Origin of the sequence: Microbispora siamensis, from assembly GCF_016863095.1 — a bacterium.
GTDB classification, from domain to species: domain Bacteria; phylum Actinomycetota; class Actinomycetes; order Streptosporangiales; family Streptosporangiaceae; genus Microbispora; species Microbispora siamensis.
The window spans coordinates 112,851-157,604 of the sequence record NZ_BOOF01000033.1; the positions used below are offsets into that span (position 1 = coordinate 112,851).

General features: G+C 71.8%; 48 protein-coding genes (1 of these 48 cut by a window edge). 22 read left to right on the plus strand and 26 right to left on the minus strand.

Going from position 1 to position 44,754, the window contains the following annotated elements; translation table 11 throughout:
- Positions 1–822: the 5' portion of an isochorismate synthase gene (locus tag Msi02_RS27265; protein ID WP_239108743.1), read on the minus strand. The gene continues 402 nt to the left of window position 1, outside the view; 822 of the gene's 1,224 nt are visible here — the first part of the coding sequence; its start codon is at positions 820–822; its stop codon lies beyond the left edge, outside the window.
- Between the two features lie 171 nt (positions 823–993).
- On the opposite strand from Msi02_RS27265, the gene Msi02_RS27270 reads away from it, so the two are divergent.
- Positions 994–1,809, plus strand: a complete 816-nt coding sequence (locus tag Msi02_RS27270; RefSeq protein ID WP_204050901.1) for an SGNH/GDSL hydrolase family protein — start codon at positions 994–996, stop codon at positions 1,807–1,809.
- A 20-nt stretch (positions 1,810–1,829) separates the two neighbouring features.
- Here the strand turns inward: Msi02_RS27270 and Msi02_RS27275 are convergent, their stop codons facing one another.
- Positions 1,830–2,522, minus strand: coding sequence for a FadR/GntR family transcriptional regulator (locus Msi02_RS27275; protein ID WP_204050902.1), 693 nt, complete (start codon positions 2,520–2,522; stop codon positions 1,830–1,832).
- Positions 2,523–2,811: 289 nt separating this feature from the next.
- Between Msi02_RS27275 and Msi02_RS27280 the strand changes: the two genes are divergently transcribed.
- Complete coding sequence (locus Msi02_RS27280) at positions 2,812–4,464, plus strand: 2-isopropylmalate synthase (RefSeq protein ID WP_204050944.1); 1,653 nt, start codon at positions 2,812–2,814, stop codon at positions 4,462–4,464.
- Between the two features lie 196 nt (positions 4,465–4,660).
- Here the strand turns inward: Msi02_RS27280 and Msi02_RS27285 are convergent, their stop codons facing one another.
- Both Msi02_RS27285 and Msi02_RS27290 read right to left on the minus strand, forming a co-directional pair.
- Positions 4,661–5,272, minus strand: coding sequence for a dihydrofolate reductase family protein (locus Msi02_RS27285; RefSeq protein ID WP_204050903.1), 612 nt, complete (start codon positions 5,270–5,272; stop codon positions 4,661–4,663).
- Positions 5,273–5,346: 74 nt separating this feature from the next.
- Entirely contained in the window at positions 5,347–6,189 is an 843-nt protein-coding gene (locus tag Msi02_RS27290; RefSeq protein ID WP_204050904.1) for a helix-turn-helix domain-containing protein, read from the minus strand.
- 174 nt (positions 6,190–6,363) lie between these two features.
- On the opposite strand from Msi02_RS27290, the gene Msi02_RS27295 reads away from it, so the two are divergent.
- Positions 6,364–7,347, plus strand: coding sequence for a BtrH N-terminal domain-containing protein (locus Msi02_RS27295; protein ID WP_204050905.1), 984 nt, complete (start codon positions 6,364–6,366; stop codon positions 7,345–7,347).
- An 8-nt stretch (positions 7,348–7,355) separates the two neighbouring features.
- Here Msi02_RS27295 and Msi02_RS27300 read toward each other — a convergent pair whose 3' ends face one another.
- The 3 genes from Msi02_RS27300 to Msi02_RS27310 form a co-directional block, all read right to left on the minus strand.
- Positions 7,356–7,958: an isochorismatase family protein gene (locus Msi02_RS27300; RefSeq protein ID WP_204050906.1), complete on the minus strand. Its 603-nt coding sequence runs from the start codon at positions 7,956–7,958 to the stop codon at positions 7,356–7,358.
- 89 nt (positions 7,959–8,047) lie between these two features.
- A complete protein-coding gene (locus Msi02_RS27305; protein ID WP_204050907.1) occupies positions 8,048–9,022 on the minus strand; it encodes a GlxA family transcriptional regulator in 975 nt (324 codons plus the stop codon).
- 119 nt (positions 9,023–9,141) lie between these two features.
- Entirely contained in the window at positions 9,142–9,714 is a 573-nt protein-coding gene (locus Msi02_RS27310) for a CGNR zinc finger domain-containing protein (protein WP_204050908.1), read from the minus strand.
- Between the two features lie 21 nt (positions 9,715–9,735).
- Here Msi02_RS27310 and Msi02_RS27315 point away from each other — a divergent pair, with 21 nt between their 5' ends.
- Entirely contained in the window at positions 9,736–10,179 is a 444-nt protein-coding gene (locus Msi02_RS27315) for a VOC family protein (protein ID WP_204050909.1), read from the plus strand.
- A gap of 4 nt (positions 10,180–10,183) precedes the next feature.
- Here Msi02_RS27315 and Msi02_RS27320 read toward each other — a convergent pair whose 3' ends face one another.
- From Msi02_RS27320 to Msi02_RS27340, 5 genes are all read right to left on the minus strand, one after another.
- Positions 10,184–10,789, minus strand: coding sequence for a response regulator transcription factor (locus tag Msi02_RS27320; protein WP_079313877.1), 606 nt, complete (start codon positions 10,787–10,789; stop codon positions 10,184–10,186).
- Positions 10,786–11,910 (minus strand): sensor histidine kinase, encoded by a 1,125-nt coding sequence (locus Msi02_RS27325; RefSeq protein WP_204050910.1) that lies wholly within the window; start codon positions 11,908–11,910, stop codon positions 10,786–10,788. Before Msi02_RS27325 ends, Msi02_RS27320 begins: the two co-directional genes overlap by 4 nt.
- A gap of 20 nt (positions 11,911–11,930) precedes the next feature.
- The gene (locus tag Msi02_RS27330) at positions 11,931–12,656 is read right to left on the minus strand and encodes an ABC transporter permease (protein ID WP_239108754.1); all 726 of its coding nucleotides are present in this window, start codon (positions 12,654–12,656) and stop codon (positions 11,931–11,933) included.
- Positions 12,656–13,555 carry an ABC transporter ATP-binding protein gene (locus Msi02_RS27335; RefSeq protein WP_204050912.1) on the minus strand — a complete coding sequence of 300 codons (900 nt, stop codon included), beginning with the start codon at positions 13,553–13,555 and terminating at the stop codon, positions 12,656–12,658. Before Msi02_RS27335 ends, Msi02_RS27330 begins: the two co-directional genes overlap by 1 nt.
- Before the next feature lie 108 nt (positions 13,556–13,663).
- The gene (locus Msi02_RS27340; protein WP_204050913.1) at positions 13,664–14,398 is read right to left on the minus strand and encodes an alpha/beta fold hydrolase; all 735 of its coding nucleotides are present in this window, start codon (positions 14,396–14,398) and stop codon (positions 13,664–13,666) included.
- Positions 14,399–14,440: 42 nt separating this feature from the next.
- Here Msi02_RS27340 and Msi02_RS27345 point away from each other — a divergent pair, with 42 nt between their 5' ends.
- Entirely contained in the window at positions 14,441–15,439 is a 999-nt protein-coding gene (locus Msi02_RS27345; RefSeq protein ID WP_204050914.1) for a helix-turn-helix transcriptional regulator, read from the plus strand.
- 31 nt (positions 15,440–15,470) lie between these two features.
- On the opposite strand, the gene Msi02_RS27350 is transcribed toward Msi02_RS27345, so the two are convergent.
- From Msi02_RS27350 to Msi02_RS27365, 4 genes are all read right to left on the minus strand, one after another.
- Entirely contained in the window at positions 15,471–16,853 is a 1,383-nt protein-coding gene (locus Msi02_RS27350; RefSeq protein WP_239108744.1) for a glycosyltransferase family 4 protein, read from the minus strand.
- Positions 16,854–16,950: 97 nt separating this feature from the next.
- Positions 16,951–17,622, minus strand: a complete 672-nt coding sequence (locus Msi02_RS27355) for a class I SAM-dependent methyltransferase (RefSeq protein ID WP_204050915.1) — start codon at positions 17,620–17,622, stop codon at positions 16,951–16,953.
- 79 nt (positions 17,623–17,701) lie between these two features.
- Positions 17,702–18,976: an erythromycin esterase family protein gene (locus Msi02_RS27360; RefSeq protein ID WP_204050916.1), complete on the minus strand. Its 1,275-nt coding sequence runs from the start codon at positions 18,974–18,976 to the stop codon at positions 17,702–17,704.
- A gap of 54 nt (positions 18,977–19,030) precedes the next feature.
- A complete protein-coding gene (locus tag Msi02_RS27365; protein WP_204050917.1) occupies positions 19,031–19,684 on the minus strand; it encodes a CatB-related O-acetyltransferase in 654 nt (217 codons plus the stop codon).
- Between the two features lie 456 nt (positions 19,685–20,140).
- On the opposite strand from Msi02_RS27365, the gene Msi02_RS27370 reads away from it, so the two are divergent.
- A complete protein-coding gene (locus Msi02_RS27370) occupies positions 20,141–20,752 on the plus strand; it encodes a TetR/AcrR family transcriptional regulator (RefSeq protein WP_239108745.1) in 612 nt (203 codons plus the stop codon).
- Positions 20,753–20,844: 92 nt separating this feature from the next.
- On the opposite strand, the gene Msi02_RS27375 is transcribed toward Msi02_RS27370, so the two are convergent.
- Positions 20,845–21,969 (minus strand): Rv2578c family radical SAM protein, encoded by a 1,125-nt coding sequence (locus Msi02_RS27375; RefSeq protein WP_239108746.1) that lies wholly within the window; start codon positions 21,967–21,969, stop codon positions 20,845–20,847.
- A 135-nt stretch (positions 21,970–22,104) separates the two neighbouring features.
- On the opposite strand from Msi02_RS27375, the gene Msi02_RS27380 reads away from it, so the two are divergent.
- Positions 22,105–22,362, plus strand: coding sequence for a DUF3040 domain-containing protein (locus tag Msi02_RS27380; RefSeq protein WP_079313873.1), 258 nt, complete (start codon positions 22,105–22,107; stop codon positions 22,360–22,362).
- Positions 22,363–22,520: 158 nt separating this feature from the next.
- Here Msi02_RS27380 and Msi02_RS27385 read toward each other — a convergent pair whose 3' ends face one another.
- A complete protein-coding gene (locus Msi02_RS27385) occupies positions 22,521–24,185 on the minus strand; it encodes an MFS transporter (protein ID WP_204050919.1) in 1,665 nt (554 codons plus the stop codon).
- Between the two features lie 50 nt (positions 24,186–24,235).
- Here Msi02_RS27385 and Msi02_RS27390 point away from each other — a divergent pair, with 50 nt between their 5' ends.
- Entirely contained in the window at positions 24,236–24,829 is a 594-nt protein-coding gene (locus Msi02_RS27390; protein WP_204050920.1) for a helix-turn-helix domain-containing protein, read from the plus strand.
- A 134-nt stretch (positions 24,830–24,963) separates the two neighbouring features.
- A complete protein-coding gene (locus Msi02_RS27395) occupies positions 24,964–25,815 on the plus strand; it encodes a class I SAM-dependent methyltransferase (protein WP_204050921.1) in 852 nt (283 codons plus the stop codon).
- 50 nt (positions 25,816–25,865) lie between these two features.
- Here the strand turns inward: Msi02_RS27395 and Msi02_RS27400 are convergent, their stop codons facing one another.
- Together Msi02_RS27400 and Msi02_RS27405 are read right to left on the minus strand one after the other, a co-directional pair.
- Entirely contained in the window at positions 25,866–27,488 is a 1,623-nt protein-coding gene (locus Msi02_RS27400; RefSeq protein WP_204050922.1) for a penicillin-binding transpeptidase domain-containing protein, read from the minus strand.
- Positions 27,489–27,548: 60 nt separating this feature from the next.
- Positions 27,549–28,172, minus strand: a complete 624-nt coding sequence (locus Msi02_RS27405; RefSeq protein ID WP_079313951.1) for a lysophospholipid acyltransferase family protein — start codon at positions 28,170–28,172, stop codon at positions 27,549–27,551.
- 176 nt (positions 28,173–28,348) lie between these two features.
- Here Msi02_RS27405 and Msi02_RS27410 point away from each other — a divergent pair, with 176 nt between their 5' ends.
- The 4 genes from Msi02_RS27410 to Msi02_RS27425 all read left to right on the plus strand — a co-directional run bounded on the left by Msi02_RS27410 (position 28,349) and on the right by Msi02_RS27425 (position 31,334).
- Positions 28,349–28,906: a TetR/AcrR family transcriptional regulator gene (locus tag Msi02_RS27410; RefSeq protein WP_373308315.1), complete on the plus strand. Its 558-nt coding sequence runs from the start codon at positions 28,349–28,351 to the stop codon at positions 28,904–28,906.
- Positions 28,907–28,936: 30 nt separating this feature from the next.
- Positions 28,937–29,533, plus strand: a complete 597-nt coding sequence (locus Msi02_RS27415) for a DUF4865 family protein (protein WP_239108755.1) — start codon at positions 28,937–28,939, stop codon at positions 29,531–29,533.
- A gap of 266 nt (positions 29,534–29,799) precedes the next feature.
- Positions 29,800–30,336 (plus strand): GNAT family N-acetyltransferase, encoded by a 537-nt coding sequence (locus Msi02_RS27420; RefSeq protein WP_239108748.1) that lies wholly within the window; start codon positions 29,800–29,802, stop codon positions 30,334–30,336.
- A gap of 5 nt (positions 30,337–30,341) precedes the next feature.
- Entirely contained in the window at positions 30,342–31,334 is a 993-nt protein-coding gene (locus Msi02_RS27425) for an NAD-dependent epimerase/dehydratase family protein (RefSeq protein WP_204050925.1), read from the plus strand.
- An 88-nt stretch (positions 31,335–31,422) separates the two neighbouring features.
- Here Msi02_RS27425 and Msi02_RS27430 read toward each other — a convergent pair whose 3' ends face one another.
- A complete protein-coding gene (locus tag Msi02_RS27430) occupies positions 31,423–32,328 on the minus strand; it encodes an alpha/beta fold hydrolase (protein ID WP_204050926.1) in 906 nt (301 codons plus the stop codon).
- A gap of 67 nt (positions 32,329–32,395) precedes the next feature.
- Here Msi02_RS27430 and Msi02_RS27435 point away from each other — a divergent pair, with 67 nt between their 5' ends.
- Both Msi02_RS27435 and Msi02_RS27440 read left to right on the plus strand, forming a co-directional pair.
- Positions 32,396–32,941 (plus strand): helix-turn-helix domain-containing protein, encoded by a 546-nt coding sequence (locus Msi02_RS27435; RefSeq protein WP_239108749.1) that lies wholly within the window; start codon positions 32,396–32,398, stop codon positions 32,939–32,941.
- The gene (locus Msi02_RS27440; protein ID WP_204050927.1) at positions 32,938–33,690 is read left to right on the plus strand and encodes a sulfite exporter TauE/SafE family protein; all 753 of its coding nucleotides are present in this window, start codon (positions 32,938–32,940) and stop codon (positions 33,688–33,690) included. Before Msi02_RS27435 ends, Msi02_RS27440 begins: the two co-directional genes overlap by 4 nt.
- A 69-nt stretch (positions 33,691–33,759) precedes the next feature.
- Here the strand turns inward: Msi02_RS27440 and Msi02_RS27445 are convergent, their stop codons facing one another.
- Entirely contained in the window at positions 33,760–34,143 is a 384-nt protein-coding gene (locus Msi02_RS27445) for a nuclear transport factor 2 family protein (RefSeq protein WP_204050928.1), read from the minus strand.
- Between the two features lie 97 nt (positions 34,144–34,240).
- On the opposite strand from Msi02_RS27445, the gene Msi02_RS27450 reads away from it, so the two are divergent.
- Positions 34,241–34,813 carry a TetR/AcrR family transcriptional regulator gene (locus Msi02_RS27450; protein WP_204050929.1) on the plus strand — a complete coding sequence of 191 codons (573 nt, stop codon included), beginning with the start codon at positions 34,241–34,243 and terminating at the stop codon, positions 34,811–34,813.
- Entirely contained in the window at positions 34,806–34,979 is a 174-nt protein-coding gene (locus Msi02_RS27455; RefSeq protein WP_204050930.1) for a hypothetical protein, read from the plus strand. The genes Msi02_RS27450 and Msi02_RS27455 overlap by 8 nt, the downstream gene beginning before the upstream one ends.
- A gap of 431 nt (positions 34,980–35,410) precedes the next feature.
- Here the strand turns inward: Msi02_RS27455 and Msi02_RS27460 are convergent, their stop codons facing one another.
- On the minus strand, positions 35,411–36,199 hold the full coding sequence (locus tag Msi02_RS27460; RefSeq protein WP_204050931.1) for a MerR family transcriptional regulator: 789 nt from the start codon (positions 36,197–36,199) through the stop codon (positions 35,411–35,413).
- A gap of 23 nt (positions 36,200–36,222) precedes the next feature.
- Positions 36,223–37,023: an alpha/beta fold hydrolase gene (locus tag Msi02_RS27465; RefSeq protein ID WP_239108750.1), complete on the minus strand. Its 801-nt coding sequence runs from the start codon at positions 37,021–37,023 to the stop codon at positions 36,223–36,225.
- 246 nt (positions 37,024–37,269) lie between these two features.
- Between Msi02_RS27465 and Msi02_RS27470 the strand changes: the two genes are divergently transcribed.
- Positions 37,270–37,926, plus strand: a complete 657-nt coding sequence (locus tag Msi02_RS27470) for a maleylpyruvate isomerase N-terminal domain-containing protein (RefSeq protein WP_204050933.1) — start codon at positions 37,270–37,272, stop codon at positions 37,924–37,926.
- 61 nt (positions 37,927–37,987) lie between these two features.
- On the opposite strand, the gene Msi02_RS27475 is transcribed toward Msi02_RS27470, so the two are convergent.
- Complete coding sequence (locus Msi02_RS27475) at positions 37,988–40,816, minus strand: ATP-binding protein (RefSeq protein ID WP_204050934.1); 2,829 nt, start codon at positions 40,814–40,816, stop codon at positions 37,988–37,990.
- 154 nt (positions 40,817–40,970) lie between these two features.
- Here Msi02_RS27475 and Msi02_RS27480 point away from each other — a divergent pair, with 154 nt between their 5' ends.
- A complete protein-coding gene (locus Msi02_RS27480; protein ID WP_204050935.1) occupies positions 40,971–41,327 on the plus strand; it encodes a VOC family protein in 357 nt (118 codons plus the stop codon).
- A 79-nt stretch (positions 41,328–41,406) separates the two neighbouring features.
- Positions 41,407–42,018 carry a VOC family protein gene (locus Msi02_RS27485; RefSeq protein ID WP_204050936.1) on the plus strand — a complete coding sequence of 204 codons (612 nt, stop codon included), beginning with the start codon at positions 41,407–41,409 and terminating at the stop codon, positions 42,016–42,018.
- 80 nt (positions 42,019–42,098) lie between these two features.
- On the opposite strand, the gene Msi02_RS27490 is transcribed toward Msi02_RS27485, so the two are convergent.
- On the minus strand, positions 42,099–43,010 hold the full coding sequence (locus Msi02_RS27490) for a LysR family transcriptional regulator (RefSeq protein ID WP_204050937.1): 912 nt from the start codon (positions 43,008–43,010) through the stop codon (positions 42,099–42,101).
- 135 nt (positions 43,011–43,145) lie between these two features.
- Here Msi02_RS27490 and Msi02_RS27495 point away from each other — a divergent pair, with 135 nt between their 5' ends.
- Together Msi02_RS27495 and Msi02_RS43490 are read left to right on the plus strand one after the other, a co-directional pair.
- On the plus strand, positions 43,146–44,339 hold the full coding sequence (locus Msi02_RS27495; protein WP_239108751.1) for an MFS transporter: 1,194 nt from the start codon (positions 43,146–43,148) through the stop codon (positions 44,337–44,339).
- Positions 44,340–44,563: 224 nt separating this feature from the next.
- Positions 44,564–44,754: hypothetical protein (locus tag Msi02_RS43490; RefSeq protein WP_239108752.1), on the plus strand; the 191-nt coding region annotated here is incomplete at its 3' end.

Sequence of the window (44,754 nt, forward strand, 5' to 3'; positions counted from 1 at the left end):
GCACAGGGGGCCGAGGGCCTCCCGGACCGAGGCGACCGCGCAGGCGTGCTCGTGGCGGTCCTTCTTCGAGGCGTAGAGCGCGGCGGCGCGGGCGGCGTCGTCGGCCGCGCCGCCGCCCCGCGCCGTCGTGCCCGCGAGGACCAGCGACTCCACCGCCTGGCCGGTGTGCCGGACCAGCAGTTCCGGCGTCGCGCCGACCAGCCCGTCCACGGAGAACGTGTAGCACTCGGGGTAGCGCTCGGCCAGCCGTGCCAGCAGCACGCGGGGGTCGATGTCCCGCTCGGCGACGGCCGTCAGGTCGCGGGCGAGCACGACCTTGTCCAGCGCGCCGTCCTTGATCCGCCGTACGGCACGCGCGACCCGGTGCTCCCACTCGGGCGCCGTGAGGGAGCCGTCGGCGTACCGGATGCGGCCGGGCTCCCTCGGCGGGGTGACCAGGTCGAAGGCGTCGTCGCCGATCGTGGTGAGCCAGGCGCGGCCGTCCCGCCGGGCGAGCACCACGCGGGGGACGACCAGCACGGTCCCCTGGGCGTCGCCGTCGAAGGTGAAGGAGCCGAAGGCGACCGGTCCCGAGCCCGGCACGCCCACCTCGTCCTCGATGAGCGCCCCGGCGAACAGCGAGGAGAGCCAGCCGCGCGCCCAGTCGAACCGGCCGGGGCCGGGCGGCACCGCGGCACGTGCCGCCTCCCCCCAGCCCACGAGTCCCTCACCGTGTCTGATCCAGGCGTACGGCGCGGCGTCGGGCAGACGCGCCAGCAGGTCGTCAGGGTCGCTCACCGCGACCGTGCGAACCACGAGGGGCCGGATAAGAGCGACACTCACCCGACTCACTCTACGCAGGATCTGAACATGTTCGACAAGAGCCCCCCCTTGCGGCCCCGGGCTCCCTCTGTCAAGCCGCGATAGGAACTTGGTCATGGAAGGCTCGCCTTCCCTGGTGGCGATAGAGCGCACCTCCATGCGATCCCTACCTTTGATCTCCCGGAGGTGCCCATGATCAAGAAGATCACGCCGGTCCTGGCCACGGCTGTCCTGCTCGTGCCGACCGGCGCCCACGCCCGTACGACGCCCGCCGTGATGGCGGCGCTGGGCGACTCGATCAGTGCGGGGTTCAACGCCTGCGGCTGGTACGTCGCCTGCACGTCCCGCTCGTGGTCCGCGGGCGACTCGCCGTCGGTGAACAGCCACTATCTGCGCCTGCTCGCCATGGGGAGCGCGATCAAGGGGCACAACCTGAACTTCGCCGTCCCGGGAGCGACCAGCGCCGACCTGGCCGGGCAGGCACGGCGGGCCGCCCAGGCCGGGGCCGGCTACGTCACCGTGCTGATCGGCGCGCAGGACGCATGTGTGGGCACCGAGAAGGAGATGACCCCCGTGGGGGCGTTCCGGCGCAACATCGACCAGGCCTTCGACGTGCTGCGGCCCACCGGCGCGCGGATCTACGTCGCGAGCATCCCGGACGTCAAGCGCCTGTGGCGGGTCGGCAAGGACAACGGATGGGCGCGCGTCTTCTGGGGAATCGGTCACATCTGCCAGTCGATGCTGGCCAACCCGAAGTCCACCGCGAAGAAGGACGAGGCCAGGCGCGACCGGGTGCGCGAGCGGGTGATGGACTACAACGAGCAGCTCAGGCAGGCGTGTGAGAGCTACGGTCCGGCCTGCCGCCACGACGGGGGTGCCGTCTTCTCCTATCCCTTCACGCTGAAGCAGGTGAGCGGGTGGGACTACTTCCACCCCAACGCCGACGGCCAGAAGGCACTCGCCAAGATCACTTTCGACGCGGGCTTCTTCTCCGACGTCGAGCCCTGATCGCGCCCTGAGCCCGGTCCTCAGCCCGCCCGGCGGAGGCGGTCGAGGGTCTGCTCCAGTTCCTCCTGCAGCACGCGGCCCGCGGCCTCGGCGTCACCGCGCTCGACGGCGCCGACGAACGCCGCGTGGGTCTCGTCTCCCGGGTTCGGGTCGCCCGCCCGCAGGTCGAGCAGGTCCACCAGGGCGACCAGACCCTCCCGCAGCCGGGGGACGAACTCGGCGAACAGGTCGGTCAGCACGGGGTTGTGCGCGGCGGCGACGACGGCCGCGTGCAGGGCGATGTCGGCGTCGACGAAGGCGGCGTCGCTCTCCCGCGCGGCGGCCCGCCGGGCCTCCAGTGCCGCGTGCAGGGCCGTCACGTCGTCCGGCGTACGGCGCAGCGCCGCTAGCCGGGCGGCCTGCACCTCGACCAGCATGCGCACCTCGTAGACGTCGGTCACGGCGGCCCGGCGCAGGCGGGCCGTCCAGTCCTCGGCGGGGCTGGTGGCGATGACGAAGACCCCGGCGCCCTGCCGCGCCTGGACCAGCCCGGCTCCGGCCAGCGCCCGCAGGGCCTCGCGGACGGTGGAACGGCCCACGCCCAGGGTCGCGGCCAGGGTCGTCTCGCCCGGCAGCCGGGTGCCGACCGGCCAGCGGCCCTCGGCGATCTGCTCGCGCAGGCTCTCGACGGCCTGGTCGACGAGGGGGCTGCGGTGGAGCGCACCGAGCGCCATCGAGCTTCACCTCTCAGGTTGTCTGAGGAGTTGTCCTGTGGTTAGTCTAACCGCCATGTCGTCGCACTGGTCCCTCGGCCGTCTTTCCGGCCTGCTTCTCGGCCGCCGCGGCGGGGTTTGATCCGATGACCGGCGCCCCGCCGCGGGGTGCCGTGCCGCCGGTCGCCCGAAGACCGACCGAAGGATCATCTCTGTGACCACCGTCTCCACTCCCTTCCCCACGCTTCGCACGCCAGAAGGTCCGGTGCCCGCCGACGCTCCCGCCTGGAATCCCCAGCGGGGCAGCGCGATGCCGTACCACCGCTACCGGCCCGCGCATGAGCGGGTCGAGATTCCCGAGATCCCGCGCACCTGGCCGGGGCGCAGGATCGAGCGGGCGCCGCTGTGGGTGCCCGTCGACCTGCGCGACGGCAACCAGGCGCTGGCCGAGCCGATGGACACCCCGCGCAAGCGCCGCATGTTCGACCTCCTCGTCGCGATGGGGTTCAAGGAGATCGAGGTCGGCTACCCGTCGTCGAGCCGGACCGACTTCGACTTCGTCCGTCACCTGGCCGCGAGCGGCGCGGTGCCGGACGACGTGACCCCCGTGGTGTTCACGGCGGCCCGCCGCGACCTCATCGAGCAGACCTTCGCCTCCGTCCAGGGCATGCCGCGGGCGGTGGTGCACCTGTACACGGCGACCGCGCCGGTCTGGCGCGACGTCGTGCTCGGACAGGACCGGGCCGGTCTGCACGCGCTCATCCGGGAGGCCGCCGAGCACATCGCGCGACTCGCCGACGCCATGCCGGAGACGGCGGTGCGGTTCGAGTTCTCCCCGGAGGTGTTCAACTGCACCGAGCCCGATTTCGTCCTGGAGGTCTGCAACGGCCTCACCCGGTTGTGGGACGCCTCGCCCGACCGGCCGGTGATCCACAACCTGCCCGCCACCGTCGAGATCGCCACGCCGAACCTGTACGCCGACCAGATCGAGTACATGCACCGCCATCTCGAACGGCGTGACGCGGTCATCCTCTCGGTCCACCCGCACAACGACAGGGGCACGGGGGTGGCCTGCGCGGAGCTCGCCGTACTGGCCGGGGCGCAGCGCGTCGAGGGCTGCCTGTTCGGCAACGGCGAGCGCACCGGGAACGTCGACCTGGTCACCCTCGCGCTCAACCTGTACGCGCAGGGCGTCGATCCGATGATCGACTTTTCCGACATCGACCTCATCCGGCGGACCGTCCAGGAGTGCAACCGCCTGCCGGTCCACATACGGCATCCGTACGGGGGAGACCTGGTCTACACGGCCTTCTCGGGGACCCACCAGGACGCGATCAGCAAGGGGCTCGCCCACCACGAGCGGGTGGCGGCCGAGCAGGGCGTGGCGGTGGGGGAGGCGCCCTGGTCGGTGCCCTACCTGCCGATCGACCCTGCCGACGTCGGGCGCACCTACGAGGCGGTCATCCGGGTCAACAGCCAGTCGGGCAAGGCTGGCATCGCCCACCTCCTCCAGGCGCACCACGGGCTCGACCTGCCGAAGGCGCTGCGCGCCGAGTTCTCCCGCGTCGTGCAGGACGCGACGGACCGCAGCGGGCGGGAGGCCACGCCGAAGGACCTGCTCCAGTTGTTCCGCGACGCGTACGTGGCGGAGGACGGGCCGGTCACGCTGTCGTCGTGCTCCGCCGGCGGCGACGGGTTCCACTGCCTGGTCCGTCGGGACGGGCGCGAAAGCGAGGGAAGCGGCGCCGACCCGGCGGCGGCCCTCACCGCCGCGCTCGAGGCGTCCGGGATCGCGGTGGAGGTGCTCTGGCAGGGCGGGCATCCGGTGGAGGGCGGCGCCGTCGCCTACGCCCGGTGCCGTGTCGGTGACACGCCCGTCTGGGGGGCGGGCGAGGACGCCGACGCCGTGACGGCGTCCGCCCGGGCGGTGCTCGCCGCCGTCAACCGCGCCCTCGCCGGCTGAGGACACGGGGACATAGGAAATCGGCGGCGAACGAGGTCTCCGGCAGGGGCCGATCGACCAGGACGAACCCCACACCGGAGACCTCGTGGCCTCCTCGGCGGTGACTGTCCGACCTGACCCGATGCGCAGTGGGCGGGCTGGTCGCCGCCGCTGCCGGCACCCAGGCGGCCAGGGCGGCGATCGCTGATACAGGCCCTCAGCGGCGTACCTTGAACTTCAGGTGCAGCACTCGGTCGCCCTGGATGACCACGTGGGGATCCTCCAGCAGGTGCTGCCCGGCGATGCTGCCGAAGTAGCGTCTGCCCGACCCGAACACCACCGGCACCACGTCCATCGCCACCTCGTCCACGAGACCGGCCGCGAGGATCTGGCCGCCCACTTCGCCGGCGTTCACCGCGACGGTTCTCTCCCCGGCGAGCTCCTGGGCCTTGTCGATCGCAGCCGTCACGCCATCGACGAAATGGTACGACGCCTCGGGGTGCCAGCCCTCGGGCTTGGGCCGGTGGGACACCACGATCACGTGGTCACCCGCGGGCGGCCGGCCTTCCCAGCCGTTCACCAGGTCGAACAAGGTGCGGCCCATGACGATAGCGCCGACCGCCTCCCACATCGGCCGGACGTACTCCGCCGATGCATGTGAGACCTTGAAGCCGCTGCCGGCTCCGGAATGGTCGTATCGCTGGTCGCCGTCTTCGATGATCGGGGTGTCCCCGGTGAAGTACCAGTCGTGGAGCGGCCCGACGTTGTCGTTCTCGTCCGCGATGAAACCGTCCACCGACACCGCGCTGTGCATGATCACTGTGCCCACAGGTTCTCCTCGACGCTCCTTGCACATCCGCCCCCGATCTTGTCGGTCCTGTGGGCGGTCTGGCTTGTAGAAAATCAATCAGCGGGCATCGGACCGCTGTCCGGTGGGAACCCCTGCTCGGCGGGGAATCGGCGCCGCAGGGCCAGGTATTCGGTCGGGGTGTGGCCGGTGAAGTCCTTGAACTCCCTGCTGAAGTGGGCCTGGTCGAAGTAGCCCGCCGTCTGGGCGAGATCCGACCAGTCGACCGGATGCAGGGCGTCCACGGACAGGATCAGCCGCGCGAAGCGGTAGATCCGCGCCACCCGCTTCGGGGTGACCCCGACGTGAGACTTGAACTGCGTGGCCAGGTGATTGCCGCTCACCCCGGCGGCATCGGCCAGCGCACCGACCGGGACCGCGCCGTGGGAAGTCTCCAAACGCCCGCCTGTGTGCCGGACCAGGCCGAGGCCGCGCGACGGTGCCTCGGCGAACCGCGATCGCAGCTCCTCCTCCAGCACCCGCAGTGTCTCGGTGGCCGATGCGATGTCGCCGACCTGGTCGCGAAACCGGTCCAACGACCGTTGCCAGACGCCGTCGACCGGCACCCATCGGTCCCGCAGCTCGATCGCCGGCATGCCGACGAATGGCGACATCCCCCAAGGTTTGAAGTGCACCCCGACGAGCCGCACTCGTGCGGGGTACTCGAAGAGGAAACGCCTGGTCCATACACCCATGAACCACGCATCGATGAGCATCGCCGGCGGCACCGAAGGGTCGGAGTCCCACAGGCGGACGGGTTCGCCCAGGTTGACGAACAGGTGTGCCGACGGCATCGGCGGGACGTTCATCCGGCGGTGGCGCGGCACACCGGTCAGGCAGTAGATGTCGTCGATGAACTGGTCGAGCGGCGGCGAGGGCACCCGGCCGACGTATTGCACGGACTCAGTGTGGCCGACGACGGTCCGATTCGCGAGGGAGGTCGCCGGCCCCGCCGATACAGACCCTGACGGGAGCGACCGTCTGGACTCTCCCACTGTGGGAGGCCTCATGCTGTTCCCAGTGGTCTCCCCAGTGGGTGACCGTACGCCGCGTCAGCATGAGGAGAGCGACGCATGACCATCGTGAAGGACATCGACGCCCGTGGCATGCACCACTGCGAGACGACGGCGCTGGGCGTGCTGTTGCGGCATGAGGGGCTCGATCTGTCCGAGCCCATGCTGTTCGGGCTGGGCTCGGGCCTGTCCTTCATCTATTGGGACGGCAAGGGCATGCCGTTCCCCTTTCTCGGAGGACGCGTCAAGCCGTTCGAGCTCACCAGGAACCTGGCCGCCAGGCTGGGGCTGACGTTGACGGTCGAGGAGACCACCTCACCACGCAAGGCGTGGGAGAACGTGGCCGCCGCCATCGACTCCGGCCGGCCGGTCGGCCTCCAGCTCGACTGCTACCACCTGGACTATTTCCGCACCAAGGTGCACTTCGGCGGTCATGTCGTCGCCATGTACGGCTACGACGAGCACGACGTCCACCTTGTGGACACCGACCAGCAGGGCGGCGCGGTGCGCACCAGCCGCGCCGGCCTCGCCACGGCGCGGGCCGAACGCGGCCCGATGACCGCCAGGAACCGCTCCTTCACCATCTCCCTGCCGGCGCACCCGGTCTCCTGGCAGGACCGGATCGTCCCCGCCATCAAGGACTGCGCCGAGGCCTTCCTCGCCGCTCCCATCGCGAACCTCGGCCACCGCGGCATCGAGAAGGCCGGCAAACAGGTGCCCAGGTGGTTGCTGCGCGCCGCCGAGCCGCGGCAGGACCTGCCGCAGGCCGCCCTCCTCATGGAGAAGGGCGGTACCGGCGGCGCCCTGTTTCGCGCCCTCTATCGCGACTTCCTCGACGAGTGCACCCGGCTGATCGACGACGGCAACCTCCGCGCCGGTCACCGGTTGTACGCCGAGGCCGCCGTCCTGTGGACGCACGTGTCCACCCTGATCGCGAAGGCCGGGGAGAGCGGCGACGCGGGGTGCCTCGAGCAGGCCGGCGTCATCCTCCACGATCTTTCGCGCATCGAGAGGGACGCCATGCAGGTGCTGCGCCGGTTGTAGACCGCCGATCAGGCGGGCAGGTCGGCCACCCGGGCGGCGACGGGGCCGAACAGGTCGCCGATCGTGGTCAGGGCGGCGGCGTGCAGGGCCTGCGCCGGGATCGGCGCGCCGTCCGGGCCCGCGAGCGGCCGGGTCGCGCACGCCTCGGCCACCACGGTTGGCCGGTAACCGAGGTTGAACGCGCCCTGGGCGGTGAACTGGACGCACATGTGGGTCATGAAGCCCGCCAGCACCAGGTCCGGCCCGGCGTCCAGGCCGTGCAGCACCTCCAGCAGGTCGGTGCCGTGGAAGGAGTCCGGGAAGTTCTTCACCACGACCGGCTCGCCGTCCCGGGGCGCGACGCGCGCGTCGATCCGCCCGATCTCGGCCCGGATGTCGTACGGGCTGCCTTCGCCGCCGTCGTTGACCACGTGCACCACCCGGGCGCCGGCGGCGCGGGCGCGGTCCAGGAGGCGGGCGGCGGCGTCCAGGGCGCGGTCGGCGTCCGGCAGCGCCATGACGCCGGTGCGATAGGTGTTCTGGAAATCGATCATGATCAGGGTGCTCGCCGAGAGCGCCGGCAGCGCGCTGTCCAGGCCGATCACGTCACGCAGGGTCGTCGAAACGGTCATCACGGGTCTCCTTGCACAGAGGGGAAAACAGAGGGAAAAGGGCAGGACGAGGCGCCGGCCCTGCCGGGCCGGGGCGAAAGGGGGAAAGATCAGGCGGCGGTGCGGAAGCGCCGCCGGTAGGCCGCGGGGGTGGTCGCCAGCCGCCGCCTGAACACGCGGTGCAGGGTCTCCACCGAGCCCAGGCCGGCCGCGGCGGCGACCCGCTCCAGCGGCTCGTCGGTGCTCTCCAGCAGCCGCCGCGCCGCCTCCGTCCGCGCCGCCTCGACGTACGCGGCCGGGGTTTCGCCGGTCTCCTTCCGGAAGACCCGGGTGAAGTGGCGTTCACTCAGGCACATCCGTTCGGCGAGCGCAGCGGCGGACAGGTCGGCGGTCAGGTTCTCGGTGATCCACGCCCGCAGTTCGTCGAGGTCGCGGCGCTCGGTCGGGGCCCGCCACAGCGGGACGCTGAACTGGCTCTGCCCGCCCTGGCGCTTGAGGTACATCACCAGTTGCCGGGCCACCGCCAGCGCCAGCCGCTCGCCGTGGTCCTCGGCGACCAGGGCCAGCGCGAGATCCATGCACGCGCTGATCCCCGCGCCCGTCCACACCTTCCCCGAACGGACGTAGATCGGGTCCGGGTCCACGACGACGTCGGGGTGGTCGGCCGCCAGCCGGTCGGCGGTGGCCCAGTGCGTGGTCGCCGTCCGGCCCGCCAGCAGGCCCGCGGCGGCCAGCAGGTGCGCGCCGACGCACACCGAGGCGACGCGGCGGGCGTGCCGGGCGGTCTCGCCGATCCAGCCGACCACGTGCGGATCGATCACGGGCGCCCCGTCGCGGTCCACCGCTCCGGGCACCACGAGGGTGTCCACCCGGTCGCCGACCTGGGCGAAGGTCAGGTCGGTGGCGAGCCGGACGCCGGCAGAGGTGCGCACCTGGCCGCCGTCCGGGCCGGCCAGCAGCACCTGGTAGGGCGGCCGGTCGGACATCTCCCGGTTGGCGACCGCGAACACCTCCGCGGGCCCGGTGACGTCGAGGAGATCGACGTCGGGGAACACGGCGATGACGACACGGTGCGGAGCGGGCATGCCCCTATTGTCGCTATTGCGGCGCCGTGGCCGCCATGACGGGGTTCTGTCACATGCGGACATCCGAGCGGGCGTCCGCCGGCACGACCACATGCCGGTGCGGAACGGCAGGGACGCGTCTAGCCTTCGCGGGAGCGGTGCGCGCGGACCTTGTGGCGGTTGCCGCACCGCTCCATCGAGCACCAGCGCCTGCTGCCCGGCCGTGAGGTGTCGACGAAGATGAGGGCGCAGTTGTCCCCCGCGCACTCCCGCACGCGGTCCGCCAGCGGGCCGGTGAACAGCTCGATCGCGTCCCTCGCGACGGTCGCGACCACCTGGCTCCCGGTCGCCGGAGTGGCCCAGGAACGTAGCCCGTCCGCCGTCATCACGGGCGTCAACGGCGGGGCGGACGCCGCCCGGTTGACGGCGTCCACGTCCGCCTGCCGCGGCGTGCGCCCGTGGACGCGGTCGCCGGCCAGCCCCCACAGGGCGGTACGCAGGGCCTTCGCACGGTCGATGTCGGCGGCCGTCGTGTCCGCTTCCTCCAGGCCGAGCCGGGACACCGCGGCCCACCGCGCCAGGTCCGCCGGCTCGTGCAGCGTCTCGTAGTGGGCGTAGACCCCCACGCCGCCGCTGACCAGGAACTCCAGGCACAGGGCGCCCGGGTCGAAGCGGAAGGAGGCCCCGTCGCGCGGATGTAGCGTCAGGCTCATGTAACCACTATAAATGGTTACATGACTCTCGATTGGAAGCTCGTCATCGACTGCACGGACCCGCACGCGCAGGCCGCGTTCTGGGCCGAGGCCCTGGGCTACGAAGTGGAGGACAACAGCGTGCTGGTCGGCCGGCTCCTGGCCGCCGGCGTCGTGGGGGAGGAGGCGGTGACCCCTGACCGTACGGCCTTCCGGACGCTGCGGGCGGTACGGCACCCGGACGACCCGTTCGATCCGGACAGCGGCACCGGGCTCGGCCGCCGGATCCTCTTCCAGGCGGTCCCCGAGCCGAAGGCCGGCAAGAACCGCCTGCACATCGACCTGCACGCGGGCCCCGAGCGCAGGGACGCCGAGGTGGACCGGCTCAAGGCACTGGGCGCCACCGTGCTGCGCACCGTACGGGAGCCCGGGAGTCACCACGTGACCATGGCCGACCCCGAGGGCAACGAGTTCGACGTGCAGTGACCCTCTACAGCCAGCCGTTGTGGCGGGCCAGGCGGGCGGCCTCGATCCGGTTCCTGGTGCCGGTCTTGCCGATGGCGGACGACAGGTAGTTGCGCACGGTGCTCTCCGACAGGTGGAGGCGGGCCGAGATGTCGGAGATCGTCGAGCCGTCGGCCGCCGCGGCCAGGACGTCCCGTTCCCGGTCGGTCAGCGGGCTCGGGCCGGTGCTCAGCGCGGCCGCCGCGAGAGCGGGGTCGATGACCCGCTCACCGCGCAGCACCCGGCGGACGGCGTCGGCGAGGTCCTCGACCGGGCCGTCCTTGACCAGGAACCCGCGCGCCCCGGCTTCCATGGCACGGCGCAGGTAGCCGGGCCGCCCGAACGTCGTGAGGATGAGCACGGCGCAGCCGGGCAGGCGCTCGCGCAGGTCGGCGGCGGTCTCCAGCCCGCCGCGGCCCGGCATCTCGATGTCGAGCAGGGCCACGTCGGGCCGGGTGCGCAGGGCGGCTTCCACCACCTCGTCGCCGTGGCCGACCTGGGCGACGACCTCGATGTCCTCCTCCAGGCCGAGGAGCAGGGCCAGCGCGCCGCGCATCATGCCCTGGTCCTCGGCCAGCAGCACCTTGATCACTGACCGTCCTCCTTCGCGTACGGCACGGCCACCCGGAGCAGGAATCCTCCGTCGGGCGGGGCCGTGGTCTCCACCGTGCCGGCGGCGGCCTTCACCCGTTCGCGCAGGCCGATCAGCCCGTTGCCGTGCCCGTGGGCCTTCTTCGGCGGGCCGTCGTCGCGGATCTCCAGCACCAGGAGCCCGCCCTCGTCGCGCAGGCCGATCTCGCAGGCCGACGCGCGGCTGTGCCGTACGACGTTGGTCACGCCCTCGCGCACGGCCCAGCCGAGCAGGGCGTCGGTCTCGGGGCCGGGCCGTACGGAGGAGGTGCGGACGGTCGCCTCGATGCCGGCGTCTGCGAGCGCGGCGCGGGCCGAGTCGAGTTCGGCGGTGAGCCCCTTGCCCCGGTAGCCGGTGACGGCGGCCCGCACCTCGGTCAGCGCCTGCCGCCCGATCTGCTCGATGTCGGCCGCCTGCCCGGCTGCCGCGTCCGCGTCCACCCGCGACAGCCGGCGTACGGCCTCGGCCTTGACGACCATGACCGAGAGGGTGTGCCCGAGCAGGTCGTGCAGGTCGCGGGAGAAACGCAGCCGCTCCTCGGTCACCGCGGCCCGGGCCAGCTCCTCGCGGGTGGCCTTGAGCTCGTGGATGGCCTCCCACAACCGGATGATGATCGCCGGGATGAGGCCCGCGGTGAACGTGCCCCAGACCAGAGCGAGGATGCCGGTGAGGTCGGTGCCGGCCCCTGCGGCCACGGCCAGAGCGGCGGCGCACTCGGCGAACAGCACCACCGGAAGGACCTTGCCGCGCACGGTGATCCCGGTGGCGACGGCCAGCATGACGACCAGGTAGAGCCAGTTGTGCCGGAACCCGGCGGCGGACGCCAGGACCACCGCCGCGAGCAGTCCGAGCACCGGCAGGGCGCGCCGCCGGTCGGTGAAGGCGTAGTGCGTGGTGACCACGTAGAGCCCGGCGGTGGCCAGTACGGCAGGCCAGGCCAGCCAGAGGGGATGGGACCGGCCGTGCGCGATGTCCCACACGGGCGCCGCCGTCACGGCCACCCACATGTACATGCCCTTGGCGTCGGGGCCGCGCTCGCCCTCACGCAGCGGGTCCAGCCAGGTGTCGCGTTCGCTCGTCATCGGGAACGTCACATTAGTGGTCAGGCCCGGCGGCCGGCGCGGCGGTAGCCGTACACCGCGTAGACGCCGAAGACGAGCAGCCAGGCCGACAGGAGGACCGCCTGACGGAGGGTGGGGACGTCGCCGAACGCGATCCGCCAGGACAGGCCGGCGTAGCTGTTCGACGGGGTCCACTCGGCGATCGCCCGTAGCCAGGACGGGAAGTTCTCGACCGGCACCCACAGGCCGCCGAGGATCGCCAGCGTCAGCATGGTCGCGATGTTGGCCATCGCCGCCGACTGGCCCGACAGGCGGTAGCCGTTGCCGAGACCGAGCAGGGAGAAGGGCACGGTCCCCGCCCACAGGAGCACGACGACGGCCAGCCACCGCTGCGGGGGGAGCGTGACGTGGTTGACCAGCACGCCGGCCAGCAGCACGGCCGCGATGCTCGGCACGACGCCGACCACCCCGGTGACGACCTTCCCGGCCACGACCTGGGCCGGGGTCAGCGGGGTGAGCCGCAACTGCCGCAGCCACCCCGCCGCGCGGTCCTCCGCGATGCCGCTGCCGTTGTTGAACGCGCCGCCGAGCGCGCCGTACGCCGCCATGCTGACCATCGTGTAGATCGCGGCGTCGTGCCGGTCGCCGGGGGCCAGGCCGAGGTTGGTGAAGACGAGGTACATGACGACCGGCATCACGATCCCGAAGATCACGTAGCCGCCGTCGCGCATGGTCCTGGTCAGTTCGAGCCGTACGTATCCGAGCATCACACGCTCTCCTTCCCGGTGGTCAGCGCGACGAAGGCGTCCTCCAGGCCGGCCGGGACGACCTCCAGCCCGCGTACGGCGCCCGCGCGGGCGAGGGCCATGACGGTGGCGTCGGGGTCGCCGCTGCGCAGGTGGACCCGGCCGCCCCTGATCTCCATGTGGCGCACGCCCGGCAGGGTCGCGAGCCAGGCGGACTCACCGTCGGCCGTCACGCTCACCGTGGTCAGCGCGACCGCCCGCTTGATCTCCGCGCTGGTGCCGTCGGCGATCACCTGGCCGTGACCGAGCACGACGACGCGGTCGGCGTGCTCGTCGGCCTCGTCCAGGTAGTGGGTGCTGAACAGGATGGTCTTGCCCTGGCTGGCCAGCCCGCGCATGCCGTCCCAGAACTCGCGCCGGGCCTCCACGTCGAGCGCCGCGGTGGGCTCGTCGAGGACGATCAGGTCGGGGTCGCCGCACAGCGCCATGGCGAACCGCACGCGCTGCGCCTGCCCGCCCGACAGCCGGTCCACCCGGCGGTCGCGCAGGTCCCCGATCCGGGCGAGCGCGAGCACCCGGTCGAGGGGGAGGGGAGCGGCGTAGGTCCCGGCCACGAAGGCCAGCAACTCGCGGACCGTGACCCGGGGGATCAGACCGCCCTCCTGCGGCATCGCGCCCACCAGGCCCTGCCGTACGGCCTGCTCGGGGTCGAGCCCGAACAGCGCGGCCCGCCCGGAGTCGGGCGGCAGCAGCCCGAGCAGCAGCGCGATGGTGGTCGACTTGCCCGCACCGTTGGGGCCGAGGAGGGCCACCGTCTGGCCGCGGGGGATGGCGAGCGTGAGCCCGTCCACGGCCCGCACGGGGCCGAAGCGCTTGGTCGCCGAGGTCAGTGACACGGCGTCGGAGGATTTCGCGGTCATGCGGACGACGGTAGGCGGGTGCCGTCGGCCCAGGTAGATCCATCGATACGGCCCTGGGCAGGACAAATGTCCCACCCAGGGAATCTACAACGTAAAGGCGTCGGCTTGTCAGACCACCTCGGCCAGGACAACGGCCAGATCGCCGGGACGGGAAAGCATCGGCCAGTGACCGGTGGGCAGCTCACGCAGCTCCCACTCCGGCCCGCCCAGCGGCGCGAACGCCGGATGGCCCGTCGTGATCAGCTCCTTGACCTGCGCGAGCGGGAACGAGCAGCTCACCAGCGTCTTCGGCAGCGCGGCGAACGCGGCGGCGTCGTCACCCAGGAGGAGGGGCTGTGTGATCGTGCCGAGCGGCTGGTCGGTGGCCCGGGCGGCCATCAGCGCACGCTCGCGCTCGCCCAGTCCCTCCAGGCTCGCGCCCGACTCCTGTAGCTCGTCCCAGGAGGGCATGGGGTAGCGCCAGCCGTCCTCGACGCGCTTCTCGACGAACTCCCGCCCGGTGAGGTCGATCTGGGCCATGCCGTCCGGCACCGGGCCGCTCTCGACGTACACGACCCGGCTCACGCGGCCGGCCGCGCGGGCGGCGGCTCCGGTGATCGCGGCGCCGCTCCCGCTGTGGCCGACGAGGACCACGTCGTGCAGGTCCTCGGCCTCGACGAGGCCGGTGATGTCGCGGATGTGGGTGTCCAGGTCGAGATCGGGGGAGGCGAGGTGGGCGCGGTCGGCGAGGCCGGTGAGGGTCAGAGGGTGGACCTCGTGCCCCATTCCCCGCAGGGCGGCGGTGACGTCCCGCCACACCCACGCGCCGAGCCAGAAACCGGGAACGAGTACGTATGTCGTCATGCGTCGACACTAAAGCCGAATCAGGGCAAAATCGGTCCTGATATGTCGACCAATCGCGTTCTCGCTCTTTTGGAGCTGCTGCAGGCCAGGCCCGGGCTCACCGGTGCCGAGCTGGCCGAGCGCCTGGAGGTCGACGTGCGGAGCGTGCGCCGCTACATGCGCAGGCTGGAGGACCTCGGCATTCCGGTGGAGGCCGAGCGGGGACGCTACGGCGGCTACCGGCTCATGCCGGGATACCGGCTGCCGCCGCTCATGCTGACCGGCGACGAGGCGACCGCCGTGGTGCTCGGGCTGCTCGCGGGCCGCCGCGCGGGCCTGACGGTGGGCGAGGGGGCGGCCGAGAGCGCGCTCGCGAAGATCCAGCGGGTGCTGCCCGACGCCCTGCGCGACCGGGTCGGTGCCGTCGAGGACATGGTCGGCCTGACCACCCGTTCCGCCGCGACCGCCCGGCCGAGCGGCACCACGCTGCTGACGCTGGCCGACGCGGCCCGCCGCCGCCTGCGCGTACGGCTGGCTTACCGGTCGTACCGGGGACAGGACAGCGAGCGGACGGTCGATCCCTACGGGCTGGTGTTCCACTCGGGCCGCTGGTATCTGACCGGCCACGACCACCGCAGGGGCGAGGTGCGGACGTTCCGGCTCGACCGGATCGGCCGGGCGGAGACGACGGAGGAGGAGTTCCCCGCTCCGGGGGAGTTCGACGCGGTCGCCCACGTCATCGCGTCGCTGGCCTCCGTGCCGTACCGGTACGAGGTCGAGGTGGTGCTGGCCACGACGATGGAGGAGGCGCGGCGGCGGATCCCGCCGACGGTGGCCGCGCTCGCTCCGGCGGACGGCGGCGTGCGGATGACCGGCCGCGCCGAGCGGCTGGACGGCATGGCCCAGGTGCTGGCCGGCCTCGGCGTGCCGTTCACCGTGGTCGGGCCGCCCGAACTACGGGAGGAGGTCCGGGCGCTCGCCCGTCGCCTGCAGGAGTGGGCCGGTCAGGGTCCCGAGACGCTGACCGCCGAGGGCGGCGAGCAGGCGCGGCCTCTCTCCTGATCGCCGGTGACGCGGCCCGCGCGCCGGTGGTTCACGCGTTCTGGCTGAGGCGTGCCGTCGTTCCGTCCGGCGTACGGACGACGTCGGACACGGCGGCGCCGAGGGGGCCCGGCCGTTCTCCCGCGTCGTGCTCGCCGGCCCCGGCCGGTTCGTGCGCGAGCGGGCCGCCGGGCGGGAGACCGCGCCGCCGGGCCACCAAGTCGGACAAAAGGTCCTCCCACCGGGCGCCGATGACGTCGAGGTCGTAACGGGCGGCCGTCTTCAGCGCGTTGGCGCCCATCTCGCGGCGCAGGTCCTCGTCCTCGATGAGCGCGCAGATGGCGTCGGCCATCGCGTGGATCTTCTCCGGCTTCACCAGCAGCCCGTCGTGGCCGTGGGTGATCATCTCCTTGGGGCCGGTCGGGCAGTCGTAGCTGACGACCGGGACGCCCTTGCTCATCGCCTCCAGGATGACCATCGGCATGCCCTCGTGGCGGGAGCTCAGCACGAACATCGAGGCGTCCGCGAGGACGGCGCCGACGTCCTCGGCCGGGCCTTCGAGGAACACCCGCTCGGAGAGCCCGCGCTTGTCGATCGACGCCTGGAGCTTCTCCTGCCGGGGGCCGCCGCCGTAGATCCGCAGCGTCCAGTCCGGATGCCGCGCCGCCACGTGCGCCCACGCGCGGATGAGCAGGTCGTAGCCCTTGCCCCAGGTCAGGCGGCCCACGGTGACGACGGTCTTCGCGGTGAGCGGCGAGACGCCGCCGTTCAGGCGGGGCGTCGCGTTGGGCACCTGCGCCAGCACGGCGGGGAGGTCCTTGCGCGCCTTCCCGAAGGAGCGCTCGTAGGTGCGCAGGTCGGCCTGGGTGAGGGTGACGACCGCGTCGTGCCTGCCGTACCTGCGGATGATCTGCTTGCGCACCAGCGGCTGGTGCGAGGACAGGTTCCCGTGCTCCTGGGCCACCGTGATGATCTCCGGGGGAGCGAAGCGCGCGGCGATCAGGTTCAGGCCGGGCCGGGTCCCGATGAGGATGCCCCGGCGGCGGGAGCGGATGTAGCGGACCAGCTTGAGATCGGTGCGCAGGGTGAACCAGTGGTAGGCCGCCTCGTCCTTCGGCACCAGCCTGCTCGGGAACCGCGACAGCAGGCCCTTGCGGCGGGGCAGCCGGTCGTCGAGGTAGCGGACGCGCACTCCGGGGGGCACGGGGAGAAAGGGCTCCTCGCGTTCCCGTACGACGCTCACGATCTCCACGTCGTGGGTGCGCGCCAGATATCCGGCGAGGTTGAAGACCGTCCGGATCGTGCCCCCCATGCCGTTGGCGTGCAGCAGCAGGATGCGGATCTCGCGACCGTCGGGCGGCGGCGCCGACCTGGCACGCTGGCGGTCACGGGCCTCCAGCGCCCGTACGACCACCCTGGCCGCTTTCCTTGCCACCCTGCGATGAAGAGAAGCCACAGTCACGCCCCGTTTCGCGTCAGATGAAGATCCCCTTTCCCTATGACGTAACCGGCAGTTGTTCCGTTGTTGTGAACTAGGTCACATCGTGCTTGGAAAGCCGATATATGGTCGTCCGTTTGCTGGGGGCGTCCTCCAGGAAGGCCGGCACCTGGTGCACCGCGACCTGCTCGAACACGCCTTCGGGGAGATAGGAGCAGGCGCGGTCGGGCACTCCGATAAGGACATCGCCGCCTGCTCGGGACAGGAACGGGGTGACCCGCCGGGCCAGCGGCTCCTCGTAGTAGACGTCCCCGGCCAGCACGACCTGCTGGGACGGCGTTCCGTCGAGCAGGTCGCCTTCGGCGACCCGCACCGCGACGCCGTTGGCGCGGGCGTTCACGCGGACGGCCGCCAGCGCGTACGGGTCGACGTCGTTGGCGACGACCAGGGCGGCGCCGGCCAGCGCCGCGGCGACCGCGACCAGCCCCGAGCCCGTGGCGAGGTCGAGGACGGTGCGGCCCCGCACGATCTCGGGGTGGTCGAGCACGTGCCGGGCCAGCGCCTGCCCGCCGGCCCAGGGGCAGGCCCAGAAGGGCAGCCGCCCGGCACGCTCCCACAGCTCGTACACGTGGTCGTCCCCGCCCGCGTCCGGCACGGCACCCGGAACGGCGGCCGGCGTGATCAGGCGCAGCCGTATCTCCGGCACGTACGGCACGGCCGCGAGCTTGGTGTGCGCGCGGACGAAGTCCTCGGCGTCGTCCTCCACGGCCGCCGATCGTAGCCGCCCGGACACGTGTCCGGGCTACGAGTCCGCGAGGAGGATCGGCGGCGCAGGCCGGGGGGCCTCACATCTGGACGTCGTCGGCGACAGTGGAGGCCGGAGTGTTGAGGATGCCGTCGAACGCGTCGAGGACGGGGGTGTGCACGTAGGCGCTCTGTATCCGGATGCGGTCGGGGCCGGGGATCTCGTGGCGCGCCCGGCGGAGATCGGCGATGGCGAGTCCGAGACCGGCGTCGGCGAAGGCGGCTTCGACGCTTCCACGCTCGGGCGGCTCCAGGGCGGTGTTGTCGATGGCGAAACCGAAGCGAGCGTTCTCGTCCGGACGCATGTCGGCGGTGTACCCGGTGATGCTGGTCAGGGCGAGGGCGACGTAGTCATCGCCCAGGGAGTTGTGCAGATGCTGTCCCATCGGGAGCCCCGTGAGGTGTCCGTCGAAGGAGACCGGCGTTTTCTGGATGTGGGCGTTGTGGGCCGCCAGCACGATGCGGGTTCCGGGGCCGAGGCGCTCCAGGTGCCACAGGACCGACCCGGCCATGTAGACGTCCCGGGCCGAGGTGTCGGCGGTCAGGCCGCTTCCGGCGTACAGGTCGGCCATGGCGCGGAAGGTGTAGTCGCCTTGGCAGGCGCCTTCCAGGCGGCGCAAAGCGATGTCGTAGCTGCGCTGGTCCGCGCGGGAGACGTACAACGGTTCGACGGCCCGGAACCGGATGAGCAGGCGCATCAGGATCGCGCTGAGGGCGTCCTGTTCGGCGCTGGTCAGGCGGGTCCATGCGGGCGCGGCTGCGGCCGCGGAGGCACCGGCGAACGATCCGGCGATCCGCATCGCCGTCTGGACCGCCGGTAGGGCTTCGGGGTCGACCTGGCGCAGGTAGTCGGCGACCGGGGCAAGGGCGGGAAGCAGGGACCCGCCGGCCGCCGGGATGTCGATCCCGGCGAAACGCACCGGCACCGCGGCTGTGGCGTTGTGCCGGCGGATCCAGCGCAGTGGCTCCTCGACCCCCACGGGGATCGACGCGGCGAGATGGGCCGACAGATCATGGTCGGTGCCCTCCCCCTGAGCCCAGGCGTCAAGGGGGAAGCCTTCGCTGAAGCCGTACTCGAAGGCCAGGACGGTGAAGCCGCAGCGTTCGACCAGGAACCGCAGGATTCGCCGGCGCATGAGAGAGAACTCGGTGATGAAGTGAGAGTTCTCGCCGATCGCGACGACGCGCGCGTCGCCGACCATGTCGCGCAGCGGCTCCAGATCATCGAGTGGCGCCCCCGGATCGAGGTGGGTGAGCGGAACGGCATGGCGGTGAAGCCAGCCGGCGAACGGGTTGTGGTGGAACGAAGCGGGCATGCGTTGGCTCGATTCCGAAGTGCTGGAACTCTGAAGTGCTGAAACGCGAGTGGATCAACGGTGCGGGGGCGCCGGCGCCGCGGTCTCCAGTTCGTCGATGCTTCCGGACATGATCGTGCGGAGGTGTTCGGTGATGTGCTGGAGCGGCCAGTCCCACCAGGCCACCGCGAGGAGACGCTCGATGTCCGCGTCGCTGTAGCGGCGGCGGATGAGCCGGGCGGGGTTGCCGCCCACGATGCCGTAGTCGGGGACGTCGTCGACGACGACGGACCCGGAGGCGATGATCGCTCCGTGGCCGATGCGTACGCCGGGCATCACCATGGACCGGTATCCGAGCCAGACGTCGTTGCCGACCACGGTGTCGCCCCGTGCGGGCAGGCCGGTGATGAGGTCGAAGTGCTCCGCCCAGGAGCCGCCCATGATCGGGAAGGGGAACGTCGAGGGGCCGTCCATGCGATGGTTGGCGCCGTTCATGATGAACCGCACACCCTCGCCCAGCGCGCAGAACTTCCCGATGACCAGTTTCTCCGGCCCGTAGTGGTACAGCACGTTGCGGGTCTCGAAACCGGTCGGCTCGTCCGGGTCGTCGTAGTAGGAGAACTCTCCGACCTCGATCAGCGGTGAGGTGATCAGCGGTTTGAGCAGCACCACCCGCGGCTGCTCGGGCATCGGATGCAGCACGGTCGGGTCGGCGGGCACGGTCGGCATCACGTTGTTTCCTTCCAAGGGGCGTTCACGGGCCTGGGCGCGTCAGGCGTTGAGGACCTCTGACGGCTCGCCGAGCATGCGCGCCAGGGCGAGAGGCTGCCGCAGTGCACAGGACAGCCGACCGACGCGGCGGGGTGTCCTGATTCGTTCTCACCGGCGATCCCGGTGCGCTCACCCGCGGCGAGCGAGCAGGTCACCGAGTCACGGGCGAGCCTGCGGTCGAAGGACGCGGCGACCGCAAGAGCGGTGATCTGTGCAGGCGTTCAGGCGATCCGAAGCACTCGGGACAGGGCGGCCGGCAGAGGCCGCACGGCCGGGCGAGCGCTTCGGAAGAGCATCGATGACTCCACTATTGCGACGGTTGGTGCATTAAGATACTGCCACGACCCGTCCCACCGAGCAACCGGACCACCAGCGATGACTCCTTCAGCGCCACAACCCGAGGGTGCCCGGCCCGTGCCGGCGCCCCGGCCCCGCCCCGGCGGCCGTACCGCCCGTATTCGCAGGCAGGTGCTCGACGCGGTCCTCGCGGAGCTCGGGGAACACGGTTATGACGGGCTCACCATGGACGCCGTCGCCGCCCGCGCGGGTGTGCACCGTGCGACGGTGTACCGGCGCTGGGGAGATGTCGGAGGGCTGCTCGCCGACGTCCTGGACGCGGCCAGTGACGACGCCTGGCAACCCCCGGACACCGGCTCCCTGGAGGGCGACCTGGCGGCGCTGAACCGCGAGATCCAGGACGCGCTGACCGCACAGCCGCCGATCGTGGCGGCCTTGATCGCCGCCTCGTTCCGTTCCGAAAAGGCCGACCACGCCCAACGGCGGCTCTGGGAGGATCGCTACGCCCGCTGTGAGGTCATCGTCGACCGGGCCATCCGGCGCGCCGAACTCCCCCCGCACACCGACGCCCGGCCACTGCTCATCGCCGCCACCGCACCCGTGTACCACCAACTGGTGCTTCTCCGCACACCACCCGACCCCGGCCTGCCCGGCCGGGCGGCCAGAACCGCCGCCCTCGCCGCATCCGCCGACGCCTTCACCACGCCCTCATCGGCCGGCGACACCTGACGGGCCCGGGCAGCCCCGGCCGATCCGGGTACGCGACGTGTGGCGGTTCGCGCGGCCGGGTGCACGGAACCCTGCGGGTGGAAGGCGGCCACCTAAAGGAGCGTGAGCTGTTCGGGCGTCGCGGCCGGTGCGGGCGGGGAGACCGGCCGCTCGCCGGGCCGCTGCCCAGCACGGGGGCCGCGCGCCCCTGCTGCTCGCTCACCGCGCGCTCCTGCTGCTTCACCCCCGCGCGTGGCCGACCGGCCGATGCCGTGCTCGCGGGCGAGCGTGCGCACGGCCTGGCTGATCCGTTCCTGGTACGCCTTGGGCGCGTAGGCGCCCCGGCCGTACAGCTCCAGATAGCGGGGGACGAGCCGGGGATGCTCGCGCGACAGCCAGGCCATGAACCACTCGCGTGCGCCCGGCCGCAGGTGGAGCACGATCGGCGTGACGTGCGTCGCGCCGGTCTCGGCGATGCGGCACACGGTGCTCTCCAGCGCCGCCGGGGAGTCGCACAGATAGGGGAGGATCGGCGCCATGAGCACGCCGCACGGGATGCCGTGCTCGTTCAGCGTGGCGCACACCTCCAGCCGCTTGCGCGGCGACGGGGTGCCGGGCTCGACGGCCCGCCACAGCGACTCGTCGGTGAACCCCACCGAGACGGCCGTGCTGACGTCGGTCACCTCGGCCGCCTCGGCGAGCAGGTCGAGGTCGCGCAGGATCAGCGAGCCCTTGGTGAGGATCGAGAACGGGTTGCGGGCGTCCCGCAGGGCCGCGAGGATGCCCGGCATCAGCCGGTAGCGGCCCTCGGCCCGCTGGTAGCAGTCGACGTTGGTCCCCATTGCGATGGGATGCCCGCCCCATCGAGGCGCCGCCAGCTCCCTGCGTACGAGGTCGGGGGCGTTGACCTTCACGACGATCTTCGAGTCGAAGTCGCGGCCGGAGTCCAGGTCGAGGTATTCGTGCGTCCTGCGGGCGAAGCAGTACGTGCACGCGTGGGTGCAGCCCCGGTAGGGATTGATCGTCCACTCGAACGGGACCCGGCTGGCCGAGGGGACCCGATTGATGATCGACCGCGCGTGGATCTCGTAGAACGTCACGCCGCGGAATTCCGGGGTGTCGAAGGTCCGCGTCACGGCAGACCGAGCGAACAGGGGCGTCGTCTCGCCCGGCCCGCCGTCTTGCCCGCCGTCCCCCGTGTCCATGCCCACGTCGAGGCGTAGCCCGTCCCACCGCACTCTTCGATTAGAACAGAGGTTCGATGGAGATCGCAACGTGCAACGCGTCGTAAATCGCGGCCCTGGAAACGGCTAACGATCTTCATCGTTGGGCAGAACGTCGGCACATACCTTGCGTTCTGGGAGAGTTGCGCGATGGCCTGGTCGCAGGACGAAGAGCGGATGCTGGCGATGATCGAGCGGCACCTCACCGACGAGGATCCGAAGCTTGCGGCCAGACTCGAGTCGTTCAACCACCGTGCGGGGCGCGGGCGGCAGGGGCGGGGTGCGGGCCGTCGCCGGCCGGGCCGCTCCACCGTGATCATCGCGGTGAGCTGGCTGCTCATCGCCACGTTGATCGCGACCTTGCTGGTCATGGCCCTGCGGCACGACGCCGCGGCTCTCCCGGTGTAACGGCGTTCAGGACCTCGCCGAGCACCCACACCCCCCGCCGATCAGGTTGGACGCGGATGATCGGGTAGCGGTCGTGTAATGCGAGCGTGGTTGGGTGCCAGGCGTGCTCGGCACCCAACCACCGGCCGAAGAAGGCCCGGCGCGAGCCGGTTCAGCTCTTACGCGGTCACTTGGGGGTGTCGGTCTTCGGGGGTTTTCTCCTCGTCCGCCGACGTGGAGAGCTTGTTTTGCGGACCGCGGACGGCGGTGTAGACGAACAGGAGGCCCATGACGACGACACCTGCCCACATGGCCTGCTGCCAGCCGTCGACGAAGGACTGACGGGCGGCATCGACCAGCGCCTGCGCGTGGGAGCCGGCAGTGCCCGCGGCCTCGATGGCGTTGGCGACGCCCTGGCGTGCGGCGTCCGCCGCGCCTTGAGGGATGCCGCCGAGCCTGTCATCGATGGCACTGCGGTAGCCACTCGCCAGGAGGGCGCCGAGCAGGGCGATGCCGAGTGCGGTGCCGAACTCGCGGGTGATGTCGTTGAGCGCGGAGGCGACACCCTGCTTCTCCCGCGACAGGGAGCTGGTGATGGCCTCGGTGGAAGGGGTCATCGACAGGCCCATGCCGATGCCCATGGCGAGCATGCCGGGCAGGATGGACAGGTAGCCGCCGTCGACGGAGACGATGCCGGCCATGAGGGCCAGACCGGCGCCGAACAACGCGATTCCCGCCGCCATGGTCGGGCGGGCGCCGATACGCGCGGCCGACTTGTGCGCCAAGCCGGAGGTCATCATCATCAGCACGGCCATGGGCATCATCGCCAGGGTGGACAGCAGTCCCGACCAGCCGAGGACGGCTTGCAGGAATGGGAAGAGGACCACGAAGACACCCGCCTGGACACCGAAGACCACCAGCAGGGTGATGGAGCCGCCGGACAGGCCGCGCTCGCGGAAGAGGCGCACATCCAGCAGGGCCGCGTCCCTGCGGCGCAGCTCCCAGGCCACGAAGAAGATCAGGGCCACCAGACCGGCGACGAGACTGGTCAGAGTGACAGGGTCGCCCCAGCCGCGCTCCGGGCCTTCCTGCAGGACGAAGATGAGGCCTACCACGGCGACGACGGAGGCCAGTGCGCCCATGGTGTCGAAGGAGTGCCCGGAGCGCTCGCGAGAGTTGGGTACGGACCGCATCATGCCGAGCGAGACGAGGACCAGGACGACGGGCAGCACGAACAGCCACCGCCAGTCCGCCACGTCCACGAGCAAGGCGGAGAGGAACATGCCGATGATGCCGCCGCCTCCGGCGACGCCGGTCCACACGCCGATCGCCTTTCCACGCTGCTCGTCGGGAAAGGTCGAGGTGATCACGGCGAGGGTGATCGGCATGATCACCGCAGCGCCCACACCGCTGAGCACCCGGGCGGCGATCATGACCTCGGATGACGGGGCCAGGCCCGCCAGCGCGCCGGCGAATCCGAAGATGATCAGGCCGGTGATCAGCATAGGTTTGCGGCCCAGCCGGTCACCGATCGCGCCGAGCGGAAGCAGCAGCGCGGCCAGGGTGAGGGTGTAGACGTTGATGATCCACAGGATTGTGCTCTGCGAGGCGCCGAATTCGACGGCCATGTCAGGCTGGGCGACGTTCAACCCGGTCACCGAGGCGATGACCGCCATCAACGCGACACAGACGGCGATCAGGATGGAGCGCAGTTGGCGCGCGTCCGGCGCGCCCCTGCCGCTCGCTTCGGCGGTTGCCCCCTCTGCGGGCTGGTTCGTGCTCATGAATTTCCTCTCGGAAAAGGCAGGTCGAAAGGGGTGCATGGCCCAGCGGATCAGGGCCATCCACGTGCGACGATATCCATGCCTTGCATGAGGGGCATATGATGTTGCCTATGAAGCAAGAAGATGAAGACTTGGACAGCCTCGTACGCAAACGCATCCGCGCCCTGCGGGTCGCACAGGGCTGGTCCCTGGAAGAGCTGGCCACCCGCGCCCGGCTCAGCCAGTCCTCACTGAGCCGGATCGAGAACGGCCAGCGCCGCCTCGCGCTGGATCAGCTCGTCACCCTCGCCCGCGCCCTGGACACCTCCCTCGACCAGCTGGTCGAGACCGCCACCGATGACGTCGTCACCAGCCCGATGATCGACGGCACCCACGGCGTGATGCGCTGGCCGATCAAGGGCGACCCCGGCATGACCGTGATGCGTCAGCGCATGACCGAGCCGCCGCCCGACAATCCCGCCCGCATGCGCGCCCATCCGGGCCGGGAATGGCTTGTCGTCCTGTCCGGCACGGCGATCCTCATGCTGGGCCACCGCCGCTTCCGCCTCGAGGCCAACCAGGCTGCCGAGTTCCCCACGATGATGCCGCACGCCATCGGCGCCGAAGGCGGACCGTGCGAGATCCTGGGCATCTTCGACCGCGAGGCGCGGCGCGGACACCAGCGCGAGGACGGCGGCCGCGATGACCGAGAGGCCCATGACTGATATGCGAAAGGTGCCTGACGCCGCTGAACGCGCAAGGGTGGCCGTCTTGCGCGTCCGGCAGCGCCGGCGGCCATCGTCTTGCGTTCTGCGAAAGAGATTATGCCGATCGCGCATGGGCTTCGTAATGTGACGTCATGACCCGAACACACCTGCACACCGGCCACGACCACCAGCACGGCGCCGGCAGCCAAGAGGAGATCCTCGACCTGGACGCGGAAGTCCTCGCCGAGCACCTCAGGGCCATCATCGAGTGGCTGCCCCTGGCCACCGGTCCGAGCCATATCGTGGATGTGGGCTGCGGCACCGGAGCGGGCACCTTCGCCCTCCTCGACCGCTTTCCCGATGCGCGCGTCACAGCCGTCGACACCTCACCCGAGCACCTGCGGCGCCTGCGAGAGAAGGCATGCGCCCGTGACATGGATGACCGCGTGCACATCGTGCAGGCCGACCTCGACGACGCCGACTGGCCCGACCTCGGCACGCCCGACCTCGTCTGGGCGTCGGCCTCGATGCACCACATGGCCGACCCCGACCGCGTCATACGCAACATCCACGACCTGCTCGCGCCCGGCGGCCTGTTCACCGTCGTCGAACTGGCCGGCGTCCCCCGCTTCCTGCCCGCCGACGCACCCGAGGACCGGCCTGGCCTGGAAGAGCGCTGCCACGCCGCGACCGATCACCTCCACGCCGAACACCTGCCCCACCGCGGCGCCGACTGGGGACCGATGCTGACCGCCGCCGGATTCGCTCTCGAAGGCGAACGCACCATCACCGTGCACATCGAGGGCTCCCGCAACGAGGCGATCGGCCGCTACGCCCTCAGCGCCCTGCAGCGCATCCGTGGCGCCGCCGCCCAGGCGCTCTCACCCGAAGATCTCGCCGCGCTCGACCGGCTGCTCGACACCGGCAGCCCGCACAGCATCCTGCGCCGCGGCGACCTCGCGGTACGCACAGAACGCACCGTCTGGGCCGCCCGCCGCACCTGAGCTCACCGAGCGCGCAGACTTTGTTCGCCCGGCATCCTCAGCACCTGAGGTCAGGACAGGGACTTGAGGAAGTGCGCCGCGACCGGGGCGGCCACCTCGCCGCCCATGCCGCCGGCCTCCACGACGACGGCGAAGGCCAGGTCGCCGCGGAAGCCCATGAACCAGGCGTGCGAGTCGAGTTCGGGCCCGGTGCCGAACTCGGCGGTCCCGGTCTTGCCCGCCGTACCCGCGGGCAGTCCGGCGGCGTGGGCGGTCCCCTTGGTGACGACCGCCCGCATCATCGACCGCAGGTTCTTGACGACCTCCTCCGGCAGCTTCTTGGGAGCGGTCTTCTGCTCCAGCGAAGGCACCAGCGTGGGCGGCCGCCAGGAGCCGTCGGCCACCGCCGCCGCCACGGTCGCGATCACCAGCGGGCTGGCGGTGATCCTCGCCTGCCCGAACGACTCGGCGGCGAGTTCGGCGTCGCTGGTGGCCTTCGGCATGCTGCCGGGGGTCGCCGGGACGCCGATGCGCAGCGGCTGGTTGAAGCCCAGGTCCGTCGCCAGGTCGTACAGCTTGCGCGCCCCCAGCTTCTGCGCGGCGAGCGGGGCGAACGTCGTGTTGCACGAGTGGGCGTAGGAGTCGAGGAACGACAGCGACCCGAACGCCTCGTGGTCGGAGTTGCGGATCTTCAGCCCGCCGACGACCGCCTCCTTGGGGCAGGTCACCCGGCTCGACGGGGTGAGTCCCTCGGCCAGCAGCCCGGCCGCCGTGACCGTCTTGAACGTTGATCCGGGAGCGTACTTGCCGTCCAGCGCCCGGTTGAAGCCGCCCCGGTTGTTCACGACGGCGAGGATCTCGCCCGTCGAAGGCTTGACGGCGACGAGCGAGGCGGGTTTGTCCAGATCGCGTACGGCGTCGGCGGCGGCCTTCTGCACCTTCAGGTCGAGGCTGGTCCGCAGGTCCTTGCCGGGGGAGCCCTTGACGGTGTGCAGGGTCTTCCGGCTCTCGCCCACCACCTGGATCTCGGTGGTGGGAGTGCCCGCGAGCTGCTTCTGGAACGTCTCCTGCAGGCCGCCGCGGCCCACGGCGTCGCCCTTCTTGTAGGCGGTGCCCAGCTTCTCGACGTCCTCGTCCTTGGCCTTGTCCAGGAAGCCGACGAGCTGCTGCACCGAACCGCCCACGTCGCCGCCGTCGATGCGGTCGCCGTTGGCGGCGGTGACGGCCCCCCGCTGCGGCCACGACGTCTTCAGCGCCAGGTGGTTGGTCCCGTCGAGCGCGGGGTGGACCGCGGACGGCGACCAGTCGACCTTCCAGTAGTGGTCCTTTACCACGAGCTTGAGCGAGCCCTTGTAGGTCCAGTCGCCGACGTTCTTCACGGTGGCGGTCGCGGTGTAGGAGGCGGTCGCCCGGTCGTCCTTCGCCGCGCCGGCCCGTACGTCGCGGACGGCGACCTTCGTGACCGCGAGGTTCTTGGTGAGCTCGGCGTACGCCGCGTCGAAGCCGGCGGCGGGTGAGGCGAGCTCGGCCTTCATCGCCGCGAGGTCGCCCCTCGACCAGGCCGCGGTGAACCGGGCCGCGGTCTCCTGCGGCGTGCCGCGTGTGTGCAGCACGTAGTAGGCGCCACCCGCGGCCGCCCCCGCCAGCACGACGGCCGCGGCGGCCGAGATCGCGATGGTACGTCCTCGTGGCACGCACACCCCCAATGACGGCCCTGTGGTCGGGACCAGAGCCTAGCGGGGCCAAATCGTTATTTACACTCCGGCTTCGCCGGCGCCCTTGACGCTGGCGCCGTACCGGGGGACGTACTCCTGGCCGGACAGGCGCTGGATCGCGGCCATGACCTCGTCGGTCACCCGCCGCCGGTCCCGGGCGCTGCCCGGGTCGCCGGTGAAGGTCATCGGCTCGCCGAACCGCACGCCGATGCTGTGCAGGCGCGGCACCGTGGTGCCGGGCGGCAGCACCTTCTCGGTGCCGAGCATGGCGACGGGCACGACCGGGGCGCCGGTGGTCAGCGTGAGCCAGGCCACGCCCACCTTCCCCCGGTACAGCCGGCCGTCGGGGGAGCGGGTGCCCTCGGGATAGATGCCGAACAGTTCGCCCGCCTTCAGCACCTCCACCGCGGCGTCGAGCATGTCCTGGGCGGCGGAGACGTTCTCCCGGTCGATCTCCATCGCCCCCATCGCGCGCATCCAGGCCGCGACGAGGGGGTTGCCGGTGAAGTACTCCTTCTTCGCCACGAACCGCACCATCCGCGGCACCACGGCCGGCATGAAGAACGAGTCGAGCACGGACAGGTGGTTGGAGGCGAGGATCGCGGGCCCGTGCGCGGGGACGTGCTCACGTCCTTCCATCCGCGGCCGCCACAGCGCGTGCATGACGGGAACGCTGACGAACTTCAGGGCGGGGTAGAGCACGGCCTCTCCTTCTCCGGTCCGACGGACATACCCTAGGCCGCCCGGACCACCGTTCAGGTGTACAACCCCTGCAACACACTCCCTCGTGTTTTGTACGGCTTCACCAACGGTTCTCTGTACCTACTAGTATGTACAGCGTGAGCGTACCGGACCGCCTGATCGAGAGCACCCGCGAACTGCTGTGGGAGCGCGGCTACGTCGGAACCAGCCCGCGGGCCATCCAGCAGCGGGCGGGAGCCGGTCAGGGCAGCATGTATCACCACTTCTCCGGCAAGCCCGACCTCGCGCTGGCCGCGATCGGCCGTACGGCGGAGGAGATGCGCGCCGGGGTCGAGGAGATCCTGGACGGTCCGGGCACGGCCCTCGAACGCGTGTCGGCCTACCTGCGGCGCGAGCGGGAGGTGCTCCGGGGCTGCCCGATCGGCCGGCTCACCCAGGACCCCGACGTCATGGCCGATCCGGCGCTGCGGCGGCCGGTGGAGGAGACGTTCGCGTGGCTGCGCGACCGGCTCGCGGCGGTGCTGGCCGAGGGGCGCGACCGGGGCGAACTCGGCGCCGGTCTCGATCCCGGAGCGACCGCCGCGACGGTCGTGGCGGTGCTGCAGGGCGGATACGTCCTGGCCCGCGCGGCCGGCTCACCCGAGCCGTTCCATCAGGCCGTCGACGGTGTGCTCGCCCTGCTGTCCCGCATCTGAGCGTCCCAGGAGACCCGCGCCGTGTACGCGATGCAGTACGAGATCACCCTGCCCGCCGACTACGACATGTCGATCATCCGGGAGCGGGTGGCCACTCGCGGGCACGCCCTCGACGACCGGGCCGGGCTCGGCCTCAAGGCCTACCTGATCCGCGAGCGGGGCGCCGCCGGGTCGCCGGTCAACCAGTACGCGCCGTTCTACCTCTGGCACGACGCCGGGAGGATGGGCGAGTTCCTGGTCGGCGGGGGTGGCTTCCAGGGGATCGTCGGCGACTTCGGCCGGCCGGTCGTCCAGCATTGGACGGGCCTGGCCGTCGAGGCGGGCCCGGCCAGGAGGACGGCGCCCCTCGCGGCGCCCCTCGCGGCGTCGCGCCTGCTGACGCCGATGCCCGCCTCGGCCGACCCGGCCGAGCAGGTGGCCGGCGCCCTCGCCGAGCTGCGTGACCTGGGCGGCGCGCAGGGCCTGCACACCGCCGCCCTCGCCGTGGACCCGCATCACTGGCGCCTGGTGACGTTCGCGCTGTGGGAGCGGGAGGTGCCCGCCGCGCACGCCGGCGCGGAACGCTACGAGGTGCTGCACCTGTCCGCGCCCGGCCTGGCGAGCCTGCCCCGGGGCCGGGCCTGGTGAGCAGGGCGGGAAAAGAACGACGCCCCGCGAGAACGAGTCTCGCGGGGCGCCCACGTCGAGGGCCGATGTGGCGGTCGCCTCCTCGGCGAGATGCACAACACGGCTCCAGCCGAACGGTATTCCGTGAAGGCGGTGATTGCGGCCCGGGGGACACAAACCACATCGGCCATGGATGACTTTAGCCGACTTCCGCCCCTGCTTTCTCCCGCCCACCGCATCGGGGTCCGTCATCAGCGGGCCAAGCCTGGGTGCACTATCGTCGGCGGGTGGCGAATTCGATCAGAACAGAACGGCTCGTGCTGCGGCGCTGGCGCGAGGAGGACAGGGAGCCCTTCGCCGCTCTGAACGCCGATCCTGTCGTCATGGAGCACTTCCCGGCCACGCTCTCCCGCGAGGAGAGCGACGCGCTGGTCGAGCGCATCGAGGCCGGGTTCGACGAGCGCGGGTTCGGGTGGTGGGCGGTCGAGGCGGACGGGGAGTTCATCGGCTTCACAGGGCTGTCGGTCCCGAGGTTCACCGCCCACTTCACGCCGTGCGTGGAGATCGGCTGGCGGCTCGCCCGCTCCGCCTGGGGGCGCGGGTACGCCACGGAGGCGGCGCGGGCGTCGCTGGAGGACGGGTTCGGCCGGGTCGGCCTGACCGAGGTCGTCTCGTTCACGGCGGTGCGGAACGTCCGCTCGCAGGCGGTCATGCGACGGCTCGGGATGACCCACGACCCGGCCGGGGACTTCGACCACCCGGTGCTTCCCGAGGGGCACCCGCTGCGCCGACACGTGCTGTACCGGATCCGGAGGCAGGGGTGAGCGGCATGCGGTTGCTGGTGCTGGGCGGCACGACGTTCGTCGGCCGATGGGTGGTCACGGCCGCGGTGGAGCGCGGCTGGCACGTCACCACGTTCACCCGTGGGCTCGCGGGATGGGCCCACCCCGGGGCCGAGGCGGTGACCGGTGACCGGCTCCGCCCGGCCGACCTGGCCCCGCTCGCCGAGGGCCGCTGGGACGCCGTGGTGGACACCTGGGCCGGCGCGCCCCGGGCCGTGCGCGACAGCGCCCGCGCGCTGGCCGGGTGCGCGGACAGGTATGTGTACGTCTCCAGCAGGGCGGTGTACGCGCCCCCGACGCCGGCCGGCCTGAACGAGGACTGGCCCACGGTCGAGGCGTCCGCGGACGCCGGGGACATCGACTACGCCCCCAACAAGCGGGGCGGCGAGATCGCCGTGGAGGAGGCCTTCGGCGACCGCGCCGTGCTGGCGAGGGCAGGGCTGATCCTCGGGCCGTACGAGCTCCCCGGACGGCTGCCGCACTGGCTGCTGCGAGCCGCGCGGGGCGGGGAGATGCTCGCCCCCGGCCCGGCCGGCCAGCCGTTCCGCTACGTGGACGTACGGGACCTCGTGGCCTGGCTCCTCGACGCGGCCGAGGGCGGCGTCTCGGGCCAGGTCAACCTGGTCAACCCGGAGGAGCACGCCACGACCCGGGACCTGCTGGAGTCCGCGGTCGCCGTGACCGGCGGGCTGACGGAGCTGGTCTGGGTCGAGCCCGAGGCGATCGAGGCCGCCGGGATCGACCGGTGGGCGGCGCTGCCGGGATGGATCCCGCCCGGTCCGGCGCAGGCCGGGCTCATCCGGACCGACGTCGGCCGGGCCCTGGCGACCGGGCTGCGGTGCCGTCCGGTGGTGGAGACCGTCGCCGACACGTGGGCGTGGCTGACCGGGTCCGGCGAGACCCCCGAGTTCCCGCCCGGGCTCGACCCCGCCGAGGAGCGGGCCGTGATCGACGCCTGGCGGCGGTCGGCGCGCCCCTGACGCACGTGGTGGGGCCGGCTCCCCGCCCTCGGCGGTCGGCGTCGTGGTCCTGCTGGAGGAGATCCGGGCCGTCGGGTGACGCCGGGACTCAGGCGGCTGCCGTCAGGTCGCGGATCGCCCGCAGCACCTCCTCGGCCCGCTCGATGTGGAGGTGCTGATGGGAGGCGCCCTCGATCACGCGCTGCTCTCCCGCGGGCACCGAGCGGGCGATCCCCGCGTGCAGGGCGCGCACCCCGTCGTGCGCCTCACGCACCACCTCCTCCGGCATGAACTTCGCCCAGTAGGGGTTCACGCCGCCCGCGGTCAGCACGATCAGCGGGACGTCGGGCAGCGGTCCGCCGTCACGCAGCTCGCCGTAGATCTCGGTCTCGAAGTTCTCCGTCTCAGAAAGGCTCGTCCGCCACGACGCCAGGTGGTGGTCGATCAGCGCCTCGCGCACCGGCGCGGGCCACTCGGCGTACAGGCGGGCGTACGCCTCGCGGGCGGCCCGGCGCTGCTCGTCGGTCAGCTCCGGCATCCGCGCCGGGTCCGGGCGCATCTGCTCCGCCAGTTCGGCGGCCTGCGCCGGCATGTGGTCGAGGATGTCCTCGTGGCCGGGGTCCAGCAGGAGGAGACCGGCGACCTCGCCGGGGAAGAGCTGCGCGTACCGGCGCGCGTAGAAGGCGCCGAGGGAGTGGCCGACCAGGAGGAACGGCCCGGGAACCGCCGCGGCCCGCAGGAGGTCGCGCAGTTCGGCGGCGACCTCGGCCGCGCTGCGGGGGAGGGGCACGGAGGTGCTCCAGCCCGTGCCGGCGCGGTCGTACAGCACGCTCGTGGCGAACGCCGCCGCGCCCTCCTGGACGTTGAGGAAGTCGAGGCCCACCAGGCCCGCGCCGGGCAGGAACACCACGCTCGGCCCGCCCGAGCCCGAGCGGTGCAGCATCAGCCGCCGTTCTCCGACGTCGTACAGGCGCCCCAGTGGCGGCGCCGTTGTCCCCGATGACGGTCGTCCCATGCCGGTCCCTCCCATAATGATCGTTCGCATTTCTGCGAACGGTAGCACACGTGCGATCATTCGGACCATGGACGTGATGGACGTGCTCGCGCATCCGGTGCGGCTGCGCGTCGTGCAGGCGCTCGCCGGTGGGCGGGTTCTCACGACCTCGCAGTTGTGCGAGCGCATATCGGATGTGCACAAAGCGACCGTCTACCGCCACGTGAGCGCGCTCACCGACGCCGGCGTGCTGGAGGTGGACGGCGAGCACCGCGTGCGCGGCGCGGTGGAACGGCGCTACCGGCTGCGCGAGCGCGTGGTGATCGACGCCGGCACCGTGGCGGCGATGTCGCCGGAGGACCACCGGCGCACCTTCGCCACGGCGATGGCCGCGCTGATCTCCGAGTTCGACGCCTATCTCGGTCTGGACGGCGCCGATCCGGTGGCCGACGAGGTGGGTTACCGGCAGCACGTGCTCTGGCTGAGCCGGGAGGAACGCGCCGCGATGATCGAGGAGTTGCGTGCGGTCATCGTCGCGCGGATGAGGAACGAGCCCGCGCCGCACCGCAGGCGGCACCTGCTCAGCCCGATCCTGTTCCCGGTCGAGGCGCCCCCGCCGGACACCGGGGCGTGACCGGCCTCGGGGACGTCGCGCTGCTGGCCGCCGCCGGGGTGCTCGCCGGGGTGGTCGGCACCGCGGGCGGCATCACCTCGCTCATCTCCTATCCGGCCCTGCTCGCGGCGGGCCTTCCCGCCCTCGCGGCGAACGTGGCCAACATCGTCGCGATCGTCGCCTGCTGGCCCGGATCGGCCCTGGCCTCGCAGCCCGAACTGCGCGGGAAGGGGCCGTGGCTGCGGCGGTGGGTGCCGCTGTCCGCGCTCGGCGGGGCGGCCGGGTCGGCGTTGCTGCTGTCCACCCCGTCCGATGTCTTCGCCCGCGTCGTGCCGTTCCTCGTGGCCGCGGGTTCGCTGGCGTTGCTCGCGCAGCCCCGGCTCGCCGTACGCCACGAGCGGCGCGGTTCACCTGACGCCGTGCTTCCGCTCGGGCTGACCGCCCTGTCGGTCTACAACGGGTACTTCGGCGCGGGGTCGGGGGTGATGATCCTCGCCCTCCTCCTGGTGACCGCCGAGCCGCGGCTGCCCGCCGCCAACGCGCTGAAGAACATGCTTCTCGGCGCCGGCGCCCTGGTCTCCGCCGCCGGATTCGCCGTCTTCGGGCCCGTCGACTGGGCCGCCGTCGCCCCTCTCGCCGTGGGCCTGTTCGCCGGGTCCACGCTCGGCCCCCGGGTCACCCGGCGCCTGCCGGCCGGGCTGCTGCGCTGGCTGGTCGCCCTGATCGGCCTCGGCCTGGCGGTCCGCCTGTGGGTCGCGCCCGGCAGCTGATCGCCGATCGCACGTGTGCGGCGGGTGGACCAGGTCGACCCAGGAGCTCCGGAATGACCGCGGGGGCGTTCAGCCCGCTGTCGCACCGGCGGGGTTCGCGTCGTCGCCGAGATACGTCCCATACCCGTCGACAACCAGCGGGCCGTCGAAGATCAGCACCTCGTTGACCAGGCCGCCCTTCTGGTTCCGGTAGTTGATGACCAGGCAGTCGACGCCGACGTAGGAGCCGAGGACCTCGAACCGCAGGTCGGGGATGCGCCGCAGCCCCTCCTCCCAGTAGGCGCGCAGCGCCGCCTTGCCCCGGATGGTCCCATCGCCGCCCACAAGCTGCGCCGCGACCGGCGAACGGAACGTCACGTCCTCCGCGAAGTGGGCCAACACCGCGTCCACGTCATGGGCGTTCCACGCCTTGACCCAGCTGTCCACGAACTCCCGCACCAGAACATGATCCATACACGCGATTATGTCACGAGCAGAGTTTGATTTGACCCATCCATAAATTGAATATAGGTATGACTCCATGGAAAGTGAGACCAGGCGCCCGTACCGTATGGGTGCCCGGGCCGCGGCCGTGGAGGTCACGCGTACGCGCGTGCTGGAGGCGGCGGCCGCGCTGTGGTCGCGGCGCTGGTACGACGACGTCACGCTGCAGCACGTCGCCGACGAGGCGGGTGTGTCGGTGCAGACGATCGTCAACCACTTCGGCGGCAAGGACGGGCTGGCCGACGCCGTCGCCGACCTGGTGGCGTCGCAAGCGGCGGTCTCCCGTCAGGCGCCGACCGGTGATGTGGCGGCGATCGTGGCCGTGCTCTTCGAGGACTACGAGCGGCACGGCGACGCCAACGTGCTCTGGACCGCGCAGATGGACCGCGTCCCGGCGATCGCCCGGGCGGCCGCCCACGCCCGCGCACAGCATCGGGAGTGGCTGGAACGGGTCTTCGCCGACCGCCTCCCGGCCCCGGGGCCCGCCCGCGAGCATGCGCTGAACCTGCACTACGCCGCCACGGACGTCTACCTGTGGAAGCTGTGGCGGCGCGACCTCGGCCTGGCGCGTGAGGACGCCGAACGTGCCATGTGCGACCTGCTGACCTCGATCGACCCCCGGAAGAGCCGCGATGCGTAAGAAGTTCCTGTTCGCCACCTGGTCGGGCGGCGGAGCCGTGCCGCCCGTCCTGTCGATCGCCCGCGCGCTGCGCGAACGCGGCCACGACGTCCGGGTGCTGAGCACATGCTGCTCGGCGCGCTCACGGGCGGCGAGGCCGCCGGGATTCCTCTGGTCTCGCTGGTGACGACCCTCTACCTGTTCCCCACCCCGGGGGCGCCGCCGCCCGGTCCTGGCCTCGCCCCCGCCTCGGGCGTGCTCGGTGATCGACGCGTTCGATCGCGTCCACCGGCTGCTCGTGCTGTCCCCGCGTGCGCTCGACTACCCCGGCAGGCGCTTCCCCGCCCACCTGCGGCACGTCGGCCCGCGGCTCGACGACCCGGCCTGGGCCGGGGAGCTGGAGCTGCCCTCCACGAGCCCTCGTATCGGCGCGAAGCGCGGCGCCTGGCGGCCGAGATCGCCGCCGAGACGGCCACCGACCGAGCGGTCGCCGAACTCGAGGCCCTCGCCGGACGAGCGACCGGCAGGGCCGAGGGCGCTCCCCCGTGCGACCCGGCCGAACCGTCCGGGCCATCGCCGACGTTGTCGAACTGATCGTCGGCACGGCTCCACCCTTCGTCAGGAAGCCGCGTCTCCTGGGTGGTCCACGCGCTCCAGCTTGGTCCAGCCGGTCCAGCCTCGCCTCTTCAGCAGCCCGATCAGCCGACGGGCCGGCGGCACGGTGTCGAACGCCAGCGCGTCCATCAGCCTGACCATCGCTGGCTCCATATCGACGTCGTCGACATAGTCCTCGCCCTTCTCCTCGGCCATCTGCGTGAAATAGGCAGCCAGTTCATCGGCCAGTTCCACCAGCTCCGGATCGTCGGATGTCCGATCGAGAGCCTTGCCCAGGCTGCGATAGAAGTCGACGAACCGCGGATCGGCGATCTGCTCCCGCTTGCGTGCCATCCACTCCGGGACTCGCTCGGGTGAATGCGCGGCCAGCAGGATCCAGCCGTCGCGCTCGACCTGGACGATCCGCTCGTCGATCCCCAGCGCCCGCAGCCGATCGAGATACGCGACCACCTCCGGGGGCAGCACCAGGCTGTGCCCGGAGGCGAGCCGGGCGATCCGCTCCCGGTGCCGCTGCCGCTGCCGGATCTCGGCCCGCAGCCGCCTGTCGATGTCCGCGACCGCCGCGGCGAACTCCTCCTCGTCGGCCTGCAGCAGCTCCCGCACCCGCGCCAGCGGGACCCCGGCCTCGGCGAGGGTCCGGATCTTGATCAGCTCGATCACGGCGCCGGCGTCGTACCTGCGGTAGCCGGAGTCGTCCCGCTCCGGCTCCGGCAGCAGTCCTCTGGCGTGATAGTGCCGCACCGCACGCACCGTCACTCCGGCGTACGACGCCAGCTCACCGATGGTCAGCATGGCACCAGCCTTTCAAACGGTGTTCAAGGAGTCGCCTGGCCGACCGGGCCGTGCGTACTCCGGATGATCTGCGCGATTTCCGTGGCGTGGGTGAAGACCAGCCGGTGGTCGGCATCGAGCCGGAACATGGCGATGTGCGGCTGCTCCCGGACGAGCCGCTCGCCGCCGGCACGCCAGTTCCGGTTAAGCCGCCGCGCATGCCCGTCGGCGCTGTCGCCGGCCATCGCGGTGGACATGATCACACTGATCGGCAGGTCGATCCGCTTGTACCGGTCAAGAATCCCGGACCGCACCGCATCGATCTCGACGTTCAGGTCGAGAATCTCCTGGGCGGTGAGCAACACCTGACGCGGGGTGCCCCGCTCGGCCGCCTGCTGTGCCGCCATGTCCTCCCACATGGCGCGGAACTCCGGCAGAACGGCCTCGGTGACGAACGGTTCGGGCACCGGGTTCGCGCCGTCGATGAGAACGAGCCCGGCGACGCCGCCAGGATGCTCGGAGGCATAGTGCACGGCGAGGTCCGCGCCCAGCGAGTAGCCCACAAGCACGGGCGGAGCGTCCAGACCCAGGCGTCCCAGCTCGGCCATCACAGCGACCAGATCGCTGAGGAACGCCTCGAAGGAATACCGGTCGGCGGCCGAGGCGAGCCCGTGGCCTCGCAGGTCGAAGGTCACCACGTCATGGTCGCACCGCAGCAGATCGGCCAGCTCGTGCAGGTCGGCCTGCGTCGAGTTCAGCCCAGGGCACAGGACCAGCGGTCGTCCCCGACCGCCGCGAGACACCGGGATAGTGACGCCGTCGTGGTGAATCGTGAAGTGCCGCATCGTCCTGTCGCCTCTCTCGGCCCGCTCCCCAGCGCCGCCGTACGGTTTGCGCAGCCCGGAGACGTTCGTCGCACTGGTTGTCCTGGTCATGCCACCATGCTGGGAGATTGACCCTGCGTCAGGGGCAAACCGTCGCGGTGACGCACCGCCGCGACCGACGGCGTTGGCCCACATACGGGCCGGGACGACTCTCCTACGTGCGCGCTGCGTTTGTCCGCCATGGCGGCACCGCACTACCGTGCCCACGTGGATCTCTTCGCGCGCTCGTGGGCGGCATTGCGCAGAACGGTCGCCGAACTCCCGGACGAGGATTTCGCGCAGCCGTCCGGCTGCGCCGGCTGGCTCGTACGGGACCTGGTGTGCCACCTGGTGATCGACGCTCAGGACGTCCTGATCACCCTCGTGACCCCGGCGGAATCGGAACCGACCCGTGACGCGGTGACCTATTGGGAGGTCTCGGGAACGCCGCCGACGGGCGACGACCCGCTCGACGCGCTGGTCGTCCGGCTGGCCGCCGCCTACGAGGAGCCTCGGCTGCTCAAGTTCCACCTCGACGACGTCGGCTCCGCCGCCGGCCGCGCCGCGGGGCTCGCCGACCCGGGCCTTCGGGTCGGCACCCGCGGCGAGGTCCTCACCGCGGGCGACTACCTTTCTGCATACGTCCTGGAGTGGACGCTGCACCATCTCGACCTGGTCGCGCACCTCCCGGACGCGGCGCAACCGCCCGCCGAAGGGCTCGCCCGGTCCCGCGAGATGCTGGAGAAGATCGCCGGGGCCGCCTTCCCCGCGTCGTTCTCCGACAGGGACGCGCTGCTGGTCGGCACGGGACGCCGTGCTCCGACCGAGGCCGAGAAGGCGGAACTGGGCGAGCTGGCCGGGAAACTCCCATTCGTCCTCGGCTGATCGCCCGGATGCATCGTCGGCCCGGCCACGCTGACGGGGACAGCTGGATTGTGCTCCGCGACTATCGCTCCGAGGTCGTCATCGGTGTCGGGGCAGGGGCCATCGGGGCGAGGCTGAGGCCGGCGAGCACGGCCCTGCCGCGCTCGGCATGGTCGCCCCCGGCGAGCACCAGGGTCCGCGCGTACTGGTAGGGGCAGCCGGCGGCGCCGAACGCGTCCACCGTGGCGAGCAGCACCTCCTGGTCGTCGTCGAGCAGGGCTTCTGCTCGTTCCACGATGGCGCCGGCGACCGGGTTGCCGGCCACGACGGCCCGGGCCTCGGCCAGCCGGTCGCGACTGTCGGGCCTCCCGGCCAGCACGGCGGCCTCGGCGCGCAGCGCGACATACCAGTGGAGCCAGATCCAGGTGACCCACTTCCACACGTGCCCGGGCTCGGGGGCCATCCGCTCCAGCGCCTCCGGTGCCTGCCCGTGGTGCAGCAGAAGCATCGCGTCGAAGACCGCCCCATAGCCGTAAGTGTGCTCCGGTGTGGTGCCGAGCTGGTCCAGGACCTCCTGCCATTCGCGCCGGGCGTCATGGTCGTCGCGGAGGCCGTGGATCATCGCCACACCGGTCGCCGCCGGGCGGAGGAACGACCGGGCGGGGCTGCCCGCCCGCCGCCACGCATCGAGGAACCGGACGCTGCCGGTGAGCACCTCGTCGACGTTGCCCGCCAGCGCATCGACCATCAGCAGCCGACACGTGGCGCGGTGACCGACCTCCGCCAGCGACGGATGGTCGGCCAGTTGCCGTGCCCACCGGCGGGCGCCCGGCACATCCCCCGCGCCGAGGCCGGCCTCGGTGGCCATACTCAGCGCATCGATCAGCTCGTGGGTGCCCGCCGGCGAGATCGGCATGGACGAGAGGAGCATGATCCGGCGCCGGGCCGTGGCCGCGGCGGCGAACGTGTCGCCGGCCCAGCTCTGAGCGCCGGTGAGCGCGTCGAGTGCGGCCGATTCGGCGAGCGGGTTGCCGGTCCGGCGGGCGAGCTCGACCGCCCGCTCGGCGCGCGCGATCGTCTCCGGCACGGCGTTGCCGGGCGGGCCCTGGGCGGCACCGAACGCGTCGGCGAGCACCCCGGCCTCGGCCAGTGCCACCGCGGCCTGCGCAGCCGGATCGTCGCCGGCCAGCTCCCGCGCCTCGCTGATCAGTGCGAGCGCCTCCTCCCGGGGCGGGATCCGCACGAACAAGGTCGAGAACCGGAACGCGGTGGTGGCGGCGGTCGCCAGGTCAGCGGCGGCCCCGGCGGTGTCGCCGGCCCTGCGGGCGGCGTCCGCGGACGCGCGGTGCAGGCGGTACACGTCATCACCGACCGTCCGGCAGCCGGCCACGGCCGCGGCCTGCCGGAGCATCGACGCGGTGGCGGCGGGGTCGATCGCGAGCGCGGCCGCCTGCTCATAGCGCCGCTGGGACTCGCCGGTCAGGTTACGGGTATAGGTCAGCTCCGCCAGGTGCCGGGCGAGATCGTACGCGTCCGTGCGCTGCTCCGGCTGGCCGGCCGCCCACGCCAGGGCCGCGCGAAGATCGTCCGCGACCAGGTCGAACCGGGCCCGCCAATCCTCTCGTACCACTGCCAGGCCGGTGGCCTTGGCCAGGCACCAGCGAAGGTGCCGGGATCGGGCGTCGACCAGCTCACCGGCCTCGGCCAGCCGTTCCGTCCCGTACTGGCGGATCGTCTCCAGCGCCCGGTATTCCGTACCGCCCGGGGACGCCGTCACCACCAGCAGGCTCTGTTCGGCGAGGCGGGCCAGTCCGTCGGCGATGAGGCCTTCGTCGGCCATGCCTTCCTCGATCCCGGCCACCTCCGCCGCCGCGGCAGCGGTGAACGGCGCAGCGAACACCGACACCCGGCGCAGCAGCGCCCGGTCGGCCGGCTCCAGCAGGGCGTGGCTCCAGTCGAGCGCAGCCCGTACCGAACGGTGCCGCTCATCGGCGCGGGAGCCGCCGGTGAGCATCCGGAGCGGGTGGGACAGTGCGATGGTGATGCCGTCGAGCCCGAGCGTGGGATATCGGGCGGCGGCCAGCTCGATCGCCAGGGCCATTCCGTCCAGCCGCGCACAGATCGCGGCGACCTGGTCGTACAGCGGAGGATCGAGCGGCCAGCCGACCGCCGCCGCCCGCTCCATGAACAACGCGACCGCGTCCGACTCTCCATCGACGGCCAGCGACAGCGGCGGGACCGCATACACCCGTTCGAACGGCACCATCAGCCGTGCCCGGCTGGTCGCCAGCACCGTCAACCGAGGGCACCTCGCCAGCAGCCGCTCGATGAGCAGGGCCACCCCGTGCACCACCTGCTCGCAGTTGTCCAGCACCAGCAGCGCATGACGGTCGGCCAGCGCGGCGACCACGGACTCGGTCATGTCGCGCCCGGGCTGCTCACCCAGGCCGAGCGCCCCGGCGACCGCAGTCGCGGTCATGTCCGGATCGGTGACCGGGACGAGGTCGACGAACCACACCCCGTCGGCGTACTCGCCGGCCGCCTCCGCGGCCACGGCCAGCGCGAGCCGGGTCTTGCCCACTCCGCCGGGACCGACCGCGGTCACCTGACGGTGCGCTTTGATCATCTCGGCCAGCTCGGTCCGCTCGCTCACCCGGCCGACGAACGAGGTCAGCGGGGCCGGCAGAACCGGTGCGCGGTGTGACGGGGCGGCGCCGGCCGACGTGGGCGCGCGCCGGGCGAGCGCCCGCCGATCCTGCACCTCCAGCTTGCGCAGCAGGGAGGAGACGTGACTCTCGACGGTACGCACCGAGATGAACAGCCGGGCCGCGATCTCGGCGTTGCTGAGACGGGCTCCGACCAGTTCCAGCACCTCGGCTTCCCGAGGCGAGATCTCCACTCCTGTCACCACTGTCCCATTTTGCCGTATCCCCCTCACGAGCGATCCGCGCCGCCGATCCGTGGCCGGTTCCGTGGTCACCACGGATGCCGGCCGGCCTGACCGGGCGAAAAGCTGGGGTCACGCGAACGGCGGGTCGATGCGACCCACGACGACAGGAGTGACCATGACCGGCTCTTCCACCCAGGGCATCAGGACCGTGCTGCATCCCGTGTCCGACCTGGCGAAGGCCAAGGCGGTGTACGCGGCCCTGCTCGGCGTCCCGCCGCAGACCGACTCGTCCTACTACGTCGGCTTCGATGCCGAGGGCCAGCACATCGGGCTGGTGCCGGGCGCTGGACCGCGGGGCATGACCTCGCCGGTGGCCTACTGGCACGTGCCGGACATCGAGGCGAAGCTGGCCGAGCTGATCGCCGCTGGGGCCGTCGTGAAGGAGGCCGCGCACGAGGTCGGCGGCGGCCGCCTGGTGGCCACCGTCACCGACCCCGACGGCAACGTCCTCGGCCTCCTGCAGGACCGTTGAGCGCCCCCCGCCCCTACCGCGTCCGTCCCCCCACGGCGGCCGGCCCGACCACGAACCCACCTCGCCGAAAGGACCTGCCATGACCTCCTTCGAATCCGTCATCCTCGAAGTTCCCGACCCCGCGACCGCGGACGCCTTCTACGAAGCCTTCGGTCTGGGCCCGTACGTGAACGTGCGCGCTTCGGATGCGCCGACGTCCGGTTTCCGTGGGTTCGCGCTGTCACTCGTGGTGTCCCAGCAGGCCGACGTCGACGCCCTCATCGGCGCCGCCCTCGACGCCGGCGCCACGACCCTGAAGCCGGCCACGAAGGGATTCTGGGGCTACGGCGGCGTCGTACGCGCGCCGGACGGGACGATCTGCAAGATCGCAACCTCGAACAAGAAGGACACCGGCCCCGCAACCCGGCACATCGACCAGGTCGCGCTCCTCTTGGGCGTGGCCGACGTCAAGGCGAGCAAGCGGTTCTACGTCGACCGCGGCCTGGCCGTGGCGAAGAGCTTCGGCGGCAAGTACGTCGAGTTCGACACCCCGGCGTCGGCCGTCACGCTGGCGCTCTACCCACGCCGCGCCCTCGCCAAGGACACCGGCGTCTCCCAAGAGGGCGCTGGATCACACCGGATCGTGATCGGCGGCGATGCCGGGCCCTTCACCGACCCCGACGGGTTCGTCTGGGAGGCCGCATCCGTCTGAGGCGGGCGACCGGCCCGCGTACGGCCTTCGCGCGCGACATGCCCCGGCGAACCCTGTGGCCCGCACGCGCCGCGGCTTGACTACCCGGCGGGGTGTTCCTCGATGGGGCCGGCCTCCGCCAGGGCCCGTGCGAAGGCGCGCACCCGGGCGGTCTCGTGGTCGCGATGCCAGACCAGCCCCAACGTGGAGTCCGGCAGACCGGTCACCGGAACGAAGGTCAGCGCGCGGCGGCCGTGGTACTCCGCGGTGGGCTCGCACAGCAGCATCGCGCCCCGGCCCGCCGCCACCAGTGTGAGCCCTTCCTGCAGCGTGCCGACCCTCGGACCGGCACCGATCGGACGTCCCTGCGGGGTGGCGGCGGGCGCGACGGCGGAGCGCCAGTATGCCGGCGCCGGGCTGTCCACTCCGATCAGCTCGCACCCGGCCAGCTCCTCCGCCTGGAGGAAGGAGCGGCTCGCGAAGGCATGGCCCGCCGAGACGGCGAGCGTCTGCGGCTGCCGCGAGAAGACCGCCCCCACCACCAGATCGTCCTCCAGGACCGGCGTCAGGACGACCGCCAGGTCCGCCTCACCTCGCCGCAGGGCGCCGAACGGGTCGCGCAGCGGCACCTCCACCAGTTCGGCGGCACAGCGGGGATGCCGCCGCTCGAACAGGGCCACGGCGCTCATCACGTGGTCGTTGACGGCGCCCTGGAAGCCGATCCGCAGTGAGCCGTCCACGTCGCGGGCGCTCGTGCGCGCGTCGTCGACGGCGGCGCGCAGGCCGTCGTACGCGGGTCGCAGGCCGGCCAGGAAGCGCTCACCGAGCGGGGTGAGCCGGACCCGGCGGCTGGTGCGCTCGACCAGCCGGGCGCCGATCCGGCTTTCCAGCGCGCGCAGCAGCTGGCTGACCCTGCTCTGTGAGATGTACAGCCGTTCCCCCGTACGCCCGAAGTGCAACTCCTCGGCGAGCACGAGGAAACACTCCAGCTCGCGCATTTCCAGGCCGCTCATATCCGGGCCGCCTCTCCTTTCGCGACGTCACGATCAGGGCCCCGGACGCCGGACCGGTCATCGATGAGCCCGGCTGATCGAAGGATGAGAGAACGGCCGTTGTTCCCGACGAGCCCTCCCCGGTTGCCTGGAGCGGTGACGGAAACACTACGGGAGATCGTCCCTGGGAGATCTTCGCTGCGCGGCTGGGCGGGCGTCTTCGCCGTGGCCACCGCGACGTTCACGGTCGTGACCTCCGAGATGCTGCCGGTGGGAATGCTCACCCCGATCGGCCGGACGTTGCGGATCGGCGAGGGGACGGCCGGGCTGACGTTGACGGTCACCGGGCTGGTGGCCGCGGTGGCGGCGCCGCTGATCACTCCCGCCGCCGGACGGCTGGACCGGCGGGTGCTGCTGTGGGCGTTGATGCTGCTGCTCGCGGTGGGCGACTTCATGGCCGCGGTGGCAGACGATTTCGCCGTCATGATGGCGGGACGGGTGCTGATCGGCCTGGCCATGGGCGGCGTCTGGCCGGTCGCCGCGTCGCTGGCGCCCCGGCTGCTGCCCGCGAGGTCGGCGGGGACCGGCACCGCCCTCGTCTTCAGCGGAGTCGCCGTCGCGTCGGTCCTCGGCGTGCCGGCCGGAACGTCTCTGGGCCAGGTCGCGGGGTGGCGTACGGCGTTCGCCGCGGCCGGGCTGGTGTCGGTGGTCGTGGCCTTCGCGCTGGCGGCCCTGCTGCCCCGGATGCTGGCCGAGCGACCGGTGCGGCTGGGCGCGCTGGCGCGGCTGGCGGGGGAGCGGGAGGTGCGCACGGGCCTGGTCGCGACCGCGCTGCTGGTCACCGGGCACTTCGCCGCCTACACCTATGTCCGGCCCGTGCTGGAGCGGATCTCGGGCGTGGACGGCGGTCTGATCGGCGCGCTGCTGCTCGCCTACGGTGTGGCGGGGGTCGTCGGCAACTTCGCGGGCGGCGCGGGGGCGGCACGGTCGCCGCGCAGGACTCTGCCGATCATCTGCGCGGCACTCGCGGCCACCGTCCTGCTCGTCCCGGAACTCGGCCGTACGCCGGCGTCCGGCGCGGCGCTGCTGGTGCTGTGGGGTCTGGCGTACGGGGGCGTGTCGGTGACCACGCAGGCGTGGCTGTCGGCCGCCGCGTGTCAGGCCCGCGAGGCGGCGTCCGCCCTGTTCGTCGGGGTGTTCAACGCGGCGATCGCGTTCGGGGCGCTGGTGGGCGGACGTACGGCGGAGGCGCTGGGGATCGCACCGGTCATGTGGGTGGCGGGTGCGCTGGCCGCGGCGGCCCTGCTCGCCGTCCTCCCCAGGTCGGGCACGACGGCGCGCCGCAGGTGAGCGGCCGATGGGATTTTCGCGAGTGCGGCTTGACGATTTCCACGCGGGCGTGCGATTCTGATTACGGGATAGAGGTTGACAATTCCGATAAGTGTGGACATTCGTTTGCAGTTTGCTTTATGCTGCCCTTCCACGCTCGCCCTCGGCATCCCACTCCTTCTCCTCGACTGAGCTGTCGTCCGGCGTGCGCGTAGTCAGTCCGCGAGCCCTCGGAAGGACATCTGTTGGCAGCTTCGCCCCGCGCTTTCGCCGTACCCGCCGGTCCTCGCCGCGTCTCTTTCGCGCGCATCGAGGAGCCGCTCGAAGTGCCCGACCTTCTCGCCCTGCAGACCGAGTCCTTCGACTGGCTGGTGGGCAACGAGAGATGGAAGGGCCGGGTTGAGGCGGCTCGTCAGGCCGGGCGCAAGGACATTCC

What these genes read in the sequence shown, in the direction of transcription:
- Msi02_RS27270 (WP_204050901.1), top strand. Translation starts at nt 994, where the DNA reads ATGATCAAGAAGATCACGCCGGTCCTGGCCACGGCTGTCCTGCTCGTG.
- Msi02_RS27275 (WP_204050902.1), bottom strand. Translation starts at nt 2,522, where the DNA reads ATGGCGCTCGGTGCGCTCCACCGCAGCCCCCTCGTCGACCAGGCCGTC.
- Msi02_RS27280 (WP_204050944.1), top strand. Translation starts at nt 2,812, where the DNA reads ATGCCGTACCACCGCTACCGGCCCGCGCATGAGCGGGTCGAGATTCCC.
- Msi02_RS27295 (WP_204050905.1), top strand. Translation starts at nt 6,364, where the DNA reads ATGACCATCGTGAAGGACATCGACGCCCGTGGCATGCACCACTGCGAG.
- Msi02_RS27300 (WP_204050906.1), bottom strand. Translation starts at nt 7,958, where the DNA reads ATGACCGTTTCGACGACCCTGCGTGACGTGATCGGCCTGGACAGCGCG.
- Msi02_RS27305 (WP_204050907.1), bottom strand. Translation starts at nt 9,022, where the DNA reads ATGCCCGCTCCGCACCGTGTCGTCATCGCCGTGTTCCCCGACGTCGAT.
- Msi02_RS27310 (WP_204050908.1), bottom strand. Translation starts at nt 9,714, where the DNA reads ATGAGCCTGACGCTACATCCGCGCGACGGGGCCTCCTTCCGCTTCGAC.
- Msi02_RS27315 (WP_204050909.1), top strand. Translation starts at nt 9,736, where the DNA reads ATGACTCTCGATTGGAAGCTCGTCATCGACTGCACGGACCCGCACGCG.
- Msi02_RS27325 (WP_204050910.1), bottom strand. Translation starts at nt 11,910, where the DNA reads ATGACGAGCGAACGCGACACCTGGCTGGACCCGCTGCGTGAGGGCGAG.
- Msi02_RS27330 (WP_239108754.1), bottom strand. Translation starts at nt 12,656, where the DNA reads ATGCTCGGATACGTACGGCTCGAACTGACCAGGACCATGCGCGACGGC.
- Msi02_RS27335 (WP_204050912.1), bottom strand. Translation starts at nt 13,555, where the DNA reads ATGACCGCGAAATCCTCCGACGCCGTGTCACTGACCTCGGCGACCAAG.
- Msi02_RS27340 (WP_204050913.1), bottom strand. Translation starts at nt 14,398, where the DNA reads ATGACGACATACGTACTCGTTCCCGGTTTCTGGCTCGGCGCGTGGGTG.
- Msi02_RS27345 (WP_204050914.1), top strand. Translation starts at nt 14,441, where the DNA reads ATGTCGACCAATCGCGTTCTCGCTCTTTTGGAGCTGCTGCAGGCCAGG.
- Msi02_RS27360 (WP_204050916.1), bottom strand. Translation starts at nt 18,976, where the DNA reads ATGCCCGCTTCGTTCCACCACAACCCGTTCGCCGGCTGGCTTCACCGC.
- Msi02_RS27365 (WP_204050917.1), bottom strand. Translation starts at nt 19,684, where the DNA reads ATGCCGACCGTGCCCGCCGACCCGACCGTGCTGCATCCGATGCCCGAG.
- Msi02_RS27380 (WP_079313873.1), top strand. Translation starts at nt 22,105, where the DNA reads ATGGCCTGGTCGCAGGACGAAGAGCGGATGCTGGCGATGATCGAGCGG.
- Msi02_RS27385 (WP_204050919.1), bottom strand. Translation starts at nt 24,185, where the DNA reads ATGGCCCTGATCCGCTGGGCCATGCACCCCTTTCGACCTGCCTTTTCC.
- Msi02_RS27390 (WP_204050920.1), top strand. Translation starts at nt 24,236, where the DNA reads ATGAAGCAAGAAGATGAAGACTTGGACAGCCTCGTACGCAAACGCATC.
- Msi02_RS27395 (WP_204050921.1), top strand. Translation starts at nt 24,964, where the DNA reads ATGACCCGAACACACCTGCACACCGGCCACGACCACCAGCACGGCGCC.
- Msi02_RS27405 (WP_079313951.1), bottom strand. Translation starts at nt 28,172, where the DNA reads ATGCACGCGCTGTGGCGGCCGCGGATGGAAGGACGTGAGCACGTCCCC.
- Msi02_RS27415 (WP_239108755.1), top strand. Translation starts at nt 28,937, where the DNA reads ATGCAGTACGAGATCACCCTGCCCGCCGACTACGACATGTCGATCATC.
- Msi02_RS27425 (WP_204050925.1), top strand. Translation starts at nt 30,342, where the DNA reads ATGCGGTTGCTGGTGCTGGGCGGCACGACGTTCGTCGGCCGATGGGTG.
- Msi02_RS27430 (WP_204050926.1), bottom strand. Translation starts at nt 32,328, where the DNA reads ATGGGACGACCGTCATCGGGGACAACGGCGCCGCCACTGGGGCGCCTG.
- Msi02_RS27435 (WP_239108749.1), top strand. Translation starts at nt 32,396, where the DNA reads ATGGACGTGATGGACGTGCTCGCGCATCCGGTGCGGCTGCGCGTCGTG.
- Msi02_RS27445 (WP_204050928.1), bottom strand. Translation starts at nt 34,143, where the DNA reads ATGGATCATGTTCTGGTGCGGGAGTTCGTGGACAGCTGGGTCAAGGCG.
- Msi02_RS27450 (WP_204050929.1), top strand. Translation starts at nt 34,241, where the DNA reads ATGGGTGCCCGGGCCGCGGCCGTGGAGGTCACGCGTACGCGCGTGCTG.
- Msi02_RS27455 (WP_204050930.1), top strand. Translation starts at nt 34,806, where the DNA reads ATGCGTAAGAAGTTCCTGTTCGCCACCTGGTCGGGCGGCGGAGCCGTG.
- Msi02_RS27460 (WP_204050931.1), bottom strand. Translation starts at nt 36,199, where the DNA reads ATGCTGACCATCGGTGAGCTGGCGTCGTACGCCGGAGTGACGGTGCGT.
- Msi02_RS27465 (WP_239108750.1), bottom strand. Translation starts at nt 37,023, where the DNA reads ATGCGGCACTTCACGATTCACCACGACGGCGTCACTATCCCGGTGTCT.
- Msi02_RS27480 (WP_204050935.1), top strand. Translation starts at nt 40,971, where the DNA reads ATGACCGGCTCTTCCACCCAGGGCATCAGGACCGTGCTGCATCCCGTG.
- Msi02_RS27485 (WP_204050936.1), top strand. Translation starts at nt 41,407, where the DNA reads ATGACCTCCTTCGAATCCGTCATCCTCGAAGTTCCCGACCCCGCGACC.
- Msi02_RS27490 (WP_204050937.1), bottom strand. Translation starts at nt 43,010, where the DNA reads ATGAGCGGCCTGGAAATGCGCGAGCTGGAGTGTTTCCTCGTGCTCGCC.